This window comes from Flavobacterium soyangense, assembly GCF_015277675.1.
Taxonomy (GTDB): Bacteria; Bacteroidota; Bacteroidia; order Flavobacteriales; family Flavobacteriaceae; genus Flavobacterium; species Flavobacterium soyangense.
In genome coordinates, this window is sequence record NZ_JADHEC010000005.1 from 57,672 (window position 1) to 115,342 (window position 57,671).

The 57,671-nt window shown below is 32.8% G+C and carries 45 protein-coding genes, 2 pseudogenes and 1 CRISPR repeat array (2 of these 48 cut by a window edge); of the genes and pseudogenes, 12 read left to right on the forward strand and 35 right to left on the reverse strand.

The window, feature by feature from the left end:
* From IR213_RS03760 to IR213_RS03780, 5 genes and pseudogenes are all read right to left on the reverse strand, one after another.
* Window positions 1-78 (reverse strand): annotated as a pseudogene (locus IR213_RS03760) (peroxiredoxin family protein); its annotated part reaches 309 nt to the left of the window's first position; the annotation flags it as partial.
* A gap of 18 nt (window positions 79-96) precedes the next feature.
* Window positions 97-864, reverse strand: a complete 768-nt coding sequence (locus IR213_RS03765) for a DUF4369 domain-containing protein (RefSeq protein WP_194310973.1) — start codon at window positions 862-864, stop codon at window positions 97-99.
* Between the two features lie 211 nt (window positions 865-1,075).
* The gene (locus IR213_RS03770; protein ID WP_194310974.1) at window positions 1,076-1,315 is read right to left on the reverse strand and encodes a hypothetical protein; all 240 of its coding nucleotides are present in this window, start codon (window positions 1,313-1,315) and stop codon (window positions 1,076-1,078) included.
* A 167-nt stretch (window positions 1,316-1,482) separates the two neighbouring features.
* The gene (locus IR213_RS03775; RefSeq protein WP_194310975.1) at window positions 1,483-1,923 is read right to left on the reverse strand and encodes a KTSC domain-containing protein; all 441 of its coding nucleotides are present in this window, start codon (window positions 1,921-1,923) and stop codon (window positions 1,483-1,485) included.
* A 174-nt stretch (window positions 1,924-2,097) separates the two neighbouring features.
* Entirely contained in the window at window positions 2,098-2,346 is a 249-nt protein-coding gene (locus IR213_RS03780) for a hypothetical protein (protein ID WP_194310976.1), read from the reverse strand.
* 92 nt (window positions 2,347-2,438) lie between these two features.
* On the opposite strand from IR213_RS03780, the gene IR213_RS03785 reads away from it, so the two are divergent.
* From IR213_RS03785 to IR213_RS03795, 3 genes are read left to right on the forward strand one after another with little or no spacing between them, the layout of a single operon-like run.
* Window positions 2,439-2,981 carry a hypothetical protein gene (locus IR213_RS03785; protein WP_194310977.1) on the forward strand — a complete coding sequence of 181 codons (543 nt, stop codon included), beginning with the start codon at window positions 2,439-2,441 and terminating at the stop codon, window positions 2,979-2,981.
* Window positions 2,981-3,133 (forward strand): hypothetical protein, encoded by a 153-nt coding sequence (locus IR213_RS03790; RefSeq protein ID WP_194310978.1) that lies wholly within the window; start codon window positions 2,981-2,983, stop codon window positions 3,131-3,133. Before IR213_RS03785 ends, IR213_RS03790 begins: the two co-directional genes overlap by 1 nt.
* Window positions 3,134-3,141: 8 nt before the next feature.
* Window positions 3,142-3,363, forward strand: coding sequence for a hypothetical protein (locus tag IR213_RS03795; RefSeq protein ID WP_194310979.1), 222 nt, complete (start codon window positions 3,142-3,144; stop codon window positions 3,361-3,363).
* 83 nt (window positions 3,364-3,446) lie between these two features.
* On the opposite strand, the gene IR213_RS03800 is transcribed toward IR213_RS03795, so the two are convergent.
* The 3 genes from IR213_RS03800 to IR213_RS03810 form a co-directional block, all read right to left on the reverse strand.
* Complete coding sequence (locus IR213_RS03800) at window positions 3,447-4,388, reverse strand: nuclear transport factor 2 family protein (RefSeq protein ID WP_194310980.1); 942 nt, start codon at window positions 4,386-4,388, stop codon at window positions 3,447-3,449.
* Between the two features lie 157 nt (window positions 4,389-4,545).
* The gene (locus IR213_RS03805) at window positions 4,546-5,184 is read right to left on the reverse strand and encodes a dienelactone hydrolase family protein (protein WP_194310981.1); all 639 of its coding nucleotides are present in this window, start codon (window positions 5,182-5,184) and stop codon (window positions 4,546-4,548) included.
* Between the two features lie 18 nt (window positions 5,185-5,202).
* Window positions 5,203-5,856, reverse strand: a complete 654-nt coding sequence (locus IR213_RS03810; RefSeq protein ID WP_194310982.1) for a phosphoribosyltransferase — start codon at window positions 5,854-5,856, stop codon at window positions 5,203-5,205.
* Between the two features lie 340 nt (window positions 5,857-6,196).
* On the opposite strand from IR213_RS03810, the pseudogene IR213_RS03815 reads away from it, so the two are divergent.
* Window positions 6,197-6,770, forward strand: a pseudogene (locus IR213_RS03815) (helix-turn-helix domain-containing protein).
* A gap of 74 nt (window positions 6,771-6,844) precedes the next feature.
* On the opposite strand, the gene IR213_RS03820 reads toward IR213_RS03815, so the two are convergent.
* The 7 genes from IR213_RS03820 to IR213_RS03850 form a co-directional block, all read right to left on the reverse strand.
* Window positions 6,845-7,528, reverse strand: a complete 684-nt coding sequence (locus IR213_RS03820) for a phosphonatase-like hydrolase (protein ID WP_194310983.1) — start codon at window positions 7,526-7,528, stop codon at window positions 6,845-6,847.
* 2 nt (window positions 7,529-7,530) lie between these two features.
* On the reverse strand, window positions 7,531-8,688 hold the full coding sequence (locus tag IR213_RS03825) for a TIGR03364 family FAD-dependent oxidoreductase (RefSeq protein WP_194310984.1): 1,158 nt from the start codon (window positions 8,686-8,688) through the stop codon (window positions 7,531-7,533).
* Window positions 8,672-9,976 carry a DUF5690 family protein gene (locus IR213_RS03830; protein WP_194310985.1) on the reverse strand — a complete coding sequence of 435 codons (1,305 nt, stop codon included), beginning with the start codon at window positions 9,974-9,976 and terminating at the stop codon, window positions 8,672-8,674. The genes IR213_RS03825 and IR213_RS03830 overlap by 17 nt, the downstream gene beginning before the upstream one ends.
* Entirely contained in the window at window positions 9,976-11,070 is a 1,095-nt protein-coding gene (locus tag IR213_RS03835; protein ID WP_194310986.1) for a sulfatase-like hydrolase/transferase, read from the reverse strand. Before IR213_RS03835 ends, IR213_RS03830 begins: the two co-directional genes overlap by 1 nt.
* Window positions 11,071-11,304: 234 nt before the next feature.
* A complete protein-coding gene (locus IR213_RS03840) occupies window positions 11,305-12,810 on the reverse strand; it encodes a SusD/RagB family nutrient-binding outer membrane lipoprotein (protein WP_194310987.1) in 1,506 nt (501 codons plus the stop codon).
* An 11-nt stretch (window positions 12,811-12,821) separates the two neighbouring features.
* Window positions 12,822-15,905: a SusC/RagA family TonB-linked outer membrane protein gene (locus tag IR213_RS03845; protein ID WP_194310988.1), complete on the reverse strand. Its 3,084-nt coding sequence runs from the start codon at window positions 15,903-15,905 to the stop codon at window positions 12,822-12,824.
* Between the two features lie 298 nt (window positions 15,906-16,203).
* Window positions 16,204-19,008, reverse strand: a complete 2,805-nt coding sequence (locus IR213_RS03850) for a bifunctional YncE family protein/alkaline phosphatase family protein (RefSeq protein ID WP_228479080.1) — start codon at window positions 19,006-19,008, stop codon at window positions 16,204-16,206.
* A 377-nt stretch (window positions 19,009-19,385) separates the two neighbouring features.
* On the opposite strand from IR213_RS03850, the gene IR213_RS03855 reads away from it, so the two are divergent.
* Together IR213_RS03855 and IR213_RS03860 are read left to right on the forward strand one after the other, a co-directional pair.
* Window positions 19,386-20,504, forward strand: a complete 1,119-nt coding sequence (locus IR213_RS03855) for a vWA domain-containing protein (RefSeq protein WP_194310989.1) — start codon at window positions 19,386-19,388, stop codon at window positions 20,502-20,504.
* 140 nt (window positions 20,505-20,644) lie between these two features.
* Entirely contained in the window at window positions 20,645-22,102 is a 1,458-nt protein-coding gene (locus tag IR213_RS03860) for an AAA family ATPase (RefSeq protein ID WP_194310990.1), read from the forward strand.
* A 159-nt stretch (window positions 22,103-22,261) separates the two neighbouring features.
* On the opposite strand, the gene IR213_RS03865 is transcribed toward IR213_RS03860, so the two are convergent.
* The 5 genes from IR213_RS03865 to IR213_RS03885 all read right to left on the reverse strand — a co-directional run bounded on the left by IR213_RS03865 (window position 22,262) and on the right by IR213_RS03885 (window position 25,765).
* On the reverse strand, window positions 22,262-22,501 hold the full coding sequence (locus tag IR213_RS03865; protein ID WP_194310991.1) for a hypothetical protein: 240 nt from the start codon (window positions 22,499-22,501) through the stop codon (window positions 22,262-22,264).
* 134 nt (window positions 22,502-22,635) lie between these two features.
* Window positions 22,636-23,406, reverse strand: a complete 771-nt coding sequence (locus tag IR213_RS03870; protein ID WP_194310992.1) for a sulfite exporter TauE/SafE family protein — start codon at window positions 23,404-23,406, stop codon at window positions 22,636-22,638.
* Window positions 23,407-23,519: 113 nt separating this feature from the next.
* The gene (locus IR213_RS03875; RefSeq protein ID WP_194310993.1) at window positions 23,520-24,377 is read right to left on the reverse strand and encodes an alpha/beta fold hydrolase; all 858 of its coding nucleotides are present in this window, start codon (window positions 24,375-24,377) and stop codon (window positions 23,520-23,522) included.
* A 231-nt stretch (window positions 24,378-24,608) separates the two neighbouring features.
* Window positions 24,609-25,172, reverse strand: coding sequence for a TetR/AcrR family transcriptional regulator (locus IR213_RS03880; protein WP_194310994.1), 564 nt, complete (start codon window positions 25,170-25,172; stop codon window positions 24,609-24,611).
* Window positions 25,173-25,525: 353 nt separating this feature from the next.
* Window positions 25,526-25,765: a hypothetical protein gene (locus IR213_RS03885; RefSeq protein WP_194310995.1), complete on the reverse strand. Its 240-nt coding sequence runs from the start codon at window positions 25,763-25,765 to the stop codon at window positions 25,526-25,528.
* A gap of 337 nt (window positions 25,766-26,102) precedes the next feature.
* Between IR213_RS03885 and cas9 the strand changes: the two genes are divergently transcribed.
* Both cas9 and IR213_RS03895 read left to right on the forward strand, forming a co-directional pair.
* A complete protein-coding gene (cas9, locus tag IR213_RS03890) occupies window positions 26,103-30,500 on the forward strand; it encodes a type II CRISPR RNA-guided endonuclease Cas9 (RefSeq protein ID WP_194310996.1) in 4,398 nt (1,465 codons plus the stop codon).
* A gap of 2 nt (window positions 30,501-30,502) precedes the next feature.
* Window positions 30,503-30,640, forward strand: coding sequence for a hypothetical protein (locus tag IR213_RS03895; RefSeq protein WP_194310997.1), 138 nt, complete (start codon window positions 30,503-30,505; stop codon window positions 30,638-30,640).
* 104 nt (window positions 30,641-30,744) lie between these two features.
* Window positions 30,745-32,755: direct repeats of the CRISPR family, unit length 36 nt; unit sequence GTTGTGGTTTGATTAAAGATTAGAAAAAACGATATT.
* A 346-nt stretch (window positions 32,756-33,101) separates the two neighbouring features.
* On the opposite strand, the gene cas2 is transcribed toward IR213_RS03895, so the two are convergent.
* The 4 genes from cas2 to IR213_RS16235 form a co-directional block, all read right to left on the reverse strand.
* Window positions 33,102-33,431 carry a CRISPR-associated endonuclease Cas2 gene (gene cas2 / locus IR213_RS03900; protein WP_194310998.1) on the reverse strand — a complete coding sequence of 110 codons (330 nt, stop codon included), beginning with the start codon at window positions 33,429-33,431 and terminating at the stop codon, window positions 33,102-33,104.
* On the reverse strand, window positions 33,407-34,306 hold the full coding sequence (gene cas1 / locus IR213_RS03905) for a type II CRISPR-associated endonuclease Cas1 (protein ID WP_194310999.1): 900 nt from the start codon (window positions 34,304-34,306) through the stop codon (window positions 33,407-33,409). Before cas1 ends, cas2 begins: the two co-directional genes overlap by 25 nt.
* Window positions 34,307-34,481: 175 nt before the next feature.
* Window positions 34,482-35,990 (reverse strand): hypothetical protein, encoded by a 1,509-nt coding sequence (locus IR213_RS03910; RefSeq protein ID WP_194311000.1) that lies wholly within the window; start codon window positions 35,988-35,990, stop codon window positions 34,482-34,484.
* Window positions 35,991-36,448: 458 nt separating this feature from the next.
* Complete coding sequence (locus IR213_RS16235; RefSeq protein WP_228479081.1) at window positions 36,449-36,934, reverse strand: hypothetical protein; 486 nt, start codon at window positions 36,932-36,934, stop codon at window positions 36,449-36,451.
* 646 nt (window positions 36,935-37,580) lie between these two features.
* On the opposite strand from IR213_RS16235, the gene IR213_RS03920 reads away from it, so the two are divergent.
* Window positions 37,581-37,769: a hypothetical protein gene (locus tag IR213_RS03920; RefSeq protein ID WP_194311002.1), complete on the forward strand. Its 189-nt coding sequence runs from the start codon at window positions 37,581-37,583 to the stop codon at window positions 37,767-37,769.
* Between the two features lie 177 nt (window positions 37,770-37,946).
* Here IR213_RS03920 and IR213_RS03925 read toward each other — a convergent pair whose 3' ends face one another.
* Window positions 37,947-38,414, reverse strand: coding sequence for a thermonuclease family protein (locus IR213_RS03925; RefSeq protein ID WP_194311003.1), 468 nt, complete (start codon window positions 38,412-38,414; stop codon window positions 37,947-37,949).
* Between the two features lie 106 nt (window positions 38,415-38,520).
* Here IR213_RS03925 and IR213_RS03930 point away from each other — a divergent pair, with 106 nt between their 5' ends.
* On the forward strand, window positions 38,521-39,324 hold the full coding sequence (locus IR213_RS03930; protein WP_194311004.1) for a hypothetical protein: 804 nt from the start codon (window positions 38,521-38,523) through the stop codon (window positions 39,322-39,324).
* A 144-nt stretch (window positions 39,325-39,468) separates the two neighbouring features.
* On the opposite strand, the gene IR213_RS03935 is transcribed toward IR213_RS03930, so the two are convergent.
* The 3 genes from IR213_RS03935 to IR213_RS03945 form a co-directional block, all read right to left on the reverse strand.
* On the reverse strand, window positions 39,469-39,888 hold the full coding sequence (locus IR213_RS03935; protein WP_194311005.1) for a DUF6943 family protein: 420 nt from the start codon (window positions 39,886-39,888) through the stop codon (window positions 39,469-39,471).
* An 882-nt stretch (window positions 39,889-40,770) separates the two neighbouring features.
* The gene (locus tag IR213_RS03940) at window positions 40,771-41,211 is read right to left on the reverse strand and encodes a hypothetical protein (RefSeq protein WP_194311006.1); all 441 of its coding nucleotides are present in this window, start codon (window positions 41,209-41,211) and stop codon (window positions 40,771-40,773) included.
* A gap of 43 nt (window positions 41,212-41,254) precedes the next feature.
* A complete protein-coding gene (locus IR213_RS03945; protein WP_194311007.1) occupies window positions 41,255-42,973 on the reverse strand; it encodes an FHA domain-containing serine/threonine-protein kinase in 1,719 nt (572 codons plus the stop codon).
* 461 nt (window positions 42,974-43,434) lie between these two features.
* Here IR213_RS03945 and IR213_RS03950 point away from each other — a divergent pair, with 461 nt between their 5' ends.
* Window positions 43,435-49,251: an AAA domain-containing protein gene (locus tag IR213_RS03950; protein ID WP_194311008.1), complete on the forward strand. Its 5,817-nt coding sequence runs from the start codon at window positions 43,435-43,437 to the stop codon at window positions 49,249-49,251.
* 59 nt (window positions 49,252-49,310) lie between these two features.
* Here the strand turns inward: IR213_RS03950 and IR213_RS03955 are convergent, their stop codons facing one another.
* The 7 genes from IR213_RS03955 to mnmE all read right to left on the reverse strand — a co-directional run bounded on the left by IR213_RS03955 (window position 49,311) and on the right by mnmE (window position 57,062).
* Entirely contained in the window at window positions 49,311-51,377 is a 2,067-nt protein-coding gene (locus IR213_RS03955; protein ID WP_228479085.1) for an AAA family ATPase, read from the reverse strand.
* Window positions 51,377-51,658: a helix-turn-helix domain-containing protein gene (locus IR213_RS03960; protein ID WP_228479082.1), complete on the reverse strand. Its 282-nt coding sequence runs from the start codon at window positions 51,656-51,658 to the stop codon at window positions 51,377-51,379. Before IR213_RS03960 ends, IR213_RS03955 begins: the two co-directional genes overlap by 1 nt.
* A 1-nt stretch (window position 51,659) precedes the next feature.
* Window positions 51,660-51,959 (reverse strand): helix-turn-helix domain-containing protein, encoded by a 300-nt coding sequence (locus tag IR213_RS03965; RefSeq protein WP_194311010.1) that lies wholly within the window; start codon window positions 51,957-51,959, stop codon window positions 51,660-51,662.
* 224 nt (window positions 51,960-52,183) lie between these two features.
* On the reverse strand, window positions 52,184-53,926 hold the full coding sequence (locus tag IR213_RS03970; RefSeq protein ID WP_194311011.1) for a hypothetical protein: 1,743 nt from the start codon (window positions 53,924-53,926) through the stop codon (window positions 52,184-52,186).
* A gap of 9 nt (window positions 53,927-53,935) precedes the next feature.
* Window positions 53,936-55,042, reverse strand: coding sequence for a site-specific integrase (locus IR213_RS03975; protein ID WP_194311012.1), 1,107 nt, complete (start codon window positions 55,040-55,042; stop codon window positions 53,936-53,938).
* A 7-nt stretch (window positions 55,043-55,049) separates the two neighbouring features.
* Window positions 55,050-55,421 (reverse strand): helix-turn-helix domain-containing protein, encoded by a 372-nt coding sequence (locus IR213_RS03980; protein WP_194311013.1) that lies wholly within the window; start codon window positions 55,419-55,421, stop codon window positions 55,050-55,052.
* 228 nt (window positions 55,422-55,649) lie between these two features.
* Entirely contained in the window at window positions 55,650-57,062 is a 1,413-nt protein-coding gene (gene mnmE / locus IR213_RS03985) for a tRNA uridine-5-carboxymethylaminomethyl(34) synthesis GTPase MnmE (protein ID WP_194311014.1), read from the reverse strand.
* 268 nt (window positions 57,063-57,330) lie between these two features.
* On the opposite strand from mnmE, the gene IR213_RS03990 reads away from it, so the two are divergent.
* Window positions 57,331-57,671, forward strand: partial view of a universal stress protein gene (locus IR213_RS03990; RefSeq protein ID WP_194311015.1) — the 5' portion only. 490 nt of this gene lie beyond the right edge of the window; 341 of the gene's 831 nt are visible here — the first part of the coding sequence; the start codon lies at window positions 57,331-57,333; its stop codon lies beyond the right edge, outside the window.

The window sequence follows — 57,671 nt, forward strand, 5'->3', positions numbered from 1 at the left end:
CCATGATGCCCAAAAATCTACAATAGTTACTTTTCCTAAACTTTCTTTTAGGCTAATTATTTGACCTTGAGGGTTTGGAGCTGAAAAATCTGACCTTCATTTAGCGTTACCGGCAGCTGGATTTACAGCACCAGACGGTGTTGTACCAACTGAAGGCATTTTTGCTTCTTTTATTTTTGATTGAATTGCTTTACCAGGTTTTGTGTTTTTTAATGACTCATCTAGGCTTGCAAACAATGTTTCTAATTTTTTAATTTCAACAGAAGGATCTTTACTCATTCCTTCGATAATTAATACACTTATGAATGATTTTGGATGTGATTCTGCGTAGCTGTTATATTTCTTTTTAGATTCTGCGGTTACACCTTCTTGAAGCTTCCCAAATTCTTTCATTAATTTATTGATAACAACAGTATCTTTAGCTTGTTGTGCCTGATTCATCAAAGCAGTGTTATTCTTTTGAAAATCCATTAAACCTTTTTGTAGTTTAATTATTTCTCCATTGAACTGAACGAACTCATCATTGTTGTATGTTCCAGAAACTTTAGATTTATTGATACTGTCTTTGTTCATTTCGATAGTGATATCTCCGTTTTCTAAGATAAATGGGAATTTTCCATTTGCTCCTTCAAGTTGTAACATGTAAAAAGCGGGTTCAGTAACTTTTCCTTTTATTTCAAATTTACCATTTTCTACTTTTACTGTATCTACGGACATCAAACCCATACCAGTAGCATCTTGGGTTTCCATTATTATGGTTTTACCGTTTTCAACTCCTTTTGCTGTACCTGAGATTGTGTACTTGTCTTTGCTACAAGAAATTAAAAATACTGTAGCCGTAAGTAATAAAATTATTTTTTTCATTATAAATTAGTTAAATGATTTAAGTGTGCAAAAGTATTTAAATTTATAAAACATCAATAATTTTATGACTTAAATTTTTGTTATAGTTTATAAATTTTTATTTAATAGGTTTAGGGCAATTAGTTTAAGTGGTTTTGAGCATTTAACGTTGTTATTTGTACAAAACTATACCCATGGATGGGAGAGATATTGACATGAATTAAGGTTTTTTCTAGCTTAGGGAAGAATTATATTTTAATTCACATTTCTGTATGCAAGATTCAGCATGTTCAATCTCATTTAGCGTTATCCTGATATCCATATTTACAGTTCTTAATTCTTTATGCAAAGTGGCACTAAATGAATTAGATTCTAGTTTGAGATTTATTTCCGCTTTTTGTTCTTCAAGAATAACAAGGGTTTCTTTTGCCTTTTTGTATTGCGATTTGAATAAGTTACAAGGGTCATTCATAAGGATAATTTTGAATTTATTTTTAAAGGGTTGCTAACTTACTAAAAATAAAACTTCTAGGCAATATTTTTTCCATTTATTTTTTTAATTTGTAATACTAGTGCTGCATTATACCAACAAAAAAACACCCCTAAAAGGAGTGTTTTTAAATATAAATCTAATAAAATCTAGTCTTGGTTGATGGTTTTTCTCCAAGTAAAAGAATTTAATATATGTCTTTTTGCAAATCTTCCGGGTGAATCCGCATTTACCATTTTTACATAAGTTGCTTTTGGCACGCTGATGTATTCATAAACACTTCCATTTGAAAAATTAATTATCAAGCGCCCTTCAACAAATTTGTAATCTGTAATTGTTGACGTTGCAATAGTTTCTGTGTATTCAGGTAAATTTTGTTTTACAGTTTCAGGATTGATGCTTACCAAAAAGTGGTAGGCTTCAATAATTTTTTTACTGTTTTCTTCTGCTTCTTTTAAACCGGCATCATTTCCCTGAAATTTGTCAGGATGTGCTTCTTTCATCGCGTTGCGGTAAATGGTTTTTAAATCTTTTAATTCTGCAGTTTTGTCTACATTTAGCAACTTTCGGTATTCAACTATTTTTTTCATAGATATGGTAACTTGTTGTCTTTTAATATGAAACCAGTAAAAAAGGATTTCAAAATCGACAATTTTTTGCAAAGGTACACTTTTTTTTAAGTTTTTGGTTTTTGACCAAAAAAAAATCAAAAAATAGTCCTTTCTAACCTGTTTTTTGTTTGGGCATTAATTTATAAACACAAGCTATTGTTGCGGTTTATTGTTGGCTTTATCAAAGTTTTTAGACTTTTTTGGATATTTATTGTAGTTGATATCACTCGGATTTTCAATGACGGTTTTGATAGTAATCCAATCGCCAAGTTGATGATTGGCCATCGCCATTTTGTAATCTAATAAATATTCGCCACAAAAAAAGTTGTTGTTTTCATCTTGTTCCATTATTCCTGTATAAACTCCTTTTTGAAGCATTTTTTCTTGTGAAGACTTAGTCATAATCAATTTGATTTAATAAATTTACTGGGTACAAAGTTAATCAAATAATATTTGCCTTGCACTGTTCAGCAGTTTCTGATTATCTTTGCATAATGGAAAAGTCATTTCGTCCCAATCCCAATTCTTTCAAAAATACATTTTGTGTTTTCCGGGAAGAAAAAAAGGAAGCTGTTGCTAAATTGCTTTTGCAATACGAAAGCAAATCGGGGAGTTGCTATTATTATACTGAAAAAGGAATGTATCGTTTGTCAAACCATTGGGGAAGATTAGCCAATAGTAAATGGAGATTAGAACCATTAGAACCAGAATCACCATCTAAAACTAAACTAGGTTTTGCCAACTGGAATGATTTTTTTCCGGACAATGCTATAGAAAAATTGTATTATATTCAGGCAAATTACAATCAAAATGCGGTAAATTACCAGCATAAAAATAATCCTGATTATGATAAGAAAGCTATCCTTCGCACCAGTTTTGAAACTGCAAAAAGGATTAAACAAATCAGGAATTTATTGAATTTAACTTCTTGGGCAAAGCATTTCGACTATGAAGATTTGGCTGTTTTACGTCAGAAAATAATTAATGAACTAATTTTTACCAATAAAACCTTGGAAGAAATAAAAAGAGAACTATAATGGGAAGAAACAACGAAAGGAATATCAAAAAGCACAATGATAAGCTACATAAAGAGCAGGATAAAGTCAAAGCTGCCAAAGTGTTGCGCAAAGAAAAATTGAAACAAATCGTCAAAAAGTTCAATGAAAACAACACTTCTGAATCCAAATAATTTAAAAAATGGAAAATAATAAATTTACTGATTTAAAAATCAGAGTTCAGGAAATCATCGATTTAATTGCTGCTAAACAAAACAAAGAGGCAAATAATAAATTAGTGGAAGTAAGCAATTTACTGGATGAACTGCTTGATTTTTCTGAAGACGACGAGGATCTAATGGAAATAAGCAGGTTTCAGGTGCTATTGAATCAATTGCACCAAAAAATCATTACTATGAATTAAATATTAAGTATATTTTTCACAACCGTTTAACTAAAAAAGCCGAAACAACTTGTTTCGGCTTTTTTAGTCTTTAGAACAAAAGTTTATTTTGTGTCTAGCATATTTTCACTGTAATAAGAATTCTCGGAAGTTATTTTTCCTTTATCATCAAAATTGTCAATATACAATACAGACAAATTTATTTTCTTTTTATCTGATTTTCTGGTTAATCTATAGGTCCACCAAGATTGAACGACACTCATATTTCCCATTTCGTAATGCAAATAGTCAGGGTATCCTGAAACATCGATACTGTTAATATCAAATTTCGCTAAAAATTTTTGATCATTTGCTTTTTGTTCAGTTAGAGATATACTGGTTCCTATTGGAGCATTATTATCAATAAACCTTGCCTTTTCATCATAGAAACTATAGGCTTTTTCAAAATCTTTATTTTCAAAAGCATAAATCATTTTCCTCAAAGAATTGATATATTCGTGATGATTATAAATCTCCCCATTTTTTCTGTCTCCATAACTACTTCCAATTTCATCTCCGATGCTACTGCTGGAATAGCTAATCATTGTTTTTATTTTATTGTTTTTATCTACTGTGTACAATCGATGCATTGGCATGTCGATTTTCACACCTGTTTTATTATGCACCCCTTTTATATCTTCCCAAGTTTGTACCCAGACCAACTCTTTTTGGTTGGCATCTTTATATTCTAAAGCATCTGGATATGAGCCTTGAGATCTTGAAATACTTAAATAATCAACATTATCTTTCCAGAACTTCACGCTTTTTACAAAGGATTCTTTATCCTCTCCTTTATCATTTTTATTTGTGCTTGTTCCATCATAAGATTTAAAATCATCAGCTAAAAAACTGGATACTTTGTCAGCGTCACCACTCACAAATGCTTTGGTAAAGTTTTCTACAGTAACTATTGCAGGATGCTCTACATAAATAGTTCCATTTGTTTTCTTTTGTGCATAAGTGATGCAAACAGCCATCAACAATGCAATTGAAATAATTTTTCTCATATTTAGCTAAGGTTTTGGTTAATAACATGTTAAATGTAATGAAAATACTGATTACCAATACATTGTGTTAATAACTTTTTTATTTAGTCTAAATAAACTTTTTAATTGAAAGAAGTATAAATTTAAAATTTTTAAAAGTCATGATAATTATAATGGTTTAATCAACAGGTAGATATTTTTTATACCAGTTAATGGCTAAATCGGCAACTTCCAACAATTTTCCCGGTTCTTCAAATAAGTGAGAAGCCCCAGAAATTATTTTCATTTCTTTTATTGAATCCAATTGGTCAAAAGCCTGTTTATTCATTTTGATGACAGGAACATCTAGTTGACCCACAATTAACAATGTAGGTGCAGTAACTAAGTGTAATACACTTAAGGCCAAATCCGGCCGACCTCCACGAGAAACAACGGCTTTAATATTTTTTCCAAAAAATGCTGCAGCCCGTAATGCCGATGCAGCTCCTGTACTGGCTCCAAAATAAGCTATTGGTAAACCTTTTGAAACTTTACTGTGTGTTAGCCATTCCGTAGCTTCAATCAGTCGGCTTACTAACAGATCAATGTTAAATCTGTTTTCATAATTCTGGTCTTCTTCTTCCGTTAGTAAATCAAACAATAAAGTGCCTATTCCGTGTTGCTGCATTAGTTCTGCAACTAATTTATTTCTGGGACTGAATCTACTGCTGCCACTTCCGTGAGCAAAAACAACGATTCCAATTGCTTTATCAGGAATCACTAAATCTCCTTTTAAATGTATCGATAATAAAGGAATATCTATTTCTTCAGCTTTCATAATTGACATATTTATATATTAATTTTGATTTGCATTCGTAGTAATGGAATTCGATTCTCTCAATATCTGAACCACTTCCTCATCAGGAACCTGACTAAATTGTTCGTAAAATTGACCTACGGCGCTAAAATTCTTTGAGCTTATCAGGTAAACAAACTCATCTGCTTTTTGTTGGAATATCTTAACTCTGTCATAAGGGATAACGGGTACGGCAACTATAATCTTTTCAGGATTTTTTTTGCGCAACATTTCTATGCTCGCCAGCAGGGTGTTTCCCGTTGCAATTCCATCATCAACTATAATGACGTTTTTGCCTTTTATATCAAGAGGTTTTTGTTTACCTCTGTAGAGTTCATATTTCTCTTGCAACGATTCCCGAAGTCGGATAATTTCGTCATTGATGTAATGGTTTGGAATATTAAGATGTTCATCAACAATCATGGAGTCCAATGATACTGCGCCTACAGCAAATTCTTTGTTCAATGGGTGCGGTATTTTTTTTGAAAGCACAATATCCAGAGGAAGTTGTAATTTTTTGGCAATTACGTTTCCTATTGGAACTCCGCCTCTGGGAACAGCAAGAATCACTGTGTTGCTATTTTGATATTTCATTAATTTATCCGAAAGCAACATTCCCGCTTCGATTCTGTCTTTAAGGATTTCATCATACATAATAAAACAGTATTAAAATAAACAATGATTTATATTATAAAGATACTGATTTTCAGTTAGTTTACAAAAAAAAATATTTTTTTTAATATAGTTTTTCTGCATATAATTAGGAATTTATTTTTTTTCCTGCTCTCTAAGAAGTTTTTAATGCTATTCTAGACTTTTAAATAAAAGCTTTTCTAAAATAAGTTATTTTTTAAAACTAGAAAAGGCATAGTTTTATATTCAGGATATAAGCATTTAAGGATAGAGAACAAATTATGGAATAAACCTTAAATAAAAAAAATCTTAATCTAATATATCAAGATAAATTCGGATATTCGTATTAAATAAAAGATTGATGAATGACTATTTAATAGGTTTAGGGGAGAGAATTAAAGATATTAGAAAGAAAAATAAAAAGACTATTAGTAATGTGGCTAATGCTGCCGATGTAAGTAATGGTCTTATTTCAAGGATAGAAAATGGAAGAACAATTCCTTCATTACCAGTTTTGCTCAATATAATCAATGCATTGGAAATTAGAGTTTCAGATTTTTTTGAGGGTATGCCTAAACCCTCGGAGCTTAATTATATTGTCTCTCGATTTGAAGAAAATGCTATTATTGAAAAGGAAGATGATGCAAAAGGCTTTGCATATAAATATATTTTTGGAAAACAACTCTCTTCTATAGGTTTTGAAGCGGTTTTACTTGAAATACAACCCAACTCTCAAAGAGGAAAAGTAGAGACAGATGCCTATGAATTTAAATATATGCTTTCTGGCGAATGTATTTATAATATAGGAGGAAGTATTTCTAAAAGAAGGTGATTCCATTTTTTTTGACGGAAGAATACCGCATGTTCCTATTAATAGAGGGAAGGTATCGGCTAAGATGTTGGTGCTTTATTTTTTTTTTAATACTCAAAAATAACACTTTTTTAAAACAAAACTCCCCTTTTTAGTATATCAAAAAGGAGAGTTTCCAGAAAACTAACCAATCAACTATTATATGAGAATTGCTCTCAATTCATTTAAACTTTCCAAAATATAAGTAGGATTTGCTTTTTGTATTTGAGTTCTGTTTTGGGCACCCGTTAGTACTCCGGCGGTAATGCCACAATTTGCATTTTTTCCCTCTTCAATATCTATAGCGGAGTCCCCAACTTTTAAAACTTTTTTTGAATCAGTCACACCTGTTTTTTTCATTGCCAAAAGAATCATATCGCCTTCTGGCCGACCATTTTCTACATCATCCGCTGTTACTAATCCGTCTATGGTTTCGCCTACAATCCAACCCAATTTTTGCAATAAAAGGTGGGCGGTTTTGCTGTCATAACCAGTATTTAGCACTACTTTAATATTATTGTTTCTCAACGCTTTAAAAAGTTCTTCTGTGCCTTCAAATGTTTTAATTTCTAAAGTATCATAAACATTTTTTAAGATTATTTTAAATTCCAAAAATGCTTTATTAGCAACTAAAGTTACATTAGTTATTGATGTACATTCTTTTAAAATATCTGTAATTGCCTGATGCTTTTCTTTTCCTGCTCCATGCATTAGGACATCTTCTAAACTTACATTAAACCCTTCGTCATTAATTACTTTCTGGACAGTTTTGTAGACCACATTATCCTCGTCTACTGTTGTTCCAGCCATATCAAAAACTACTAGTTCTATTCTTTGTTTCATTATTAAGTATTAAATATTTTAGTTATATTTTCTTTAGAAAATCCGGCACTTCCCGTCATTCCTTTTCCGCCAATTCCTGTTATAATATGGATATTTTCATCTATTGTATGCTCAAAAATATCTTTGGTTTTACATTGCGAATACATGCCATACCATCTGTTTTGAATTTCATAATTAGGCAAATCAATAATTTTTTTGGCTTCTTGAATCATAAAATGATCAATATCCATGTCTAAATCGAAACCCAAATCATCTATATTTTTTGCATCTGCATAATGATGGGAATCGCCTAAAATTATGGAGCCATCTGCGGCTTGTTTGAACAATATATGCACACCCCATTTTTTTTCTGAAGCATCTGGATTTTCTTTTGCTTTGATTGCTTTAAAGGAAGGACATTCATAAAATGCCTCATATCTTCGGATAGATAATCCCGTAAGTATTGAGCCATCAAGTTTATAATTTTGCTGTGGTTTCGTCTGCATCATTTGCAACTTAGAAACCTCTAAATCACTTTCTCTAAAAAGTATTGGAAACAAATTTTTAAACTCGTTCCCATTGCAAATAATTACTTTACTGGCTAAAAATTCTTCATTGGCAGCACTCAAAAGGCAAACTCCTTTTATTGTAGTTTCACAATTAATAATACTTGTATTTGTGATTAGTTTTAGCCCCATTTTATGAATCATAAACTCTTGCAACCTGTAAATCATTGTTCGGGGTTCTACGGTAACTTCTTCAGGAAAAAACAATCCTGCTTTTACATAATCGGAACGCAAACCTGGATATTTATCTAAACATTCTTGTTTAGTCAACATTTGTGATGGATAATTATTCGATTGGTTAATTTGAGATAACTCTTCTATTAGCTGTATTTCTTCTTCATTCGAAGCTAAATAAACCGATCCGTTTTGACGTATTGAAATGTCAAATTGACTTTGAATTTCTTTATAAATCGCTAAACTTTCTCTTCCATAAGTTTGCCATTTTGAGTCCATTCCTGAAGGAACTACTTGTCCAAAATTTTGAATAGTCGCTCCTTTTGACATTTTATCTTTTTCTATAATTGCTACCCGAAGTCCTTTTTTCAAGGCATGATAAGCATGAAAAGTACCTAAAACTCCACTACCAACAATTATGAGATCATACAATGGTTTCATTTAATATTATTTTAAAATTTATACTTTCTGTTTTATCTTTTTTATGTTTTCTATCTAAATAAAGAATTGAACTGATGGTTACAACCAAACCAATACCAGCAACTATATAGGCGCTATACATAAAAAAATTTATCCATGATAAACTGGATTGCACAAAATTTTTATACAATAAAACAGCAACACTTCCTAAATAACCAAAGGCATCGGCAAGATAAATCAGGAAACCGGCATTGCCTTTTATTTTGAAAGCTCCTATAAAACGATCAAAAAGAAGGCAATTAAAAGGCACATAACAAATGTATAATCCGAAGCCCGAAACAACCATCCAGGTAAATGGGTTTAAATTTCCGGTTTGAAATAAATAGGTTGAAAATCCTAATGCAAGGCATCCTGTCAAAAGCAAAAATTGGTAAAAAAATAAGGCTTTCATATTATCTCGAAAATAAAATGCAAAACCTAATACCAATAATACAATAATAGCCACCAATGTTTCGGAACTGGAATATACGGATACATCCCCTTTATACCCCATCGTATCCCATAATTCACGTGAAAAATTATCCCTGAAATCTCTAAAAGCAGTCAGAAACGTGTAAAACAAAACCCATATTGTTATTGGAAATAAAAATTTCAACAACATATTTTTTCTGTCTTTTCCAGTCATCGGAATACGTTCGGAGCGCAGTTCAATATCCTCTTGGGTTGGTTTTGGGATTTTTTCTAATAACCAAGTAAAAAACAATAAAGGCAAAACAAATAATGCCCCTGTAATAGCCGGCATCCAGAACTCCGTAAAACCCCAAGTATCCATTACAAAAAAGCCAACGGATTTTACAACGCCACTAGAAACTATAAAACTGGTGCTCAATGATACCCCTAATATTTCGGTAAATTTTCGGCCTTCGAGATACGAAAAAACAATTCCCCAAATCATTCCTAAAGGAACCCCGTTCATAAACATAAAAGCAATATTAAATGGTTTAGGAATCAAAGCAAATAATACCAAAGCCAGTTCTGCAATAAGAATTAATCCTAGTAAATAATAAGCTCGTTGGCTTGCTTTTAATTCTGAAACCACTTTAATGCCTATGAATTTAGATAGTGCATAACCCAATACTTGTGCTATGATTAAAATAATTTTGTAATCAATATGAAATACTTCCATCCCCTCAAATGTGGCTACGCTAAAGGGTTTTCTAAAAGCATACATACAAAAATAAGCCCCAAACGAAGCCAGTGAAGCGTTTATTACAAAAGGGATATTCGATTTTTTTGCTAGCTTTTGCATTAGTTTTTAGATACTTTCATTGCATTTCCCTTCATCTCATCATCAATCCATTTGCTGTCTAACATCTGTAAAACGGTTGGTGCTATTTGGTTGGTGTACCATTGCTCCTCTTTCCCTTCTCCTGTTGTTTGTACATTAGGCCCTAAAATAGCCATCCAAGTTTGGTCTGCTCCTTTAACATTACTTCCATGATCTGTCCATTTAGACTCTTTTTCAGTTCCTGTGCCTCTTCCGTGATCGGTTGTAATAACAAAATAGGTATTGTCTTTATAAAATGGATCATTTTGGACATAGTTCCATAAATCTTCAATTAAGGCATCGGTGTTGTGTATTGATTTTGTATATAAATCAAAAAAACCTGCATGCGCAAAATCGTCTGTTTCACCGTAAGAAATGAAAACCAATTTTGGATGCTTCTTTTTGACATATTCTTTAGCAAAATGATGCGTGAAGACATCTAAACGAACACCTTCCCAAATAATGGGAGCTTGACGCTGTATTTCGTTTAAAAATTTTTCTTTTTCATTTAAACTACCCGCAGCATCCATATAACCTGCATTTATCGGAATTCCACTACGCTTATCATTGATGATGTACGGAAAAACATCCCAGCTCGTAAAAGCAGCCACTTTACCTTTGTACGCTTCAGCATTGTTTACTTTTTCCAAAAGGGTTTGATTTTTATTGTAGATTTTATCGTTGCTATTGACGTTCGCATCGTCGGCATTTCCGGTTAGAATCTCGTTGTATCCCGGATAAGAAAATGCCATTTTGTTGGTTAGGTTTACCTTACTGTCCTTGTTTCTATTTCCGTGTAATTGTCCTTTTTTTGCAATCGTATTCCAAAAGAAAGGCATTAGCAAAGTTCTATTTTCTTCGGTTGAGTTTCCCACAAACTTTTTGGTTAACCCTTCTTTATCTTGTGTGTAGGGACTATTTAACAACACAGGGTCTATGCCTGTAAATACATCTTGCCAGCGTACGCCATCTAAAGTGATTAAAAATACGTTAGGTTGCTTTACTGTTTTTTGTTGTGCTTGTGTTCCTAAAAAAAATAGTGTCAATAGGCTTGTGAATACAATTGATTTATTCATTTTATTTTTATTTTTTGATTTTGTACTGTGGTTAAACTTTCTTCCAAAATTCCTAAGGCTTCTTTGAGTTCGTCTCTACTAATGGCAGCTTGATTAATGCCATCAGGACTCAATCCATCAAAACCAATAATAACTACATGTTTTACTTTGGCCGATTCATAAATATTCTGAGAAAAACATGGCCAAAGGGAAAAATCCCTATGGCCAAGTAATATTTTATTTTATGTATCTTGATTATTTTAGCAACCACATTTTTGCATTGATATCGTCAGATCCACCATATTGGCTTGTTAATGCTGCATTAACATTAGCTTTATTGGTTTCGAATTCACTTTGTGGATATTTCCAACGCATAGGTATTTTACCTCCATTGTTATTAGCCGGACCAACATTAAAAGCAGGAATCCCTGTTCTTCTGTAATTGAAATAGGATTCTCTCTCAGAGTTTTGGAAAAAGGCTACATATTTTTGATTGAGAATTTGTGCTAAACCTAAAGCGTTATTCCCTTTATAAACCATATTTGAACTTGCTAAAAAAGTGTTGATGTCGCTAGTGGAAACAGAATAAAATTCCATAGAAGCTCTAATCCCTTGATTGTAATTAGCGGCGGCATCACCGGTAATCCAGCCTCTATTAATTGCTTCTGCAATCCCAAACTCTTGCTCAGGATAGCCAATTAAAATATAATTTTCTCCGCTGAAAGTGCTATAATATCTTTTTTCGTTAGGATATGAAAACTTCCCTTGGTCAGAAGCTACTTGCATAGCCCCTTGATCATCACCAGTATTCGCAGCGATATAAGCATTCAAATTCAATGGATCGGCTGCATTAAAGTAAAATTGGGCTGGATCAGCAATTTTATAGATTCTTGGATCATTATTTTGTTTTAAGATATCTAAATAAGTTCCCGCTAGTATATTTCTGTTTCTGTTGAAACCATAGTTACTTGGGTTTAAAACGTATTGATTTCCGTTCTCATCAGCAAAATGACGCAACATATTATCACTGGTTCCAGTCATTAATGGGTATTTTGTAGGGTTTGATACGATCAGATTGAATTGATTGACTACATCTATTTCAGTTGTTTTTTTGCTTAATCCAATTAAAACTCTTAAACGAAATGCATTAATTGTTTTTTGCCATTTACTTAAATCTCCTTTGTATAAAAAGTCTCCTTCTACATTTCCTGTTCCAACTTCTTTCTGTGCCAATGTTATTTGTGTATTTGAAGCTTCAAGAAGTGATAATATTTCAACGTAAACTGCCTTTTGGCTGTCATATTTTGGTTGAGTGATTTTTTCAGGAGTATTTGCTTTTAAAGCTTCCGACATTGGAATATCACCCATTCTTTTAGTCATATAGTCTAAAAAGTAAGCTTTGAAAAACTTTGACAAAGCGCCATATTTATTTTTGGTGTCTAAATTGGCAGCTTCTTTTTCCATTGCAATAACATTAGACATAGTGGTGTAACGGAAAGGGGCTGATCCCCAATTATAATCTTGGTCTCCATAATAATCAAAAGATATAGCCCAAAATTGGTTATCTCTTTGTGCTTCTGACCATGGGCCTTCATCACCTACATTATTCATGACTGTTAACACCTCAGTTAATAGTATTGAGGGTGGGACGCTTGTGGCTCTGTTAGGGTCATTGGCTAAATTATCAAAATTAGTACAGGAACTAACTAAGAAAATTAGTGCAAGGATGAGTACGTTTTTATAATTATTTATTGTTTTCATTTTTGTTATTTTTAAAATTTTAAGTTTAAGTTAAGACCATAACTTTTTACTGTAGGGGTTTGTAAAGGAGAGGTGCGTTCATTAACAAATTGATCTAAATCAATGTTTTTGTTTTTAGAAAAATACAATAAATCCCTGCCTATTAACGAAATTGAAGCGTCGGTAATAAATGATTTTTTTAGCACAGATTTAGGTAAATTATAGGTTAAACTTACTTCTCTTAATTTAAAGAAAGTTTTGTCTATAATATTGGCAGCAGTATTTCCATTATACGATTTAGCAAAATCTTGATAATAAATTTTTGTGGTGTTTGGTGCAAAAGTTCGTGTATCTGACAAGGTATTTCCTTGACCATCTGTCACTAAGCTTCCGCCTGTCACAACTACTCCTTCGGTTACGTATGATTTAACTCCTATAACATCATTCGCTCTTTCTGGAGTATCACTACCTTCATGAGTTCCACTTTGCCACATTTTTTTGTTTATGTAATTTTCTATTTTTCCGCCATATCGTCCGTCGAAAGTAAAGTTCAAGGCAAAACTTTTATAACTGACATTGTTAGTAACACCCAGTGTCCAGTCAGGGGCATAATTACCAACTTTAGTTTGGTATGAATTCACTAAAGGTTTTCCATTACTGCCTACGATTAAAGTTCCGTCTTTAGTTCTCATGAAATCATTGATGTAAAATCCGTCTACACGGTCTCCTATATTAATTTTTCCGTTATTGGTAATACCATTATAAACTTCTTTTAAATACTCTTTATAAGTGGACCAGTTTACGTTAAAATCCCAATTAAAGTTTTTGCTTTTAACTGGTTTAACAAATAATGAAACCTCTATACCTTTGGTTCTAGTGGTAATACCATTTTGTTTGCTACCCAGATATCCGGATGTTTCAGAATATTTTAAATCAAAAATTTGTGGTCCATTTGTGTTTTCAAAATAAGTCGCATCAAATCCAATTCTATTTTTATACATTTTTGTTTCTAAACCAAATTCTATGGTAGAACTAAAAGCGGGTTTTAAATCGGGATTTGACAAAATCTCCCCAACATAAGCTGCATTGTAAGTAGTACCGTCGATTGTAAAAGGATTTCTTAATCTATAAGTATCAAGATTGCTATATATATCTAATGAACCACCTACCTTAGCATAAGAACTTCTGATTTTTAAGTAATCAACATGAGGAATTTGAATTATTTCACTTAATATTGCACTTAAGCCAACTGAAGGATAGAAGAAAGTATTATTTTGTTTTGGCAGTCTTGAATCGGTATCAAATCTTCCGGTAGCTCCTAAAAATAAGAATGATTTATATGACATGTCAAACGAACCATATATACTATTTGTTTCAGAATGGCTGTTATAATTAGTTGGTTGTACTGGTGATTGAGTATTACTCAGGTTATATAAACCAGGAATAATCAAATAGTTTGTGGTAGCAAATAAATTTCTGTATTTTTTAGTGTTCGAATTAACTCCAACAGTAGCTTTAATATCAAAATTTTGAATAGATTTATTATAATTCAACATTAAATCTGAATAATTTTCAAATTTATAATCGTATTGTTCTTTGTAATCCCCTTGTGCTTTTTCTCTTCCATAAGTAGTCAATGAATATGGAATTTTTTCATCTCTAAACAAATTACTTAATGCCATATTAGTTCTTATGACCATGTTAAAATTGCTATTGAACTTATGATTCAAACTAATTTGTCCCGTATAATCATTTTTATAATAACCTCTTAACCATTCATAAGCTATAAAATATGGGTTGTTGTATCGAGTGTATTCAAAGTTCATTTGTTGCAAACCTTCTTTTCCTTTTTGCCAGTAGTCTTTCAAATCTCTAATATCATAATCAGGTCCCCCCCAAATAATTATGTTATATAAATAACTATTAGGGCCATATTGTACATTTGGATTATTTGGCGATGTCTGAAAATTGAAATTAGAACTTGCATCAACCCATGTATTCTCGCTAAGGTTATACCTGCCGCTTAAGTTGTAATTGTAGATATTCAATTTAGTGTTTGGATTAATCCCTTTTTGATACGTATTAGAAACCGAAAAACGAATATTACCCTTATCAGAAGAAGCTGCCAAAGCCAAGTTATTAGTAATTAAAAAACCATCTTCTATAAAATTTTTAAAGTTGTTTTTTCCTCTGGCCGTCCATGGTGTTGCAATTAAATTACCATTGGCGTCTAATGGACTATCATATTGAGTAATTAATTGTCCATTAAACTTTGGTCCCCATTGATCGTAATCAGCATCATTAATTCCTCCTCCTTTTCCGTCTTTAAAGGCATATTGTCCATAAGATCCAGGGCCATAAGAAGTTTGTGTTTTAGGAATGGCATTAAAACCAGATTGAAACAAGGAATTATGGTTGTACTCCACTACAAAGCCTTTAGTGTTTTTAGTTCCTCTTTTAGTGGTAATTTGTATCGCACCATTAACTCCGGATGCTCCATATAATGCGGCAGCAGTACCTCCTTTTAGCACATTGACACTTTCTATATCGTCAGGGCTAATGTTATAGGTATCTGTTGCTAATGGAACTCCATCTATAACAATAAGTGGCTTTTTCCCACGTAAGTACAATTTTGGGTCAGTGAAAAATTCGGATGATGCAGCAACAATTAAACCGGATACTTTACCCGCTAGAGAGTTCAAAACATTAGCATCTCTGCCTTTTGCTAAATCACCTTGAACTTCTTGAACAGAATAACCCAGTTTTTTCTTTTCTTTTTTTATCCCTAAAGCAGTTACAACTACTTCACTTAAACTTTCAGAATTGGCCTTAAGCACAATTACTGTAGTGGTTGATTTTGATGCATTAAAATCAACCGAATCATAACCAATATAGGAAATGGTTAAAATCTCATTTCCTTTTGGCAATTGAATTTCAAAATCACCATTCAAATCGGTCTCTACTGTTGTAGTGCCTCCTTTTATAAGAACAGTTGCTCCTGGCAATGATCCATTTTGTTCATCAACTACCTTACCTTTAAAAGTAGTTTTTTGAGCCATTATTAAAGATGTCGTCAACATCAATAATACAATCATACAATTTTTTAATTTTTTCATTGGACACTTAAATAGTTACTATTAGTTAATTTTACGGTACAAATATGATATATATTTTACTATTAGTAAACTTTTAAGTTTTAAGAAATCTTTAACAAGAGTATATAATTTTGTTAATTTAATGTTATTTAAATAGTTGGTTGGAGTACTAAAAATCTTCCGGTAGGGTGAAATAATTTAATACAAAAGCTGCTGTTTAAAAAAACAACGCTATTGAAGAGTTTTAAAATTATGAAAATAATTTTATAGAGATTGGCTAACTTTTAGTCAAGTCAAGATAAGATAAGTGTTCCGTTAACTATTTTTTCTTTTCCCTATTTTCTAACCTATTTTTATCCTGTTCTTTGCTTTCCCTAAACATATCTTCTTCATCATCAATTTTTGTAGATGATTTAACTGATTTCCAATCAAATTTTTCATCAAAAGGGCTCAGCGCCTTTTGGGGATTAAAAATTCTGGAATCTATCTCTACAGCCTGAAATGGTTTATAGTTTGGAGTTGAGTCAAATAGGTCGCTTAAATCTGTTGCTCCGGCATCATATTGGTTGAGGTACGGCATATCCAAAATGTTCCAGAAGGTTTTAAACAAACTGCCAAAACTATAATGTACGTGGCCTACATAATCCCTTTTTATCCAAGGAGAAATCAGCATAAGGATACTTCGATGTGCATCAACATGATCTACACCATTTTGCGCATCATCTTCGGTAATTACAATTAGCATATTTTTCCAATAAGGAGTTTTCGAAAGAAATTCCACAATGCGTCCAACAGCTAAATCATTGTCGGCCATATAGCTTTCCCTAAACGGATATCCTGTCTCCGGGTGTTCATCTCCCCCGTGGTCATTAGGAATAATAACGGTTGTAAAAGGAGGCATGACTTTATTTCCATCAATCCACTTTGAATTAAATTCTTTAATGAATTGGCTAACCCTGAATTGGTCGGGAATATCCATATTAAAAGTTGGATACATCTTTGATGTCCGATCAAAAAGCGATTTTGGCATTGGAAAATTGACAAATTGCTTGATGCCAGTGTATTTATATTCCGCTTTGTAAAGCGCGGGTTCAAACATAATGCTAAAACCAAAATTGTAAAAATTAACATTATGGCGTCCTAAATGATCCCATAAAGAACCAGCCTCATTATAATCTTCTGGATAAATGGCACCCGCCGCTCCATTCATGGCAAAAATACCGGGAGCTTTTGAATTTTCCTTAAAGGTTCTGCTTCCTCCATAACTCGATGCTGTAGCAGTTTCGCACCATTCGTTCGGATAGGTGTTAGTCAGCCATCTGTGCCCATCAGCAGATACATCTGAATCTACATAAAAATTGTCCGATATACTGAATTGTCTCGCCAAGGCCAGATGGTTTGGCATAACAGTGGCATCAGAAACCGAGTCTGTCTTTTTTTTGTTCGTAAAAGTGGCATTTGTACTATATCGAGCTATCGTCGCATCTCCATTACCATTTTTAATCTGCCCAAAAATTTCATCATAAGTCCTATTTTCTTTCGAAATAAATACGATGTGTTTTATCGGGCTTTCTTTTTCTCCAGGATAAAGTGGAATTGGATTATTGGCTCTATTCTTTAAAATTGGATCGGAGGCATCGGTGAATTTAAAGTTATTTGAAATAACCTGCTCTGTAGTTTCTTGTAATTGTTGATCGTTTGGAATATCTACCACTTGTACCGTCCCTTTCATTAATGATCCTATGTAACTCCCGTCAATACCTAATTTATAAGAAGCTCCTCCATTAGGGCCACTGCCAAAACCTTTGGCATTGGCAATAATCAATTTCTTCCCATCTTTACTTACCTCAATTTTCGAAGGAAACCATCCAGCGGGAATATGTCCCAAAACTTTTTGGTCTGAAACATTGATTACTGCAATGGCATTTATTCCTGCTTCGGCAACATATAATCTTTTTTGATCAGGGCTCAAAGCTAATCCAAAAGGAATAACGCCACGAAATTGCTTCATTCTTTCTTCCGGTTTAAGAAAAATTGTTTTGACAACCGAATCTTTTTCGATGGAAATCATCGAAATGTTATCATTGGTTCCGTTACTCACAAAGACATAATCATTCGTAGCTACAATCGAATTGGGACTCGAACCACCCACAGCTGGAATTCCTTCTATTAATGATCCAACTAAATGACCCGTTTTAATTTTTGCAACTACCTTGGGTTTTTGTAGATCTGCCAGACTAATTGCAAACACTGAAAAAGCATCAATTACATTAGGACTTCCCAAGCCTTTAATCGATAAGGAGTCATTTTCAATGCCATTTTCCATTTCTTTTGAACCATATTCAAAAGCGGGGTAGCTAATGGGTTTTATCTTAGCATCTTTCTCTTTTCCATCTTTTATGTAGGAGTATTCGAACATTCCAACATTGGCAACATAAATCTTTTTTTCATCTGGCGACAAACAAATCCCAAACGGATAACGTCCTACGGGAACCGAAAATTTTAGTTTTTTTGTTTCGGTATCCAAAACTACCATCCTGAAACCAATTTGGTCCACGGCATAAAGTGTTTTTCCGTCTTTCGACATTTTCATATCGCCAATATAACCATCGGAATAATCAGTATTTTCAGACTTGAAAGAGCAATCTATAGAATCCTTTTTGGCACCGGAATTCACGTCAAACAAATAAATTTTATTAGTTTGTCCTCCAGAAACATAAATGGTTTGGTTGTCAGGGGATATGGCTAGCCCCATAAATACGGAAGCTAAAACGCCTTTATCCGTGGCAGGACCTGGAGGAACTTGTCGTAATTCGGGATTTTTTGATACTATATTTTTGATAATTGTAATTGATAGGGGATTGGTGCCAGAATTTGCTGTAACCGCAATATTCCCGTTCGGACTCAATGCCAATCCATAAGGATGTGGAGCGGTGATTATGTTATTTCCGGCTGGAGTTATAAACCGTCCATTGGGAATCACGGTTTTTCCGTTTATATCTATTTTTGTCACTTGGTTTCCACTAGGAGCTGAAATTATCCAATTGGGTTTACTTTTGGTAATATTTTTAAAACTGCAGGCGGTCAAAAGGCATAAAAGTAGTGATTGTAGAATTGTTTTCATAAATTTTGGATAATGGAAATATTTTGGTAAAAAAAGAGACTTTTTAAGGTCTTACAATTTTATGCAAAAAAAAGGATATAAAAATACTGCTTATGTTACCTTTATAATAATTTTTAAATGTCGAAAAATCTGTCCTTATTAAAAAATTTCTCAATATAATATTGGTTTCAAAAAGTTTTTACCTTTTTACTACCAATGCAGTTAGGTCTCAATAGATTATTTTTCTTCAATTTTTAAATTAATTTGCTGAGCCACAGGAATATTAACTCCTGAAGAATCCATTTTAAAAATCAATAAAATTAGAATATCCGCTTTTAACTAAAAATTAATATATGTTTGGCTTTGGTTCTTTTTAAAATAATGTACTTTTAAAACCTATGAAAAACACCATCAAAAAAGGATTTTATTTCAAGACCTACGAAGCGCCATTCCAGTCTCCGTTTGAGAAACTCTTTTCGATATTCAAGGAGTTAATCACGCACACTTCGGGCGATTTTGACGAAGCCATTGATTGGTTGCGGGAATTGGACAAGGAATACAAACTCACCGATGAACACTATACCATCGATGATTTTATCGAAGATTTAAAGAAAAAAGGGTATATCAGGGAAGAACTCAAAGACGACGGAACCTCAGGAATTGGCATTACTGCAAAAACAGAGCGAGCCATTCGTCAGCAGGCCTTAGACAATATTTTTGGGAATTTAAAACGTTCAGGAACCGGAAACCATAAAACAGAACACGTAGGAAACGGTGACGAACATACCGGAGAATTTCGTGAATTTCATTTTGGGGATGGATTAGAACGAATTTCCTTAACCGAAAGTCTGCGAAATGCCCAAATCAACAATGGTGTTGCTGATTTTATGCTTACCGAAAATGATTTAGTCGTCGAAGAAACCCAATACAAATCCCAAATGAGCACAGTGCTGATGATTGACATCAGCCACAGTATGATATTGTATGGCGAAGATAGAATCACGCCTGCCAAGAAAGTGGCGATGGCTTTAGCCGAATTAATTACCACGCGCTACCCAAAAGATACCTTGGATATTCTCGTTTTTGGAAATGATGCCTGGACGATTGCTATCAGGGATTTACCGTATTTAAAGGTAGGACCTTTTCACACCAATACCGTCGCAGGTTTGCAACTGGCAATGGATTTACTCCGCAGAAAACGCAACACCAACAAGCAAATTTTTATGATTACCGACGGCAAACCAAGTTGTGTCCGCGAAAAAGACGGTACCTATTATATGAACAGTAATGGTCTCGACGAATACATTGTCGATAAATGCTACAATGAAGCCCAGCAAGCCCGAAAATTGCACATTCCAATCACGACTTTTATGATTGCCAAAGATCCGTATTTGCAACAATTCGTAAATAAATTTACCGAAGCCAACCAAGGGAAAGCATTTTACACCGGATTAAAAGGTCTGGGCGAAATGATTTTCGAAGATTATGAAACCAATCGAAAAAAAAGAATTAAATAGTTGGGCGTTTCCCTTCGGGTCGGGCTATTCGTTTCAATCTTTTTTTCGGCAAAAAGCCTCAAAAAAGGATTTCCACTTCTATCCCTAACGCAAACCGTAACCTTAAAACAATATCAATTTCAATTTCAATAAAAAAATAAATGAACAATATAAACACACTAGGCGAATTAAAAAAATCAGGATATAAATCCAAAAGTATCAAAGACGAATTGCGTAACAACTTGCGAGAGAAAATCAAGTCAGGCAAACCCACATTCGAAGGCGTTTATGGTTTTGAAAACACCGTAATTCCCGAATTGGAACGCGCTATTTTATCACGTCACAACATCAATTTACTGGGACTTCGCGGTCAGGCCAAAACCCGATTGGCGCGAAAAATGATTGAATTATTAGACGAATACATTCCGTTTGTGACCGGTTCAGAAATTAATGACGATCCGTTGAATCCAATTTCTCGTTTTGCCAAAGATGTTATTGCCGATAAAGGCGATCAAACTCCCATCTCGTGGTTGCACCGTAGTGAGCGTTTCTTCGAAAAACTCGCCACGCCAGATGTCACCGTTGCCGATTTAATAGGCGATGTCGACCCGATAAAAGCAGCCAATTTAAAATTGTCGTATGCAGATGACCGCGTGATTCATTTTGGAATGATACCAAGAGCCAACCGTAGCATTTTTGTCATCAACGAATTACCCGATTTGCAAGCCAGAATTCAGGTGGCTTTGTTCAATATTTTGCAGGAAGGCGACATTCAAATTCGAGGATTTAAACTGAGAATGCCACTCGATATGCAATTTATTTTCACCGCAAATCCGGAAGATTATACCAATCGGGGTAGTATTGTAACGCCTTTAAAGGACAGAATAGGTTCCCAAATCCTAACGCATTACCCGGAAACTATTAAAATCGCCCGAACCATCACGGAACAGGAAGCTAAATTGGATGCCATTCAAAGTGATTTGGTTTACGTGCCTTCTTTAGCCAGAGATTTATTGGAACAAATCAGTTTTGAAGCCCGTGAAAGCGAATACATTGACAACAAAAGTGGCGTAAGTGCCAGACTGAGTATTACGGCTTTTGAAAATTTGTTGAGTACCGCCGAACGTCGCGCCTTAAAATCAGGTGTGGATAAAACCAGTTTGCGCTTGTCAGACTTTATGGGAATTATACCATCAATTACCGGAAAAGTAGAGTTAGTGTATGAAGGAGAGCAGGAGGGAGCTGCCGTTGTGGCACAGCATTTAATTGGTGATGCGATTCATACTTTTTTTCCGGCTTATTTTCCTAAAATCGAAAAACTCGAAAAACAAGAAGAAAAAACTCCTTATTCAGATATCTTAGAATGGTTTTTTGCCGAAAGCGGTTTCGAATTATTGGATGATGTTTCAGATCAGGAATACAAAACTATTCTGGACAGCATTGCTCCACTGGAAGTTTTAATCAAAAAATACCAGCCGCAACTGGATAAAGAAGACCATTATTTTATGAAAGAATTCATTCTTTGGGGATTGGTCGAATACAATAAATTGAGCAAAGAAAGACTGACCGAAGGCTATCAGTTCAAAGATTTGTATGGCAATTACATCAGCAAGTTGTAAGATTCAAAAAGGGCTTAGTTAATTCTAAGCCTTTTTTTATAGAAAGATTTATTTTAGTGTTACTTCCTTTCTCATCACCATCATTATTTGTCATTGCGAGCGCAGCGCAGCAATCTGACGAACGCTTAACTTCTTTATTTCTATTCCTTTTATAAATTATTAATTGCATAAAATACAATCCTTATCGTAGTATCCATTTCTTTTAGCCCAATCCAGACATTCTGCCTTAGTGGTGTGGCATGGAGTAAAATCAAAACTATCCACAGTCCATTTTCCTGTTCCCGCACATTTACCACAAAAATGAAGGTCAATATCTCCAACGAAAGCATCACCACTACAGCTGTTATTAAATAGCGTAACAATTAAAAATACAATCAGAATATATCTGTTCCTTTTCATAATTTAATAAGGCATTAAAACACTAAAAATCAATATATTAAAGTTACTTAATTTTTTTATGATACACTATAAAAGAGTAGTTTATTACGGTTTACAAGTTGTTTTAAATAAGTTTCTTTTTCATTTTGGTTTAGTTATGAGAAAAATCGTTTGTAAAAAAATATAACTGTAATTATCGCTCCAATTAGAATTATAAAATAACGCAAGGTTTCCTGTTTGATTTGCCTTGTTAGTTTTGCACCATAAAACCCTCCAATTAAAGCACCAGCAAGCATCACTAATGTGTATTGCCAAGTTACAATTCCTGAAAAGATGTATGCAAAAGCCGCAATACCGTTGTTGAACGATACTAATATTACTTTGATACCATTCATTTCATTTAGATTTTTTAAACCAATTAATGAAAATGCTGTAAGTATTATCATTCCTAAGCCTGCTCCAAAATAACCACCGTAAATGCCTATAAAAAACATACAAACAATATGAAGGTAATTGGGCTTTACGAAGCTAAAATCGGTTGTATTGGTCGAAAAATAGTTTCTTAATTTGTTACTAAAAACAAAAAGTAACCAAGTAAATAATAAAAAAAAAGGCACGAAATTGCTAAAAACCTCTGAAGTTGTATTTAGGAATAAATAAGCTCCAACAAAACCTCCTACTGAAATAACAATAATAAAATACAAAATGAATTTTACTGATAATTTTATATCTTTTTTGTAAGCAATTGCACTTGTAATATTTCCGGGCCACAATGCCACGGTACTAATCCCGTTTGCGTTTATTAGTGGGATATTACAGAATATTAGGGACGGATAGGAAATAAAACCACCACCACCAGCAACTGCATTTAAAGAACTACCAACTATGGCTGCCAAAAAGAGAATTATAAAAGTAACTAAATCCATTTAGTATTTTTTTTGATTTGATTAAAATTGTGATTGTTAAACCACGCAAAACTTACACGACTAATTTTTAAGTTTTGTCATAATAGTTTTGCGTGATTTTAATTATTTTAAGACTAAACAGCTAAAAAGTTTCTGATTTTATCTGTTATTTCTTGTTCAAAACTTTCGAGAGCAAAATGTCCCGTGTCAAAAAGATTAAAATCGATATTTTTTAAATCTTTCTTGTAAGCTTCTGCTCCTGCAACTGGAAAAATATAATCGTCTTTTCCGTAAACAATTAGAGTTCTTGGTTGGTGCGCTCTAAAATAAGCTTGCCATTTTGGATATAATTTTACATTATTTTGATAATCATAAAACAACGCCAATTGGATTTCGTTATTTCCTTCTCTTAAGATGTGTCTTAAATCCACTTCCCAGTTGTCGGGAGACACTAATTCTGGTTGAGGTACGCCGTGTGTGTATTGCCATTCAATTCCTCCGGGACTGTGAAAACCTTCAAGTGTTTTTTCGGCTTCTTTATCTTCTTTATTTTTCCAATAAGCTTTAAAAGGATCCCAGAAGGTTTCTAATCCTTCTTCGTAGGAACAACCATTTTGGATAATTAAATTTTCAATTCTTTCTGGGTTTTCGGAAGCAATTCTAAATCCTACAGGCGCACCATAATCCATTAGATACAAACTGAATTTTTTGATTTCTAATTGTTCCAAAAGTGTTTCCACAATTTTTGCAAAGTTCTCAAAAGTATAGTCAAAATCAGCAATTGATGGTTGCTCACTTCTACCATAGCCAGGATAATCCGGTGCAATAAGATGGTACTTGTCTGATAAGTTTCGCAATAAATTGCGATACATATGAGATGATGTTGGATAACCGTGTAATAATACTAATACTGGTTTTCCTTTTTGTCCTGCTTCACGGTAGAAAATATTGATACCGTTTACTTTAGTCGTAAGATGTTTTACTTGACTCATTTTTTTTTGTTTTTAACAATTAATTAATAATTCCGTTTGTTCGATGGTTTTGCGCTTCGGTTAATATTATTTACCGAACGTTCGGAAAGTTTTTTACGCAAATTTTTTTATTCTTTTTTGTATATATTTTGAATAGATTTTAGAACTGCTTTATAGGAGTTGTTCAATAGTTTATCATTTAAGTCTATATTTATTACCGAACGTTCGGTAATAATTTTATGCAAATTTTTTTTATTCTAGTTTGTACATATCTTGAATAGATTTTAGAGCGGCTTTATAAGGGTTCGTTGAATTTAGCCCTTTGGATACAATCAAACTTCCTTGAATATTTACCAACACTTGATAAGCTTTTTCTTGTGCAACAGCATCCTCGTACCCACAATCTTTACCAAAAGCCGTAAATCCATTTATCCAAAGTTGCATCGTTTCTTTTATTTGTTCGCCAAATATTTCGATACCTGTATTCATAGATAATGATCTTAAAATACAAATCGATTCTCCGTCATTGTACAAGTTGTTTATGTTTTTTATGGCCTCATTCAAGCGTTCTGCGGGAGTTATTGACTGATTAATAAGTAACAAATAAATATTTTTGTGTATCCATTCGTTTACATAATTAAGTACAGCCGATGTGATTTCTTTTTTTCCAGCAGGAAAACGATGGTACAAACTTGCTTTCTGTAATCCAGAAGATTCTGCCAATTCATTAAGGCTTGAACCATCGTAGCCTTTAGAACTTAATACAGACATTAATCCTATTAACAATGCTTTATCTTCTACTTTTTGTGGTCTCATAGTGCAAATGTAAACAAATAATTTAAATTACCGAACGATTGGTATAATAATTATTATTATTTTGAAAATTAATTCCTTTTCTTGAAGCTATATTAGTGTAAACTCCTTTGAATAATAGTTTTATGAAATTATCTTTTGTATTTGCTTTCTCAACTCTGGCAACACTTCTACATCAAAACTTAGGATTTTTTGGCTTGCCAAATATTATTTCTTGCAAAAAAATGTGGCAAAACAATGTATTTGGGCAAATATTCTTCGAAACTTATGACGGTTTCCGTAAGTGTGTTTTTTTGTCTCAGTGCAGCAATCTCACAAACCTTTAGTCTCTTTATTTCTATTCCTTTTATAAATTATTAATTGCATAAAATACAATCCTTATCGGAGTATCCATTTTTTTTAGCCCAATCCAGACATTCCGCCTTAGTGGTGTGGCACGGGGTAAAATCAAAACTATCCACGGTCCATTTTCCTGTTCCCGCACATTTACCACAAAAATGAAGGTCAATATCTCCAACGAAAGCATCACCACTACAGCTGTTATTAAATAGCGTAACAATTAAAAATACAATCAGAATATATCTGTTCCTTTTCATAATTTAATAAGGCATTAAAATACTAAAAATCAATACATTAAAGTTACTTAATTTTTTTATGATACACTATAAAAGAGTAGTTTATTATGGTTTATTATGATTAATTTAATTTATTACAAGTCTTAAATTTAAACTTTAACCATAAAAAAAGTCCCACCGAAGCAGGACTAAAGATTTTCATCTACGGCATATAGCCTTATTGTGATAAGATTAAAGATTAGAAATTTTAATCAGTTGTAAATGTATGTAAAAAAAACTTTAGTTTGAATGTGGAAAACCGTAAAGCTGCTAATTATTTTCGCCGTAGCTTTAAAAATTCTTAAAAAGAAGGATAATTATGGCTAAAATATTAGGATTGGATTTAGGGACAAACTCGATTGGTTGGGCGATAGTGGAGAAAAATAGTGGCGATTTTTCATTAGTTGATAAAGGAGTTAGGATTTTTTCGGAAGGCGTAAAATCAGAAAAGGGAATTGAAAGTTCTCGTGCAGCGGAAAGAACAGCATTTAGAAGTGCCAGAAAGATTAAGTTTCGCAGAAAATTAAGAAAGTATGAAACTTTAAAAGTGCTTTCTGAAAATAATATGTGTCCATTATCTTTTGAAGAAGTGGAAGAATGGAGGAAATCAGGATTTAAAAAATATCCATTAAATCCTGAATTCTTGAAATGGTTACGAACGGATGATGACCAAAATATAAATCCCTATATTTTTAGAGATAGAGCAAGTAAGCAAAAAGTTTCTTTGTTTGAATTAGGTAGGGCTTTATATCATATTGCTCAAAGACGTGGTTTTTTAAGTAACAGACTGGATCAATCTGCAGAAGGTATTATCGAACAACATAAGCCAGCTTTAGAAGATATTATTGAAAATGTTTCAACCATTACTGAACTTCAAATGGAACTTACAGACTATTTTCAAGATCGTGATTTGATTGAACGTAAAGCAAATGATTTGGATGATGGAGAAAAGAAATTGAAAGCCTTATATAATTCATTTTTTAAGACAATTAAAGACAATCCCAAAGATTTTGAAAAAACTGAATCCTTACTTATTGAGCGGTTAAATAAGAAAGAAGATTCAGGAGCGGTTAAACAAAAGATTGGTGAGATTTCTCAAGCGATGAAATTGGGCAATTATGCCACTTTAGGTCAATATTTTTTCAGTTTATATAACAAGGGAAAAATCAGGAATCAATATACGGCTCGTGAAGATCATTATCTTTCTGAATTTGAAGTGATTTGTCAGGTTCAAGGGATTGACGGAGTAATAGCAAGCGAGAAATTGCCCGAAAAAAGATATTCCGGATTAGTCAAAGATTTATATAAAGCAATCTTTTTTCAGAGACCGTTACAATCTCAAAAAGGTTTAATTGGAAAATGTACTTTTGAAAAAAGTAAGTCACGATGTGCCGTTTCACATCCAGATTTCGAGGAGTATAGAATGTGGTGTTTTATCAATACAGTTAAAATAAAAACTCCAAATGATGAAAGTTTACGATTTCTTACTAACGAAGAAAAACTGAGAATTATTCCTAAGTTTTTACGCAAAAAAGATAATTTTAATTTCGAGGATTTAGTCAAAGAATTAGTGCCTAGTGGCAGTAAATATGCATTTTATAAATCGTCAACAGCTGCATCGGTCAATTATTTGTTTAATTACAGTTTAAATTCCTCCGTGAGTGGTTGTGTGGTTTCTACTTCGTTTAAAAATGCTTTTGGTGAAGATTGGAAAACGAAAATCTATACTTATGAAACTCTGAATAAGAATGGAGAAAGTGCAACTCGGAATGTAGATTATAATGATTTATGGCATTTGATTTCAGTTTCAACTTCTGATTTGTACTTATTGGAATTTGCAAAGGACAAACTGAAATTGGACGACAAAAAAGCCGTTTTGTTCAGTAAAATAAAACTAAAAAAAGACTTTGCTAGTTTGAGTTTAACGGCAATTAATAAAATTAATCCTTTTTTAAGAGAAGGATTGTTGTATTCTCATGCCGTATTTATGGCAAATATTGAAAATATTGTAGATACCGACATTTGGAAAAACCTAGAGGATAGAAAATACATTCAAACAAAAATAGCCGAATTAATAGCCACAAATACTCATGATAATAATGTATTGGAAATAGTAAATGGTCTTATAAAGGAATGTAAAGTTGAAGGATTTTATTATTCAAAAGAAGCGGAAACGACTTATAAATCAGATTTAGATAAAAAGGTAAGTTCTTTTGTGAATTCAAATAAAATTGTAGACCAAAAAGAGACTATTCTTGATAAATTGTTCCCTATTTATATAGAGCAACTTAAGAATTATGAGTTCATTGCAATAAAAAGATTAGACGAAAAAGTCTATGCTTTTTTAGATGGACAAAATGATGATGGTCAAGTTTTTTGTAATGCAAAGAATAAACTAAAAAAACTATACCATCCATCGGATATTGATGTTTTTAGAAAACAAATTTCAAAAGACGGAAATGGAAATGAAAAATTAGTTTTAGGAAGTCCTTCAATTTCGTCGATAAAAAATCCAATGGCTATGCGAGCCTTGCATCAATTGCGAAAAGTATTGAATACTTTAATTGTTGAAGGTCAAGTTGATGAAAAAACGAGAATTCATATTGAAATGGCACGAGAATTAAATGATGCCAATAAGCGAAAAGGAATTCAGGATTATCAAAGAGATATAGAAAAAAGCAGGAAAGAATATATTGACGAGATAAAGAAAGATTACAAAGCAGCAAAAGGTATTGATATTGAACCAACAGAAGATGATATTTTACGCTATCAATTATGGATTGAACAAGACAGAAAAACAATTTATGAAGAGCAATGTACCAATATTAGTATTTCTCAAATTATAGGCAGTGACCCAGATTATGACATTGAACATACTATTCCAAGAAGTAGGTCACAGGACAATTCACAAATGAACAAAACTTTGTGCAGTAAGTTCTATAATAGGGAAATTAAAAAGAAGAAAATGCCTATCGAATTGAGTAATCACAGTGATATTTTAGACAGAGTAGAACCGTGGAGAAAGAAATATTTGGCATTAGAATATGAAATAATCGGAATTTCAAGAGCCATTAAAGCAGCAACCACAAAGGAACAAAAAGACCGAAAAATCAGATTGCGTCATAAGTTGAATTTGGAAAAAGAGTATTTCAAAGGGAAATATGAACGGTTTACTTACCCAGAGCCAAAAGTAGGTTTCAAAAACAGCCAAATTCCAGATACTGGTATTATTACAAAATATGCGAGCGCTTATTTAAAATCCTATTTTGGTAGAGTAGAGGCGGTAAAAGGCGGAATGGTTGCCGAGTTCAGAAAAGCTTGGGGAATTCAGGATAGTTACATTAAAGACGGGAAGAAATATTATGAAGTAAAAGATCGTAGTAAACACACCCACCATTGCATCGATGCAATTACGATTGCTTGTATGACTAAAGATAAATATGATGTAATGGCGCATGCTTGGGATTTAGAAGACGACTTGGATAAAAATCAATACAAATTGATGAAGTCAGTTCTCGAACAATCAAAACCTTGGAAAACCTTTACGGAGGATTTGAAAAAGATTGAGGATGAAATATTGGTATCGCATCACACACCTGATAATGTCAAGAAACAATCTAAAAAGATTCTAAGAATTCGGGGCAAAAAACAGTTTGTTGCCGAAATGGAAACTGATGTCAACGGAAAAAATGTTCCGAGAACAGACAGCAATAAAGAAATCATTTTCAAGAAAGATAGTAAAGGAGAAAAAATCGCACGTTTCCAACAAGGCGATACTATTCGAGGTTCATTACACCAAGACAGTATTTATGGTGCAATTAAAAATCCATTAAATATTGAAGAAATACGTTATGTGATTCGTAAAGACTTAGAAAGTATCAAAGCATCTGATGTCGAAAATATTGTTGATGAGATTGTAAAACAAAAAGTAAAACAAGCAATTGCCGATAAGATTTTATTGCTTTCGTCAAATGCACAACAGCAAAATAAATTTGCTGACAGTCAAAAGGTTTGGATGAGAGAACCGCAGAAAGCTATTGGTAACAAACCTGAAATCATTGGAATTGCCATAAATAAAGTTCGTTTGTATGCCAATTCAGTAAAAAATCCTTTGGGGATTAAAGAGCATAGTGCTTTGTCAAAATCTCGACACGAACATAAGCAAAAAGTTTATGGACAGAATGACGAGAATTATTGTATGGCTATTTATGAGTTAGATGGAAAACGAGATTTTGAGTTGATTAATAATTTCAATTTAGCAAAACTGATTAAACAAGGTCAAGGAAATTATCCATTAAATAAAGAAAAGCAACTTAAAGGAAAAAAAGTACAAATTCCGATTGCAAAAAGTAATAATCGGGATGTAGTTTTAAAAAGAGGACAACAGGTAATTTTTTATGATAAAGAGATAGAAAAGCCAAAAGACATTACTGAAATATTTGATTTCAAAGGAAGAATTTATATTATTGAAGGTCTTTCTATACAAAGAATACCAAGTGTAAGCGGAAGCGTTAATGAATATGGTGTAATCACTTTAAGATATTTTAAAGAAGCTAGAAAATCTGATGAAATTAAAAAAGATAATTTTAAACCAGATGGAATTTATCAGTTAGGTGAAATAAAACCAACAAGAAAAATGAATCATAGTCAATTTTCAGCATTTGTTGAAGGAATTGATTTTAGAGTTTTACCTTCGGGAAAGTTTGAAAAAATATAATTATGGAGGAATCAAAATTAGCAAAAAAACAAATAGAGAAAATTCAGGCAAAATTAGATAGGGCTTCAAAAAGTGGTTTTAGTACAAAGTCAAAAGAAGAACTTTTAAATGAGATAAAAAAAAGACTTGGTTTATCTTGAAATTAAAAAAATCGTTCTTTGACATAAGTTTTTCAAACTCTTAAACATCTCAAACCACAACTGAAAGGTATGGCATCCGCCCAGCAGGGATGCAGTAGCTTTCAGTTGTGGTTTGATTAAAGATTAGAAAAAACGATATTCATTTTATGTTCCAAAATAACTAAGGGAACGTTGTGGTTTGATTAAAGATTAGAAAAAACGATATTATGTTTCTGGTATGGTTGTAATAGCTGTAGGTTGTGGTTTGATTAAAGATTAGAAAAAACGATATTCGGTAAATTCGTAAGCCAAAAAACAGCCATGTTGTGGTTTGATTAAAGATTAGAAAAAACGATATTTTTCGAGCAAAAAGTCTTTTAATCTTTTAGGTTGTGGTTTGATTAAAGATTAGAAAAAACGATATTTAGAACATTACAATATTTGCAAAAATTAAGGTTGTGGTTTGATTAAAGATTAGAAAAAACGATATTTGTTTGAAAACATAGTCATTCTGATATTGGTTGTGGTTTGATTAAAGATTAGAAAAAACGATATTTGCACCAAGAATTTACAATACTACTATTTCGTTGTGGTTTGATTAAAGATTAGAAAAAACGATATTTCCGGCTCCTGTATCTGAAATGGATAAGTAGTTGTGGTTTGATTAAAGATTAGAAAAAACGATATTATTCCATTTCCTAAATTAAAAGCTATGTCAGTTGTGGTTTGATTAAAGATTAGAAAAAACGATATTGTAACCTCAAAAAGCTTTGCATATCTCAAGTTGTGGTTTGATTAAAGATTAGAAAAAACGATATTAATTTCGCCTACAAATAAGGCTAATAATTGGTTGTGGTTTGATTAAAGATTAGAAAAAACGATATTGAAATTTAGCATTAACCATGTGATTGACTGTTGTGGTTTGATTAAAGATTAGAAAAAACGATATTTAATATGAAGTACTGACATATATTTGCTAAGTTGTGGTTTGATTAAAGATTAGAAAAAACGATATTTTAAATATCAATCCGAACAAATTAGAGTAAGTTGTGGTTTGATTAAAGATTAGAAAAAACGATATTTCACCTAGAATTTGCAAGAAGGAAATCGATGTTGTGGTTTGATTAAAGATTAGAAAAAACGATATTGAGCACACCTCTAAAATCCCATTAAGAGATGTTGTGGTTTGATTAAAGATTAGAAAAAACGATATTAGATTTGGAAATTCATACTCTGTTGAGGAGTTGTGGTTTGATTAAAGATTAGAAAAAACGATATTTATTCAATATGGTTTTATACCTAACTTTAGGTTGTGGTTTGATTAAAGATTAGAAAAAACGATATTAAAAATAGAAATAAATTGTTTTATAAATAAGTTGTGGTTTGATTAAAGATTAGAAAAAACGATATTCAAATTAAAAGCTGCACAACAAGATTTAGCGTTGTGGTTTGATTAAAGATTAGAAAAAACGATATTATAGTTTTTCCATTAGAGAAAGCCTTATGTGTTGTGGTTTGATTAAAGATTAGAAAAAACGATATTAAATAGAGTCGATTTTGTAGGTAGCCCATTGTTGTGGTTTGATTAAAGATTAGAAAAAACGATATTTTTTTCGTAATATTCAGTATCTATTTCAGAGTTGTGGTTTGATTAAAGATTAGAAAAAACGATATTAATGCTGGAGAATTTAACGCCCCTTTTGGTGTTGTGGTTTGATTAAAGATTAGAAAAAACGATATTTGTCAACTCATAAATACCATCGGCATCGGCGTTGTGGTTTGATTAAAGATTAGAAAAAACGATATTAATACTCAATACATCAAATTTATATTTACCGTTGTGGTTTGATTAAAGATTAGAAAAAACGATATTACAAATATATGTCAGTACTTCATATTACACGTTGTGGTTTGATTAAAGATTAGAAAAAACGATATTGAAAAGAATGAAGAATTAGAAGACGAATCTGTTGTGGTTTGATTAAAGATTAGAAAAAACGATATTATATTTTTTACAAATCATTTCAATATGGCTGTTGTGGTTTGATTAAAGATTAGAAAAAACGATATTAACAAGCCAAAGGACTAGCTCATCAACAAGTTGTGGTTTGATTAAAGATTAGAAAAAACGATATTAGTTGGCCTGTTACCTTCTGATTATCAATAGAATAAAGAAGAATATCGTAAAATAAAATGCTCCTTTTTAGCACGTGATAGGCCAGATTGGAGCATTTTATTATTCCTATGTTGTGGTTTACAAACACTGGATTAATATTTTTTTGGTGTGTTTGTGAATCGAAAAATAATCAAAATTCACTTTCTAATTCATCTTTTCGGATTTTTCAATTTGATTGGCAGCTTAGAAAAAATGATATTAGTTGGCTTGTTACCTTCTAATTATCAATACAATAAAGAAGAATGTCGTAAAATAAAATGCTCCTTTTTAGCACGTGATAGGCTAGATTGGAGCATTTTTTTGTTTCTAGAATAATTCCAATTGGGTTGGAGCATCAACAGCATCTTGCTTGGCTTTACCCAGATAATTAATGATCATCCCAAATTGTTTGTCGGTTATTCTTAAAACACTCACCTTGCCTAAGGGAGGGACGAGTTTGTTGATTCGTTTTTCGTGTACATCAGCACTTTCGCCACTGGCACAATGCCTGATATAAACTGAAAATTGCATCATGCTAAAACCATCTTTTAAGAGATTGCCCCGAAATTGAGAGGCATTCCGTCTGTTTTTTTTTGTCTCCGTGGGCAAATCAAAGAACACGAACAACCACATTATTCGGTAGGCGTTAAGTTCCATAATTTTGGATATTTAATTTTCTTTCTTTTTCCTGTATAACATTGTTGTAAAGAACTTGCAGTTTTTTGTAGCGCCACCATCAGCGGGCTTTTCTCGTCTTTAAAATATACCGTTCTGGTTAACACTTGTAAAAGTTCAGATTTGATTTTGGTATTTAATTCCTGTTCTTCATATTGTTGCATAATTTCAAAAACTTTTTCGTCGACAAGCGGTCGAAAGGGTTCCATTATATCATCGGCAAGCGCAAAAGCATTGTACTTGCTCTTATGGTGAATTCCTAGAGTATTGAGTAAGCCACTTCCTGATAATGCTCTTGCTGTTGCTGCTCGAAGAATTGCATATCCATAATTGAGAAAATTATTGGGATAGTCACCAAACCGTTCTCTTTTGAAATTGATTTCAAAAAATGATTTCCAGTATTGTTGGGCAGCAACTCCTTCCATATTCGAGGTGTCACCACTCAAAACCTTACTTGCCAAGAATTCAAATGAATTATTTTTTGAAGTAATCCTTTGTAGAAGTATTCCCTGATTTGTTATTTTTTCAACAATGGTTTGTTGCCATAATTGTTTTTTTAGCGGAATAGAGGCTTCTATTTGGTTTTTGAATATTTCTTGTTGTATATGATGGCTGTTAAGATTGAGGAACATTCCGTTTGGCAAATGATTTTTGCCACAAATGATTATGGAGGTATTGGTTTCGACCAATAAATTCATTGCAGGCAAACTAATGTAAATCTCTTGATGATCAAGAACTAAAAAGCCAATATCTTCAATGGGTATAATGCTTTCCCGAATTTCGGATTTTATTACTAACTGAAGATTTTTTGAGGTTATGGCTGATTTATTTTCTATAAGAATTGACTTTTTTATCATTTATTAAAATTTATATTTTTTTAATAAATGTAAATTATCTAAAATCAATTTAATTGTGGTTTCCCGTAAACCAATGAGTTTTTTTATTTTAAATAACACAAACTCTTTTGTTATCAATTTTAGTAATATTTTTTGGTTCTTTATATTTGCTAATTTTAAAGTAAAAATAACTACTTTAAGCACTCCTTACACCAGCCCTAACTTTTAAATCGTTCAAATAATCATCAATCAATTCGGGGTTCCAATATTCTAATTTCAGCTTAGGAGCTTTTCCAACACCTTTTGTCAATTCATCGTTCATTATATCAATCACAAGCTGTTCGTTACCTACTGTGGTTACAATGCTGTCGTGAATGGTAAAGATGGGTAGTTTGGGATACTCCTTCGCAATTCGTCGAGCGATAACTTCAACTATAAAATGGCTTTCAATATTTTGCAGCAATATAGCAAGCAGCGTTTTATCCTTTCTCTTGATAGCAGCATACACTTTATAAACAGAAGGAAACAATTTGCTAAACAATTTCTTAGGTGCAGCCTGCTTGGTGCCTATAAAACGATTGTCCGAAAAGAAAGCTTGCAGCACAGCAATTTTAGCTGTATTTCTCGTGACATTCAACATATTTAAATCACGTTTAAAAGCAGTTTCAAGATACTCATATAAAGCACCAGCAGCAACCAAATCGACGAACCGGTTTTTATCTTCCTTCAACCCTTTATTGGTAAGGGCTGCCATATTTTCTCCTAACATAATGATAGAAGTTTGTTTTATATTGTGTTTAATATTCTCTAATTTTAATATTTTATTTGTTTTAAAAGCCTTTGAATTTCTTTGACAAGAGCTACAACTAACTTGCGGATCGACATTTGAATACGACTTTTTCCTAAAAAGGTCTTTTTTGGAGTCGGAATTCACTTTCCAAAAATTTTCATCAAGCAACAACGTGCTGAAATAAGGCTGACTATTCTTAATATCAACAGCAACTAAATTTTGCCCGTCATAGGTAAGGGCATTCCGGACAAGTCCTCTCATATTCGTGAGGTTACTATGAAAACGATGTACATTATCATCAATCTTTAAATTGTATTCTCCTCTTGTGATATACTCTGCAGCGAGTTTGGAACACAATTGTTGTAAATACGGACTTTTAAATTTTTGTCGGGAAGCATCCATATCCCATAAGTTCTTGTTATCATTTTTAAGTTGCCATTCTTCTTCAAGAAAACCGACTACTTTTTTATAGTCAATCTTTAGCTTTGGGTTAAACCAGTTGGTTAAATAATCATGTTTGATAACGGTTTTTTCCTGTCTTTTCTGATACAAGCGCAGATTTTGGATCAAACTAAAGTCGGTAGCAGTGTAAGGAATCAATTTACCTTGATATTGTGCCGTAAAGCGACAAGATTTCGAATGACCACCTATCTCATAACTTTTAGTCCTTTCTATGATACCTACGGCAATCGCATAATCAAGATACTGCTTATAATTACCTACTACTTCTTGCAGGGCTTTAGAATACAGAGGAACAAAGCCATCAACAATATCTAAATTTTTGTTGGAAGCAGGAATGCTCGAAATTTTGTGCAGGATATAAGCTAACTTATCTTGCTTGTAGGGATTAAAGTTTATTGGATTTTGGACTGTAATTATATCAAAATCTAATGTGATAGGAAGGAAAAAAGTCATTGGTTAATAAATGTTTAAGGGGCTAATAGCAATTATAAAAATAAGAAATTTCATCTAAAACCAATGTTTTTTTATTAACATTTCCTACAAAATAACAAGTCATTAAAACTACAACAAACCCCTATAAACAGTGTAAGAAGAAAAGAAACTACTTAAATACGAAACAATAAAACAAGATATAATGTTAATAACTCCTATGTCTTTTTTTAGATAGCATCCTTTTTTAAAAAGAAATAACAACATTTTGAATTTATTCGCTAAAAAAACTCCCCGCCATTTAACATAACGAGGAGTTTTTCCAAAAGCCAAAAATAATCGGTAGCACTCCTAACTCCCCTCTTGAGAGGGGCTGGGGGTGTGTCTTTTTAAATTCTTTTGTTTAGAATATTAAATTCAAATCAATGATTGTAATTCCACTTATTTTTGAATTGTATCTAAAATCTAAAACCCAACACCCCTTAAACTACATCCAAAACGTTCAACACATTAAACGCCCCATTCTTCAACGAATACGAAACACCGTTCACTTCCTGGAAAAACTCAATCAGGATTAAATAAAGCTGCGTTCCTGCACCTATTGGCACACCGGTAGGAGTGAGCGTTTGTGTGGCGAGGGTTAAGTCAATTGGCAAAGAAATTACATTGCTGTAAGTCACATCCGAAAGTCCTGTTGCAAAATCCAGATTCACAAAAGCACTGCGCATATTAAAATGCGTGGCTCCAGCCGGAAAACGAAGTTGCTCCCCAGGAGTAAAATCACTAATTACGACTTCGCCAGTAGTTGTGTCAAGAGCATAAGGCGAAAATAAAACACTCTGAAGCGGCGCTCTATTGTTGAAATCAAAACCACGCAAAGCCAGCTGTCCGTCAAGCGTCAATATCCCCTCAGACACATTACGCTCCCCCCGCACCGAAATAGTGTCCAGATTCTTAATCTTCGACATCACCTGCAAAAGCCTGCTCGACAACTTCGCATCTTTCGCTTTAAATACCAAAGCTCCCGCTGCCATACGAAGCATCTTCCCGGCATTGGCACTTTTTCCAAATTCTGCCCCGTTTTCACGGGTCCTGATAAAGGCAGGATCATTCAGAATTCTTTTTTTGGAAACACCCCCTTTGGTACGAACCATATGTCCGTCCGCACTCTTGTAAAACGTTAGATTTTCTAACGTACCCTCGATCTTTAAGATCCCATTTAATTTTGCCATAACACTTCATTTTTTAATGTTAATCAAAGATACAAAATAACTGATTATCAATAAAATAGCCGTTTCCGTTTCTTTCCGAATAGTGCCGAATTTTCTGATACTATATGCAATTTTCCGTGTTATTTTTCGTATCTTTGAAGTAATAAAACAAAATATAAAAACAGAGGATTCAAGACATAAAAATTATCGATTTTTTTGCCAAATTAGAAATGAAAATTAAACCCTAAAAAGCACTAAATAGAAGTCAAAAATCAACGATTGCATTAGCACAATAAACAAGAAGTTAAAGGGAGGCTCAAGGGAAGATACTCCATACATAAAGGGAACAAACTATAAAACAGCAAAGTAGCAAAAACAGTAAAATTAGATACACGCCATAAATATGAAGAAAGTAATTATCACCACAGGAGACATCCAGAATGTAATTGGAATAGGAGAGAGACAAGCCCGTAATATTATCAGCAAAATGCGCGATTACTACAGCAAAGAAAGACACCAGTTAATTACCGTCAAGGAATTCTGTGATTACTATGGCATCAAATACGATGATATATACACTAAGCTGTTGTAACTATAGACTAATGGTACAAAAAAAGTTGTTTTTAAGATGTATTGGATAATAAACTTACTTCCCGATGCAGAATATGAAGTAGTCAATATTTACTGGACTTAACGAATATTGGGCAACAAATAGCCAACAAATAATCGATATAAACCATAAATACCAAGCAATAATAAACAATTTCTATTAAAATTTATTCACTAAAGAATAAAGTCCTTTTGATGTGTTTTTGGCCTGTAAACTCCATTCTTGGTACAAAGGTAGCATTTTACAGAATACGTCGCTATAAGGTTTTGCATATCCTTCCTTAATCATTATTTCATTTAGTATTCTACCGTCATTTAGAATTAGGTATCCCAATGATCTCCCATATTTATCAAGCAGGTTATTTTGTTCCTGTACCAAGGTGCAAATATCGCCTAGGTTAACTTGATCTTTTAAAAAGTTAAATGATAGGTATCCCAGTTTGATTAATAGAGCAGCTGGCATTTGAAGCTCTTTTTCATCTTTTTTAATTTTGTTACAATAATTTATTTCAGGGGCGTCTATGCCATATAATCTTATTTCAAATTCTCTTTTTGTTATAAAATCTTCGGCAATTATACCATCCCCATCAACGAATTTTGTGATTTTCAGAAGAATATTTCTAGTCATAAGTTCCTTAGCGTTAAAATGCTCTAATTAGCACCAATTAAGCAATTGATAGTCAGTGTATTATGTTGTAAATTTAATAAATAATTTTAACAAAACAAAATAAAAGATGGCAAGACAAAAAGGACATATTAAATATGTCGGGACGTTAGGTGAAGTTCGTCACTTCAAAATTAAAGGTAACGAAGGTTACTTTGCAGGTCTAAAAGGTGGACCAACAGCGGAACAGGTAAAAACTGCCCCAGGCTTTATTCGTACTCGTGAGAATATGAGTGAATTTGCGGCTTGTGCCAATGCAGGTAAATCATTAAGAATTGGTTTATCTTCCTTGATGAAACAAATGTCTGATAGTCAACTTACAGGGCGACTAACTGCAATTATGAAAAAAATTAATATTGAGGATGGTTCCGAAGCTAGAGGCCAAAGAGCTGTTTTGGTTTCACAACAACCACAGTATTTGAAAGGGTTGGATTTTAATCGCAACATTTCGTTTAATGGTGTATTTAGCGCTCCATTTACATTAACACCAAATGTTGATAGAAATGAAAGCGTATTAAGTATTCCTGCATTTAATCCTTTGAACTTTTTGAACATTCCTTCAGGAGCAACACATTTTAGAATTATAAATGCTTTGTCTGTTGTTTCAGATACTGTTTATAATTCTCTTACTGGAGCATATGAGCCTGCTGAGCCTATCTTAAATGAGACGTCAAATATTGCTTATTCGGATTACACTCCAATAGATGTTGTTACTGCATTAATTGATGTTACTGCCACTTTACCGGGTGCTCCGACTATGACAATCAATGTTGCTGTTTTGGGATGTATCGGAATAGAGTTTTATCAAATGGTAGGTTCTAATTATTATTTATTTAATGCTGGCAACGCATTAAAAATCCAAGAGACATTCTAAAAAGCCCATTAGTTTGTAAGTCTGCTAAGTTGCAAAGTAAACCCTTTCGAAAGAGAGGGTTTTTCTTTTTGCACTAATTTATCTATAATGTGCAATCATATAGGACTTATAGTGCATTTAAGTGCGGAACAAGTGTTGGTCAGCCTATTTGCAGTAATTGTGCAAAATAACTCTTCTTAGATTATTAATCAATTTGATGTTTTCGTGAAATTGTTCTTCTTTGAGTTCTAGTATTTTCAATGCTTGAATATTTTTTTTGTGCTGCTCGTGTTCTTCCAGCATCAGGGTCACTCTTAAATTGAATTCTTTTTTGAAGTCGGTAATCCGTAAAAAAGGAATTACGGAACCATAAAGAGATTGATGCCAGAATTTAGCTTTCCAAAGGCTGTAAGCTAGCCAGTACACTGTTTCGGCTTCTTCGTCGGAAGGGAAAATGATAACGAAACTATTGGTAAAAGGTTCTTTTTGTGGCTTTCCGGAGTTCATCCCCTTGTTGAGGATAAAGACTTGGTTTCCTTTGTAGGCAGTGTCTTTTTGGTGGGTCTTGATGATGAAATTCGGCATAGTGATGTGTGTTAAAAAAATCAGACATTATTTTTCGAAAAGAAAAAAGAGAAAAAAAGAAAGCCGCTACATTAGAGGAAATGACGAACGGGAACGGAGGGAGGCACGACCGACTGAAAGTGAGGAATGGACTCTAACTTTGCTTGATTTTTTTATCTTTCTTTTCGATAAATAGCACAATGGTCGTCGTTAAGATTTTAACACCCCCAAGCACCGCAGTCCCGATTTTCCGGGACGAGGAGCGCAGTTGGCGGTGTTGCGGCAATCGAACAGCCACGCTAGACCGAGAACGGAACGTAGCTTGCGAAGTGGAGAGAAGGGGTAGCAGCGTGAAACGGCGGGGAAACAATATAAGTCAGCCGAAGGCGTACCTTGATTTAGGGCAAAACGACCGTCGACTGCGAATCGGATGCTTATTAAAAGTGGGATTTTTTAATCAAAGTGGAAGGTTTCTTAAAATGGAAAACGCAGGAGAAAGGGAGTGGAGCCAAACCCGATGGCTGTGCGAAAGAGCAACCGCTGAAAAAACTGAGGGCGGCAGACATAATACGGCTGGAATGGAGTGAAACGAATGAGAGAGCTTTTAGCGGAATGAAATGGAGCGTTAAGCGAACGAATGACTGTAACGAAATGAAGCGGTATTGTGGATGCATAAGCCCGACCGAACACAGGAAGAGAGCGTGTGAAGATGAGGAACGAACAGCGGAAAAAATCAGGCTGCCTATTTTTTGGCTGCCTTATTTTTTTGTGCTGTGAAGTGTCTGTGGAACGGAGGAAGGAACGACCGACTGGAACAGCCGAACGGAACAAAGAGAACGACCGAAGAGAGACCGCCTGATTGCCCGTGATGTTTATACCTAATATGTTAATGAAATAAGGCTTTTAGGTATAAATACCGCGAATTGATTTTTTAACAAAACTATTGGCTTCACCATAATTAACTGCTTCAAAAAATAATACCAGATGATTTACTTCAGCCCAAGTTCTATTTGTTAGAACCAATTGGTAATTATCAATCATTAAATCTTTTAAAACCTCACCGACAGTTGTTATGGACTTTAAGCAACTACAGTTTATGGTGTCCTGTATTATCAATTTGTTGGCAAATTCAGTATCCAATGTGATATGTTTTTCGATACTATGCATCAAGGAATCTTTATGGCATATTTTTTTGATAATTTCAATTTCATACGCCTTTCCTATGCTTAATTCTTCCGGTAATTTATAAGTGGTGGTTTCCTTTAATGATTTTAAAATTGAATCATTGAAACTACGTCCTTTATGCAAAAAATCACGTCCGTCAATATATACTTCTATTTTCATAACTTTTATAGTTTACTATATTTCTCAAATTTAATTTAATATATCACAGCAATTTAGTTTTATCTGTTGTAATTGTAAAAATTACGTCATTTATACTTATTTTGTTGAAGCCAATTAAAGGAATTTTATTTGAAACTTTTTTATCATTTACTTCTGTGCCTGTACTTTCTAAATCATAGAGCCAAACATTGTCTTTGCTATTTATGATTATGCAATGCCTTCTGCTTATAGCATTTCCTCCTGATACTTCAATGTTGTTTTGATTGTATTCTGTTCTGCCAAATTTAATAATTGGTACTGAAATGGATGATGGCGTGTTATTCTCATTATTCGTTTCCAATATTGTTATTGTATTTTCTTTCAAAGTGTTGAATTGAAAGTCCATAAATAATAGTTTTGATTTTAGTGTTGGATATTTTTTATAATTATGGCTTATTTCCTCCTCTTCAATTACTGAACGATTATAATCAATAAATGGAGTGGTGTCTTGTTCTAATTTTGATTTTGGAGGGAATGATTTACCATTAGTGTTTAAAATAAAAGCAATAAAATAGTTGTTTGCAAAACAAGGTAAAGCAGGATTGGCTTCCATTATCATCTTGGATAATTCCATTGCTGTTTCGTATCTATTTGTTTCATAATAACAACGGATTAATAGATTATAGGCTTCGTAATCCGCCGGGTTTCTGTGAAGATGGTCTGATAAAAGGCCAATTGCTACAGGGTATTTTTGAGCTTCTAAATTTATCCAACCCAAATCTTTTTGTACATCTAATCTCGGATTAAGTTTTAAAGCTCTTTCATAGTAACTTTTTGCAATTTCAATCTTCTGAATTCTTAGATTGTACTTTCCTAAAGCCTGTAATACAGAAACATTGTTTTTATATCTTTTATTGGCTAACTCTAAATATTTCCACGCATTACGCCATTTGTTTGTTCGGAAGGCTTTGTCTGCCAATTCAATTAATTCTGCTGCTTTTAAATTGTCTTTGTTGAATATTATTGGAACCGATTTTGCTTTTAAGGCTTCTTCCAATTCAACCATAAACTGAAATCGTAGTTCTGGTGTTTTATTGATTGCCTTTAGAATTATTTCTTGTTGCCAATTTGGAAGTTCTTGAATTGGGAAATCTGCTGATTGGTGTTTTTCTATAATATCGTCAACGGATAAATAATTGAAAGGATTTTTACCCGTTAAAAGTTCCATAAATGTTACCCCAAGGGCATAAATATCAACCCGAGGATCTTGACGGGTGTCATTTTGCCAGGAGAATGATTCGGGACTCATATAAGATCGAGTACCAATGTTTTTGTTTGCTACACCAAAATCAGCAATTTTAATAGTACCGTTTTGAGTAAAAACAATATTATCGGGTTTGATGTCGTGATGCACAATTCCTCTTTTATGAATCACTCTAAGGCAAGTCGCCAATGATTGAATCCATTCTATAGCTTCCGCCGGTGTCACTTTATTATTTGATATTTTATCTCTCAAAGTACCGCCTGAACAGAATTCCATTACTAAATATAAAACGTCCTCTTCGTAAAAATGATGATAGTAGGTAACAATATTGGGATTTTCAAACTTTGAAACAATTTCTATTTCGTGAATTATATCTTCCTGTTCTGACTTATTTGTATTTAATAATTGCTTGATTGCCACAAACCTATGAGAAACTTTTTCTTTCGCTAAAAAAACCTTGCCAAACCCACCATTGCCAAGGTCTTTTATATAACTGTATTTATTATCGAATAATAACATAGATGTTTAAGTTAGCATTACATTGTATCTATAACTATCTACATAGACGTAATGTTTGTTTTATGTCTATGTTAAGCTTTGTTTTTAGTGCCTTTAACAACAATATAGACATTAGGCGTGCTATGTGTATATGTTTTAATTTTATACTTTAGTTTTGGAGATAAATCTGATTAGACTTTTGTCTACTGCTCGTTTTTCGAATACACTAATTATTTTGATGTTTATTTTATAAAAAATTAATTAATAACATTCAAATTTAATAAATTATAATGTAGTGAAATTGAGGTTTCCCGTAAAGTAATTAAAAATCATTGAAATACATTTGCTTAATTAAATTTTTGCAATATGAAAACTTGTAATAAATTATGGATGTTTTTGTGTAAATTAGCGAAAGAATAAAACTACGGTATATTATCAAGACTTAAACCTATTATATTGACTTAGAGAATTATTGTTAAATAATGAAAAAAGAAAAATATCTACAAATATTCAATTACTTAAAAGAGTTCTCGAACCTTAGAAGCAATCCTGTAAGGGATATAAACGTTCAAGAAACTCAATATCCAGAAAAATTTTGGCTAAATGACATTCCAGTCGATGACATATTTGAAAACATAATTAGGCCTGATTTCAATACCGAAAATGATTATTGGATTAGAATTAAAAAACCTAAAGAACCATCAAATCCTGAATTTGCCAAATTATCAGAAATCCTAGAAAAATGGGTTGACAAACTTTCTTTGATTAATGATGACAATGAGCCAATACTAAAAGAAAGTATTGAAATTGAAGGTGAAATACTTGTAGTAGAAGACTACCCAGAAGTTTCAAAAGAGTTCCAAAACTATATCAATCAGAAGTGGATTGACGACCTAATTGACTACAGTGAAAAAGTTGAAACGTATGATAGTGAATATGCAGAATATCAAAAACTAAACAATGTCTATAAACAACTGTTCCGAATATTCAATAAGACTCAGCAATTTGGAGAAGAATATGAATTAATAATTGGTACAGGTCTTTTAAACTTCAAAGAAGACTCTGACCATCCTAAAATATTCAGACATATTTTAACACAGCGTGTTGATATTAATTTCGAATATTCTCAAAAAGATTCTCAAATAATTATAAGCCCCAATCTAGAGTCAACGGTACAAATTGAGACTGACTCCATACTTGATTTATTTGATCAATTTGATTCTCAGAACGTCATTGATGCCGAAAAAGCAGTAGTAAATTATATTAAGGAAAAAGAAATTGATAGTATATTCGGTGATTTAGACGATGCCTTAAAAATGTTTGCTGAACAAGTTTCGCCTGATGGTAGCTATTTCAATTCAGTTGAAAAACCACAAAAAACACATTCAAAACCCATAATTTCATATTCTCCAGCTTTACTGCTCAGAAAAAGAAACACAAAAAGTTTCACAGCACTTTATGAAAAGATACTAGATAATATTAGTAACGATACAGATGAAATTGACATACCTACAATAAATGACTTGATTGGCATAACACCAAATATTAGCACCAATTTGTCCAATGGAGAAAATTCAAAATATTCATCTGAAAATGAGCCAATATTTTTCCCAAAAGAATATAATGACGAGCAAATAGAAATAATTGAAAAAGCTAAAAGAAATAATAAGGTACTTGTTCAAGGTCCACCAGGAACTGGAAAATCCCATACGATAGCCAATCTAATATGTCACTTGCTAGCCAACGGAAAAAAAATTCTTATAACAGCACACACAAAACGCGCTTTAGAAGTTTTGAAAGACAAATTACCTAAAGAGTTTCAAGATTTAGCAGTTAACTTATTAAGCGGTGATTCCTCATCAATTCAGGATTTACAGAAAAGTGTAAACTCAATCAATGATGAATTGTCCAGAGCAGATTTATATAAATATCAATCTGAAATTGATGAATTACAAAAAAGTTTAAAAGCGACAAGAGAAAAATTTGCGATAAACAGAAATGAGCTAATTGGTATAAAAGAAAAATCTACCCGCAAACAAGAAATTAATCCAAAATATTCAGGTACACTTACTCAAATTGCCGAATCATTGGAAAAAGATTCAACAATTTTTGAATGGTATTATGATGCATTCAGCGATATAAACGATACGCAAATAATACCTAATTTTAAGCAATATGTTGAATTATATGAAAAGTATCTAACAATTGATGTTGCTGAATTTAAGTACGACATCCCAGACCCAAATAAACTCCCTACAATTGAGCAAATTCGAGAATACAAAAATTTAAAAAATAACCTTTTAGAAAATTATTCTCCAAATGATGAACATCTTTCAATCAATTGTTCAGATTATGAAAAACTTATACAATTACTAAAAGATCTAAAGGTATTTTATAATGATGTCGACAGTTTGCAAATTGATTTTTCAAGTAATGTAATAAGCACCTACCTCAATGGAAATTCTTATAAATGGAATCAAACACTAGAACATTCAACGTCTATTCTTGAAAAAATTGATAAATATGATTTAAGAAAAATTGACAAAGACATTGAGGTTTCTTTACCATCTGGAAAAAGTTTGAAACGACTTAAGAAAGATGCTCAAACATTGCTTAATCACTTAAGAGAAGGGAATCCATTATCAGGATTATCATTTAAATTAAAGAAGTCTTTTCTATCAAAAGAAATTAAGGAAAGGCTCTATTTTATTGATGAGATTAGAGTAAATGGGAGTCCTTGTGACACTATAGAAGAATTTGAAATTGTTCTAAGAGATATTGCCATTCAGCAGGATTTACTTGAACTCTCTGAATTGTGGGCTAAAGAAATTCCAGAAGTAAATTCATTGTTAAATAAGTTTAACTACTACAAGCACATTCACTCTGAAGTGTCTAAGTTATTAAAAATAATTGATCAATCAGAAGCACTTAGGAAGGATATTGAATTATTTTCAAACCTTAAAATTAATCCGTTTGAAATAAGAAATTTGGAGAAATTAATTATTGAATCCGAGTACAATAATTTACTAAAGCAAATTGAAGTGTTCAGAAAAATATTTAATGAGGCTGAATTTCATCTAAATAATATTAATCAACATCCAATAAAAGAGAATGTTTTAGAAGATTTTAAAGATATTAATTACAAATCATACGGTGAAACACTAAAGAAAATTGAGAAGTTAGATATTAATAAAAATCAATATCAAAATTATATTTTAATAAAAGGCAGGGTTGAAAAGCATCTTCCATTAATGTTAGATTCTATTCAATCAGATAGTTTTGTTAAGAATAATATTCAAGAATTAGAAAATGCTATTTTATATAGGAATGCTCAAAAGGAAATCAACAGACTTATGGATGTTGATTATGAGCAACAATTAATCCTTGATTTAAATGAGTTAGAAAATAAAGAACGAAAACTCATTGCTCAACTTGGTTCAAAAATGGCTTGGGCTGAAGTTTTAAAAGGTCTTGATGAAGATAAAAGTCTCCGACAACACTTGAATGCTTTTGCCCAATTTGCAATAAAAGCCAGAGGTAAAGGAAAAAAAGCTACAAAATTTCAAAAGGATGTTCAAAAACAAATGGAGAAGTGCAAAGATTCTGTACCCTGTTGGATTATGGACTTTCAAAAAGTTGCTGAATCAATAATTCCAGAACAAGGAATGTATGATTATGTTATCATTGATGAAGCGAGTCAGTTAGGACCAGATGCAATTTTTCTTCTCTATATATCAAAAAATATAATTATTGTAGGCGATGACAAGCAAATTGCACCTGAGAATGTAGGTGTTGATATTGATAAAATGACCCCACACATCGAAAAGTATTTGGGGGATTTTGAATTTAAGAATTGTTTTCATCCAGCATTTAGTTTCTTTGATTTTGCGAAGGTTTTCTGTGATGGAATGACCGTTCTTCAAGAACATTTTAGGTGTATGCCTGAAATTATTGAATTTTGCAATAAACATTTTTATGCCCCTAGTGGTAAAGGACTCTATCCTTTAAAACAGTATTCTGAAAATAGACTTGAGCCTCTTAAATCAGTTTTTTGTGCAAACGGTTATGTTGAGGGTAAGTATGCCTATATAATAAATGCCCCAGAAGCATATGAGATTGCTGAAACTATCGCTAAGCTTATTGAAGATGAAAGATATAATGGAAAAACCTTTGGAATTATTACACTCCAGGGCAATCAACAATCCAATCAAATTGAGAATCTCTTGTTGAAGAAAATTGGGGAGCAAGAATATTTTAAAAGAAAAATTTTATGTGGCAATTCGGCATCTTTTCAAGGAGATGAAAGAGATATTATATTCTTAAGCCTTATCAGTGCTCATAATCACATTGGTAATGCTCGAGTTAGACCCGAAGATGAAAGGCGTTTTAATGTAGCAGTAAGCAGGGCAAAAGAGCAGATTTGGCTTTTTCATTCCATTCAATTAGAAGATTTGAGCAACACTAATGATTTGAGATATAAATTATTAGACCATTTTAAGAATTATAATTCTAAACAGCCAATCCTAAGTTCACCATTGGAAAGAGGTCTTGGAACACAACCCGATCCATTTGATAGTTGGTTTGAAGTTGATGTATACAATGACATTGTTAGAAATAATTTTAGTGTCATTCCTCAATATGAAGTTGCTAAAGGGCGGTATAGAATTGACTTAGTAGCATTATTCCCTGATGGAACTAAAATTGCAATAGAATGTGATGGTGATAAATGGCACGGAGCTGAGCAGTATCAAAATGATTTGATGCGCCAAAAGATACTTGAACGTTGTGGTTGGCAATTCTTCCGTGTTAGAGGATATGAATATTATACCAATAGAATAAAAGCGTTAGAACCTCTTTGGAAAATGATTCCTAAAATACAGGAAAAGAAACCTGTTGAAATATTTACTTTATCAGAAACTATAAGCGAAGATGTTAATGCCTTTCCTACATCAATTGAATCTATTGATAATACTTCTACAGAATATATAATTTCTGATTTCCTTGAGGATGAAATAATACTCCAAAAAGAACAATCAAATAGTGTTTCAACTGGTAATTATATACTTAGGTATTTCAATTTGTACAAGTCTGGAAAATATATTATGACCAATAATGAGCCGTTAGAAGCTGATTTTGTAATTCCAATAAAATCAAGTCACACCGATGGTTTTTTATTACAGTGTTACGCTTCTGGTCACATAAACAAACTCTATGTTTCTGTTTTACTTTCAAAAAAAATAGGGAAAGACTATATGAATGGCTTGAACAAAAATGATGAAATATCATATTTAAAAATCATTGAATCTGAAAAAATTATTGGAATTAATTTCATCGAAAATGGAGTAAGAAAATTTAAAGCTCATTTAACAGAAAATATTTCAAGTCGAGAACAACTTCAATTACAGGGTTATAAAGTTATTTATAATGATTTTGAAAAGATAGAATATAAGATTTTACCGTTGGACATTTTAGAGGATATAAACCGTTTAGTTTTTCATAGCTTCACGGCTAATGGTAAAGCTATAGATAATAATTATTATGATCAAGAATGGTCTGTCTTAAATCAATTTTTACCAAAAAAAGTTGAAAAAGAAAATAAGGTTGAACCTAAAATTACATATATTAATAAAATCAAATCTACAAATAGAAACGAATCCTCTTATACCCTTTTTGATTCAAAAGTTGAATTGCAAAGTATTGTTAAATTAAAATACTTGAATAATGATAAATTATTAACTATTCAATTAGTGGACTATCATCCTCAAAAAATGGAAATAATAAATGGAGTGCAGAAGATTTACAACAAAGCTCCATTGTCAAATTCAATTTTAGGCAAATATATTGGAGACAAAGTAAAAATTGGCGATACCGACAGTTACGTAGAAATATTAGAAATAATAAATACAATCTCAGATGAAATTTTAGAATTTAAAGAAAAAAGTAATACAGTTGTTGAAAACATAAAAAGCAGCAAAGAATTTGAATATCTTCCTGACAGCAAATTACCTATCGGAAAATATGTAAGAAAGACACTTAAAGAAGTAATTACAGCTATTGACAGAGATGAATTAGCAAGACTTCAAAGAGCAGTTTATTCAAAAGACACATTTGGGATTCTACATCCATTTTTAAAAAAGGTATTAATTTCTGAAACAAAAAAACCAAAAAGATATTGGAAAGATCCAGTTAGGATATTAGGTGAATTATTTTGGGTGTGTTCTGAGTGGTTTGAAAATGAAATCAATAATGATAGACCTTTTTATGATGCTTGGTTAAAAAAAATGAGGGATAAACTATAATAGGTATCAGGTATCACGGTATCAAAACCCTAGGGTAAATGATACCGTGATACCTGATACTAAAAATCAATCCCGTTGTTATCCTCGTTATTCTCGATACTATTTATAACTTCATTGTTATTTGGAAGATCTAAACGATACCCTCCCTGACATTCAACAATAATCCCAGTGTCCTTGAATATTTTTAGTTTCCTGTTTGCGTCAGCAGGCCCTTTACCCGTAACATCACAATAGCGTCTTAAATAATCTTTATGAACATAAATTTTATCTTGGAAAACGTTCTTTGCGATATTTTCAATCTCGTTAATTTTTTCTTCTTTTTTAAAGGTATCGGGTTGGGTGCCTAATTCAGAAGTTGGAATCATTATTCCGGTATTGGTAAATAAAAAGGTTTCTTCTGAAAAGTGTAATTCTAAAGAGTTTTCTTTATACATCTTCGGACAATAATTGCCTTTTACTACCGTGAAATATCTTGTATTACCAGCGCCTTCAGATAACACAATAGCCAAGCGTACCTTTTGAACTAAGCCTGCGCCTCCTTGGATGTGTTCCTGACCTGGAGCCACTCTATAAGCAGCTTTGTTGATATGATGTACAAAAAGGATTAAACAATTGTGCTCTTTTCCAATTTTGTCAAAGGTTTTAACCGTGTTTCGCATTGCAATATTATTATTACTGTCATTTCCTTGAAATATATCACCAAAGCTATCTATGACTACTAAATCGACTGATTCTAAAGTTAATTGCTCGTTGAGGTTTTTTATTATTTCTTCCTGATTCATCGTGTCGGCAAAAATGAAACGCAGATTTTGAGTTGGATCTTTATCCAGTCCTTGAAATTGTTTGTTTATTAAAAAACGGGTTGCATCTTCGTTGTCTTCAGTTGCTACATAAATAGATCGGTTGTGTAATGGATGAAGTTCAAAATCGAGGAATGTTTTTTCTCCTAATGCCACCTGAATACAAAGTTGTCTTGCGAATTGGCTTTTTCCTGTATCTGGTTTTCCTGCTAAAACCGCCGAACCTTTTTGCGGAAAAATAGGCTCCATCAAGTATTTTTGTTCTACTTCGCCTCTTGCTAATAATTCAACTGCATTATAAACCGATTTATCAATATATAGTTCTACTGGAGCTGGAGTTTGAAATGCAGTTAAAAGCAAATCATTAAACCCTTTAATGGTTTCGCCATTGGCGAAATAGTCTGAAATATCTTTGCCATTGTTTTGCAAGGTTGGTAAAAGCAATCGATGTAAACCGTGAGTAATTGCTAAAATGTTGGATTGTTTTAGACCTGTTTCGTCATTGTCGTATAAAACTATTATTTGATTGAAGCGAAGCTTTAATTCATTGACAATTTTTTTGTCTAAAGTGGCTGTTTCACTGTTGAGCGTAATTGCATTGAACCCTTTTGCAGATAATGACATCACATCTTTTTCGCCTCCGGTAACAATAAGTTTTTCGCCTTTCTCCGGTAGTTGTTTCCAACCAAAAATATATCCTGGCTCTTTAGTTCCCAAATATTGAAACTTATATTTTTTCTCGTCTAAAGGTTTATACAACTTTATCCAATTGTCATTTTCATAAGCAAAAATGAATTTATTTGGACTGCTTTTTAATGTGTAGGGATTTCCTGTATTGCTTGTTGAACTAAATTCTTCCAAGCTTGACACATTGAACCTTTTTAATGTTTCAGCATCTATGCCGTACTTAAGCCAAAAACTTAATTCAGCTTCGGTAAAAGGTCTTTGTTTTGCCACATATTTGGGAGGTACTTGTTTGATCTGTTCGACTGATTTAATTGGCTTGTTTTCTGCATCAAGCATCAGGGTAAAGTCTGAATTAATTTTTTCTAATGTTTCTGGGAAAGAAAGATTAAAAAGTTTCATAGTCAAATCAAAACAACTGCCATCATCACCTGTTGCAAAATCCTTGTATCTCCATTCGTTTGAAGTCATTGAAGGAAAAATATTAAAAGATGGTGTTTCTTGTTTTTCGGCTAAAAATGGATTGCTAATGTTTTTTGCCGCTAATAAATTACTTGAATTGTGATAGGGTTGTAAATAATAATTAAAAATATCATAACTGGTAATTTTGTCCAATATTTCTTCTTTGCTTACACATCCCATCACTGTTCTTTTTTAATATTATAGTTTTCTTTCAAGAGTTCTTGAATGTCGCAGAGGCGATAGTATATTTTATTGCCAATTTGGGAAAAGCCAATTACTTTATTGTCTCTCCATTGCTGAGCAGTTCTTTTGCTAATGTTCATTAATAGCATAAATTCCTGACTATCAAAAAAAACATCTTCAGGTTCCAAGTGCTGCTTTGTTTTTACATTCAAAGCCAATTCACTAATACGAGAATGGATTTTTTCTAACATTTCTTCCGTGGGGGTGTAGTATGGCATTTTACTTTCTTTTATGAGTTAATAAATAATTAGCAGCCATAGTTTCAATTTCGTCGGCACTGTCTTGACGGTTGCGTTGAAGCCATTCGTCTAATTGAGTACGATTGAAGTACAATTTTTTGCCTTGGGGGCAAAAGTGAGGGATTAATTTTTGGCTTGTCATTTTATACAAGTGCGAAGCACTTATATCTAAATACGAACAGGCTTCGTTGAGGTTTAGAACGTCTTTTCTTAAAAGGTTCTGCTGTTGTAACATCGTTTCGATGTTAGCCAGTTTCTGAATGATAATTTCTTGGTCCATTTTTTTTTGTTTTTTTGTATTATTAAAAGCTGATAATTGTGCCTTTTAATCATCTTAAAAAACCAAGGCACAGGTTTTTTTGATGATTATAATACAAAGGTCAAATAAAGGAATAGAGTGGACAGGAACAGTAAAAGCCCATTTTGATGAACTTTTGTTCCTATTGAAAATCAATGTGTTACGGTTAAATTAAATTAAATATAATAGCAAGAGAAAGAAGAACTTTACGCAGTATGTGATAGTTTGTGCCATTGTTTAACTTTAGCAATGACAAACTCTTCTGAGTCACGTAGATGGTAAAAAAGCCACGTTTGTTTAAGCATAATTGCTATGATGGGATAGTATTTTAATGAAGGAAAAGAATGATTTTCTCCCATAGGTGCTTCTTTTAGTAAGTAATCGTAAAAGGCTTTTACAAAGCGAACCATAAAGCGTTCATTAGGCTGAGCAAATTGTTTTCCTTTTTCAATACTAAAACTTCCTTCTCCTGTCCTAGTTACTTTGGTTTTTATAAGGTCAGTATCTACTTCGACTTGTTGGTTTTCTGAATATTCTTTAATTGCTTCTTCGATAATGTATAGTGGAAGTCGTTGCTGTAATTCATATTCTTTATCATCACCCTCTAATTTAAATTTTATCGAAGTTACTTTCTTTTTGCACCTTACACCTTTGACTAGTGTTTTGAAGTTATCAAATTCATCAAACGTTTCCCTTTTTATATCACCACCCATAAACATTTGGTGTCCAATATGACTGTTTACTTCTCTAAGCGCCTGAGCAATATGAATAAGATCTGGCGTAAGGTTTTCTATTTTGAAACGCTTCCCTATAAAGTACCCTAAATTAATTGCATCAACTCTTTTTATCTTATCCGTTACGTTTACAAATTCTGGTTCAAAATATTTTAGTAACCTTGCTTTATTTGGAGTAATTTCTGCAAAATTTGTTTCAGTCTTCAGCTCATTTCGTTTTAGCCAATTTCTAATGGTCTTGATTTTATTTTCATCGAGTTCGCCTTCAGTAGCAACTGGAATTAAGCAAAATTCTAATATTTTTGCAATGCAAAGCATTAGTTTATTTGGAGTTGGGTTTGATTTGGTAACAGGGAAAAACTTTGCTACGGTAAAAAGGTTATATAAAGACTTAGTAAGATTGTATTTAAACTGCTGTTTTTTATAGTTTTCTTCAAAGCGGTCAGGATAACGCGCTAAATCAAATCTCCAATTCTTATATTGTAAATTATCATAATGACTTTTGAAATGTTTGATAAACTCTTTGGCAAGCCAGCTATGTTCTATTTTTATTGTACCATCAGCGAAAACAAAATTGATATGTAATAAGTCGGGTAGTGGTTTTGACTTTGCAGTAAAATGTTCTCGATCTTTTTTATCAAATTTATCTAAAACGGAAATAACTTTCTGTGTTTCTTTTTCAGCACTTGAAACTAATTTCTGCATTTCAGGCTGCTCCCAAAAAGCAATATGTTCGACATAATTATTCTGTGCAATAGAAATCACTTCGAATAATAAATCCCTAATGGATAACAATTCAAAGTCATTAATACAGTTCATTATCTCGTCGTGCTTTGACTTAGGCAGGATAACATTGAAATATTTGTGATTTGGATGATGACCGTATTGAAAAGCACGTTCTTCAAACACCTCTTTAAAGAAATCTGATAGCAATAACAGTTGCCAATTATGAAATTGGATATAAAAATCATAAGGGGGGTGATCAGGTGTCCAATAAAGCTTTCTCTTAAAAAATTCAGCATCCTTTTTTGCTTTTTTCATTTCCTTCTTAATAGAACTAAACAAACGGAAGTGTGGAAAATAGTGTTTTATCTTTTCATCATAGTAATGAAAGACATAGGTGAATTCAGATTTTCTTATCTCAGCCCAATCCGATTTATAATTAATAACATCATCGCCTTTAAAATCTTTCTCGGGTACTTTGTCTTCACTCATATTCTTTTATTAAAATTGTAAATGAATTTTACTAGCAGCTTCTTTTTTCTTTTCGTCAATTATTTTGGCGTAGACTTGTGTTGTGCGTATGTCTTTGTGTCCTAATAATTTAGATACCGTAAATATATCAGTTCCTAGCGTTAATTGCAAGGTTGCATAGGTATGTCTTGCACAATGAAATGTAATCGTTTTACTTATTCCTGCTTTCATTACCCATTGTTGTAATTTTAAGTTGTGCCAGGCACTGTATTTTAATCCTTTGAAAACTCTTTCTGTGGGTTCGTCCATTTCTCCCATTAAATCACGAGCTTGATCTGATATGGGTAAAGTTTCAGCTCCTTTGGTTTTCTTCTGTCTGAAACGTATGTACCAACCATAATCATCTGAATGCTGCACTTCTGACCAAACCATTTTGTTAAGGTCGGACCATCTTAATCCCGACATACAACTAAAAATGAAAGCTGTTTTAAGGATAGGAATTTCACAATCATACTTGACAACACTTTGTAACTCCTCGTATGTTAGAAACTCTCTTTCGCTGTCTCCTTGAGGCAAACCGTCGACTTGTTCGGCTGGATTGGTTCTTATGATGCCATCTTTTACAGCTTGTTTTAAAGCAGCTCTAAATTTGTTGAAATAAGATTGAGCTGAATTAGCGGATAATAGTTTATCTCCTGGTGTTTTGGCTGTTTTGGTTAAGTACTCTTTGAAGCCTTCAACGAACTTGCTATCCAATTGACCAAATGAAATATCTCTAGGACAATGCTTTCTTAAATGTTTAATTGTACTATCCCAGTTGTCATAGTTGCCTTTGCTTGCTAATCTCATTTCGGCTAATGTATCCATATAGATAATGAAGAATCCTTTTAATTTTTCTTTATCATTGAAACCATACATTCCGTTTTGTATTTCTAAATGTTTTTTAGAACGGATGCTCTCGGCAAGAGAAAGTATTTTACTATTTTCGGTTTTTTGAGCGAAAGTTAATTTTCCTTTTTCAGGTTCCGGGATGAGGTACAAGTTCAAATATTCATAATCTCGTTTACCGTTATTATAATAATCAAGATACAAGCTAATTTTGTTGCCTTTCTGTCTTTGTCTTAAAGTTACTTTCATAATGCCATCAATTAAAAAGTTTATCAATTTGTGAACGCTCAATTATTTTCTTCCTGCCAAACTTGTGAATTATCAAATCACCACGCTTAATCATCCTGTTTATTGTCCATCTGCTAACGCCAATTAGTTCGGCTGCATCTTGAACACATAAATAGTTTTTTGACTGTAAAGAGGCTGGGTTTGTAGAGTGTAAGGTTTGCTGACTTTGCATCGTTTGCTGTTGCCCGATTAAAGAGTTTTGAATTTTCTCTTCCTTGGCTTTTTGCTTCCAATGTCTGGAATTGCATTTTAGGCAACAATAACGGGTTAAAGTGGTTTTAGCGATATAGGCTTTGCCACAATAAATACAGGTTTTCGGGATAGCCATATTACTACTCATAATACAAATGTTATGTAGCGAAATGTAGCATTATGTAGCGAAATGTAGCAATATGTAGCATCATTTGGCCAAGGTTGTTGCCAGCTTGATTTGGGCAACAAAAACGTACATTGGGCAACAACTGAGCAACAAATATACCACAAAAAGAGATTATGGGCAACAAAAAAGAGAAGAATGTTTAGCGTAACATCAACAAAAATAAGGGGTTAACAAAGAAGAGAATGATAATTACTTCCCGATACAGAAGTTAGCAAATATATTTCCCAAAAGTTCATCATTGGTTACTTGCCCCGTAATCATTCCAAAATGATATAAAGCTTCTTTGATATCAATCGCCATTAAATCGCTGGAAAGATTAGTTTGCAAACCGTATTTTACTTTCTGGATTTCGTCCAAGGCTTTTAGCAAGGAATCATAATGACGCGTATTGGTAACGATGGTTTCATTATTCCTCAAAGCGCCCGTATTTACAAACGAAAGTAACTGGTTTTTCAACTCCTCAACTCCAATATTTTCTTTGGCCGAAATATAAATGGTTGTTAGTTGTTGGTTGTTGGTTGTTAGTTTTTTATCGATAATAGATACATTTTCTGGTAAAATTAAATCCATTTTATTGATAATCACTAAAATTGGTTTTTGGGAAAACTGGTTTCTGGTTTTTCCAACTTCTAGAAGTAAAGTTTCTAATTTTCCATCAACCGACAATAGAGAACCATCAACCAAATATAAAACAACCTGAGCTTGTTCTATTTTTTCGAAAGTCTTTCTAATGCCAATGCTTTCCACAACATCAACAGTTTCCCTGATTCCTGCCGTATCAATGAATCGAAAGCCAATGCCGCCAATAACCAATTCATCCTCAATCGTATCCCGGGTGGTTCCCGCAATGTGCGAAACGATGGCGCGTTCTTCGTTAAGCAAAGCATTTAGTAAAGTAGATTTTCCCACATTGGGTTCACCCACAATAGCCACGGGAATACCGTTTTTGATAACATTACCCACGGCGAAAGAATCAATCAGGCGTTTCAACACAAACTCAATTCTATTTAATAATTCGTGAAATTGGGTTCTGTCTGCAAATTCAACATCTTCTTCTGCAAAGTCTAGTTCGAGTTCGATTAACGAAGCAAAATTCAATAACTCTTCGCGTAGTTTGGCAATTTCATTAGAGAAACCACCGCGCATTTGCTGCATCGCAATTTGGTGTGAAGCTTCATTGTCGGACGAAATTAAATCGGCAACAGCTTCGGCTTGTGATAAATCGAGTTTGCCGTTTAAAAAGGCTCTCAGGGTAAATTCTCCCGGGTTTGCCATTCGGCATCCTTTTCGAAGCAGTAATTGAATAATTTGCTGCTGAATATAAGTAGAACCATGGCAGGAAATTTCGATGGTATTTTCGCCAGTATAAGAATGGGGTCCCTTGAAAATGGAGACCAAAACTTCGTCCAGTATTTTTTGATTATCAATAATGTGACCCAGGTGTAAGGTATGTGACTTTTGTTTTGTCAAATCCTTTCCTTTGATAGATTTAAAAACAGAATTTCCAATAGTAATGGCATTCTCTCCGGATATCCGAATTATTGCAATTGCTCCTGCTCCTGAAGGCGTGGCTAGTGCCACAATAGAATCGTTGTACAGCATTTTTTTTGTTCTTGGGTACAAAGTTACTAAATCTAAATTAGTATCAATTTTAAAATCAAGACAGTGTTTTGTTTATAATTAATTTTATCATAAACATCTGATAATTAGCATTGTTAATTTATTTTTTTTGTTTACCTTTATGGTATGAAATGAGCATAAGGGATTGTAATTTAAATGTGAAAGGTGTTATATGCAACCCGAGCTTGCGAACTGGAGAATCAATTATTAGAATATTATCTACATATGAAATAACTTAAACTTCATAAAAATGAAAAAAATTTTGTTTCCCACCGATTTTTCCGAAGTTGCAACTAATGCTTTTATTCACGCTTTGGAATTTGCAAAAATTGTTCAAGGAGAATTGATTTTATTGCACACATTCGAACTCCCTGTTTATGACAACCAGTTTTTTCCAGAGAATTATAATGTCATTTTTGATTCCCTTCAGTTATCGCAATTTGATATGTTTAAAGATGAAATTCCAAAGCTTCGCACCATTGCCGAAGAACGAAATCTGGATCATATAAAAATGAGCCACAGATTGATGGATGGCAGTTTGCTTTATAATATTAAAAAAGCAATCAAGGAAGAAAAAATTGATTTTATTGT

What these genes read in the sequence shown, in the direction of transcription:
- IR213_RS03765 (WP_194310973.1), bottom strand. Translation starts at nt 864, where the DNA reads ATGAAAAAAATAATTTTATTACTTACGGCTACAGTATTTTTAATTTCT.
- IR213_RS03770 (WP_194310974.1), bottom strand. Translation starts at nt 1,315, where the DNA reads ATGAATGACCCTTGTAACTTATTCAAATCGCAATACAAAAAGGCAAAA.
- IR213_RS03775 (WP_194310975.1), bottom strand. Translation starts at nt 1,923, where the DNA reads ATGAAAAAAATAGTTGAATACCGAAAGTTGCTAAATGTAGACAAAACT.
- IR213_RS03780 (WP_194310976.1), bottom strand. Translation starts at nt 2,346, where the DNA reads ATGACTAAGTCTTCACAAGAAAAAATGCTTCAAAAAGGAGTTTATACA.
- IR213_RS03785 (WP_194310977.1), top strand. Translation starts at nt 2,439, where the DNA reads ATGGAAAAGTCATTTCGTCCCAATCCCAATTCTTTCAAAAATACATTT.
- IR213_RS03790 (WP_194310978.1), top strand. Translation starts at nt 2,981, where the DNA reads ATGGGAAGAAACAACGAAAGGAATATCAAAAAGCACAATGATAAGCTA.
- IR213_RS03795 (WP_194310979.1), top strand. Translation starts at nt 3,142, where the DNA reads ATGGAAAATAATAAATTTACTGATTTAAAAATCAGAGTTCAGGAAATC.
- IR213_RS03800 (WP_194310980.1), bottom strand. Translation starts at nt 4,388, where the DNA reads ATGAGAAAAATTATTTCAATTGCATTGTTGATGGCTGTTTGCATCACT.
- IR213_RS03805 (WP_194310981.1), bottom strand. Translation starts at nt 5,184, where the DNA reads ATGAAAGCTGAAGAAATAGATATTCCTTTATTATCGATACATTTAAAA.
- IR213_RS03810 (WP_194310982.1), bottom strand. Translation starts at nt 5,856, where the DNA reads ATGTATGATGAAATCCTTAAAGACAGAATCGAAGCGGGAATGTTGCTT.
- IR213_RS03820 (WP_194310983.1), bottom strand. Translation starts at nt 7,528, where the DNA reads ATGAAACAAAGAATAGAACTAGTAGTTTTTGATATGGCTGGAACAACA.
- IR213_RS03825 (WP_194310984.1), bottom strand. Translation starts at nt 8,688, where the DNA reads ATGAAACCATTGTATGATCTCATAATTGTTGGTAGTGGAGTTTTAGGT.
- IR213_RS03830 (WP_194310985.1), bottom strand. Translation starts at nt 9,976, where the DNA reads ATGCAAAAGCTAGCAAAAAAATCGAATATCCCTTTTGTAATAAACGCT.
- IR213_RS03835 (WP_194310986.1), bottom strand. Translation starts at nt 11,070, where the DNA reads ATGAATAAATCAATTGTATTCACAAGCCTATTGACACTATTTTTTTTA.
- IR213_RS03840 (WP_194310987.1), bottom strand. Translation starts at nt 12,810, where the DNA reads ATGAAAACAATAAATAATTATAAAAACGTACTCATCCTTGCACTAATT.
- IR213_RS03845 (WP_194310988.1), bottom strand. Translation starts at nt 15,905, where the DNA reads ATGAAAAAATTAAAAAATTGTATGATTGTATTATTGATGTTGACGACA.
- IR213_RS03850 (WP_228479080.1), bottom strand. Translation starts at nt 19,008, where the DNA reads ATGAAAACAATTCTACAATCACTACTTTTATGCCTTTTGACCGCCTGC.
- IR213_RS03855 (WP_194310989.1), top strand. Translation starts at nt 19,386, where the DNA reads ATGAAAAACACCATCAAAAAAGGATTTTATTTCAAGACCTACGAAGCG.
- IR213_RS03860 (WP_194310990.1), top strand. Translation starts at nt 20,645, where the DNA reads ATGAACAATATAAACACACTAGGCGAATTAAAAAAATCAGGATATAAA.
- IR213_RS03865 (WP_194310991.1), bottom strand. Translation starts at nt 22,501, where the DNA reads ATGAAAAGGAACAGATATATTCTGATTGTATTTTTAATTGTTACGCTA.
- IR213_RS03870 (WP_194310992.1), bottom strand. Translation starts at nt 23,406, where the DNA reads ATGGATTTAGTTACTTTTATAATTCTCTTTTTGGCAGCCATAGTTGGT.
- IR213_RS03875 (WP_194310993.1), bottom strand. Translation starts at nt 24,377, where the DNA reads ATGAGTCAAGTAAAACATCTTACGACTAAAGTAAACGGTATCAATATT.
- IR213_RS03880 (WP_194310994.1), bottom strand. Translation starts at nt 25,172, where the DNA reads ATGAGACCACAAAAAGTAGAAGATAAAGCATTGTTAATAGGATTAATG.
- IR213_RS03885 (WP_194310995.1), bottom strand. Translation starts at nt 25,765, where the DNA reads ATGAAAAGGAACAGATATATTCTGATTGTATTTTTAATTGTTACGCTA.
- cas9 (WP_194310996.1), top strand. Translation starts at nt 26,103, where the DNA reads ATGGCTAAAATATTAGGATTGGATTTAGGGACAAACTCGATTGGTTGG.
- IR213_RS03895 (WP_194310997.1), top strand. Translation starts at nt 30,503, where the DNA reads ATGGAGGAATCAAAATTAGCAAAAAAACAAATAGAGAAAATTCAGGCA.
- cas2 (WP_194310998.1), bottom strand. Translation starts at nt 33,431, where the DNA reads ATGGAACTTAACGCCTACCGAATAATGTGGTTGTTCGTGTTCTTTGAT.
- cas1 (WP_194310999.1), bottom strand. Translation starts at nt 34,306, where the DNA reads ATGATAAAAAAGTCAATTCTTATAGAAAATAAATCAGCCATAACCTCA.
- IR213_RS03910 (WP_194311000.1), bottom strand. Translation starts at nt 35,990, where the DNA reads ATGACTTTTTTCCTTCCTATCACATTAGATTTTGATATAATTACAGTC.
- IR213_RS16235 (WP_228479081.1), bottom strand. Translation starts at nt 36,934, where the DNA reads ATGTCGAAGATTAAGAATCTGGACACTATTTCGGTGCGGGGGGAGCGT.
- IR213_RS03920 (WP_194311002.1), top strand. Translation starts at nt 37,581, where the DNA reads ATGAAGAAAGTAATTATCACCACAGGAGACATCCAGAATGTAATTGGA.
- IR213_RS03925 (WP_194311003.1), bottom strand. Translation starts at nt 38,414, where the DNA reads ATGACTAGAAATATTCTTCTGAAAATCACAAAATTCGTTGATGGGGAT.
- IR213_RS03930 (WP_194311004.1), top strand. Translation starts at nt 38,521, where the DNA reads ATGGCAAGACAAAAAGGACATATTAAATATGTCGGGACGTTAGGTGAA.
- IR213_RS03935 (WP_194311005.1), bottom strand. Translation starts at nt 39,888, where the DNA reads ATGCCGAATTTCATCATCAAGACCCACCAAAAAGACACTGCCTACAAA.
- IR213_RS03940 (WP_194311006.1), bottom strand. Translation starts at nt 41,211, where the DNA reads ATGAAAATAGAAGTATATATTGACGGACGTGATTTTTTGCATAAAGGA.
- IR213_RS03945 (WP_194311007.1), bottom strand. Translation starts at nt 42,973, where the DNA reads ATGTTATTATTCGATAATAAATACAGTTATATAAAAGACCTTGGCAAT.
- IR213_RS03950 (WP_194311008.1), top strand. Translation starts at nt 43,435, where the DNA reads ATGAAAAAAGAAAAATATCTACAAATATTCAATTACTTAAAAGAGTTC.
- IR213_RS03955 (WP_228479085.1), bottom strand. Translation starts at nt 51,377, where the DNA reads ATGGGATGTGTAAGCAAAGAAGAAATATTGGACAAAATTACCAGTTAT.
- IR213_RS03960 (WP_228479082.1), bottom strand. Translation starts at nt 51,658, where the DNA reads ATGCCATACTACACCCCCACGGAAGAAATGTTAGAAAAAATCCATTCT.
- IR213_RS03965 (WP_194311010.1), bottom strand. Translation starts at nt 51,959, where the DNA reads ATGGACCAAGAAATTATCATTCAGAAACTGGCTAACATCGAAACGATG.
- IR213_RS03970 (WP_194311011.1), bottom strand. Translation starts at nt 53,926, where the DNA reads ATGAGTGAAGACAAAGTACCCGAGAAAGATTTTAAAGGCGATGATGTT.
- IR213_RS03975 (WP_194311012.1), bottom strand. Translation starts at nt 55,042, where the DNA reads ATGAAAGTAACTTTAAGACAAAGACAGAAAGGCAACAAAATTAGCTTG.
- IR213_RS03980 (WP_194311013.1), bottom strand. Translation starts at nt 55,421, where the DNA reads ATGAGTAGTAATATGGCTATCCCGAAAACCTGTATTTATTGTGGCAAA.
- mnmE (WP_194311014.1), bottom strand. Translation starts at nt 57,062, where the DNA reads ATGCTGTACAACGATTCTATTGTGGCACTAGCCACGCCTTCAGGAGCA.